The sequence below is a fragment of the Shewanella kaireitica genome (genome assembly GCF_023284045.1).
GTDB classification, from domain to species: domain Bacteria; phylum Pseudomonadota; class Gammaproteobacteria; order Enterobacterales; family Shewanellaceae; genus Shewanella; species Shewanella kaireitica.
In genome coordinates, this window is record NZ_JAKIKQ010000011.1 from 115,344 (window position 1) to 162,221 (window position 46,878).

The 46,878-nt window shown below is 42.1% G+C and carries 35 protein-coding genes; 20 read left to right on the top strand and 15 right to left on the bottom strand.

The window, feature by feature from the left end; translation table 11 throughout:
• Positions 1 to 21: 21 nt before the first annotated feature.
• Entirely contained in the window at positions 22 to 936 is a 915-nt protein-coding gene (locus tag L2730_RS14205; RefSeq protein ID WP_248975196.1) for a LysR substrate-binding domain-containing protein, read from the bottom strand.
• 550 nt (positions 937 to 1,486) lie between these two features.
• Here L2730_RS14205 and yfcC point away from each other — a divergent pair.
• A complete protein-coding gene (yfcC, locus tag L2730_RS14210) occupies positions 1,487 to 2,965 on the top strand; it encodes a putative basic amino acid antiporter YfcC (RefSeq protein WP_248975229.1) in 1,479 nt (492 codons plus the stop codon).
• Between the two features lie 109 nt (positions 2,966 to 3,074).
• Here yfcC and L2730_RS14215 read toward each other — a convergent pair whose 3' ends face one another.
• From L2730_RS14215 to L2730_RS14225, 3 genes are all read right to left on the bottom strand, one after another.
• Positions 3,075 to 5,771, bottom strand: coding sequence for a TonB-dependent receptor plug domain-containing protein (locus tag L2730_RS14215; protein ID WP_248975197.1), 2,697 nt, complete (start codon positions 5,769 to 5,771; stop codon positions 3,075 to 3,077).
• Between the two features lie 554 nt (positions 5,772 to 6,325).
• A complete protein-coding gene (locus tag L2730_RS14220) occupies positions 6,326 to 7,312 on the bottom strand; it encodes a TDT family transporter (protein WP_248975198.1) in 987 nt (328 codons plus the stop codon).
• A 118-nt stretch (positions 7,313 to 7,430) separates the two neighbouring features.
• The gene (locus L2730_RS14225; RefSeq protein WP_248975199.1) at positions 7,431 to 8,504 is read right to left on the bottom strand and encodes a methyltransferase; all 1,074 of its coding nucleotides are present in this window, start codon (positions 8,502 to 8,504) and stop codon (positions 7,431 to 7,433) included.
• 171 nt (positions 8,505 to 8,675) lie between these two features.
• On the opposite strand from L2730_RS14225, the gene L2730_RS14230 reads away from it, so the two are divergent.
• Positions 8,676 to 9,353 carry a TetR/AcrR family transcriptional regulator gene (locus L2730_RS14230; RefSeq protein WP_248975230.1) on the top strand — a complete coding sequence of 226 codons (678 nt, stop codon included), beginning with the start codon at positions 8,676 to 8,678 and terminating at the stop codon, positions 9,351 to 9,353.
• A gap of 31 nt (positions 9,354 to 9,384) precedes the next feature.
• Here the strand turns inward: L2730_RS14230 and cysK are convergent, their stop codons facing one another.
• Positions 9,385 to 10,353, bottom strand: a complete 969-nt coding sequence (gene cysK, locus L2730_RS14235) for a cysteine synthase A (protein ID WP_220736123.1) — start codon at positions 10,351 to 10,353, stop codon at positions 9,385 to 9,387.
• 221 nt (positions 10,354 to 10,574) lie between these two features.
• Here cysK and L2730_RS14240 point away from each other — a divergent pair, with 221 nt between their 5' ends.
• The gene (locus L2730_RS14240; RefSeq protein ID WP_248975200.1) at positions 10,575 to 11,714 is read left to right on the top strand and encodes an RDD family protein; all 1,140 of its coding nucleotides are present in this window, start codon (positions 10,575 to 10,577) and stop codon (positions 11,712 to 11,714) included.
• Between the two features lie 176 nt (positions 11,715 to 11,890).
• The gene (locus tag L2730_RS14245) at positions 11,891 to 13,132 is read left to right on the top strand and encodes a GGDEF domain-containing response regulator (protein WP_248975201.1); all 1,242 of its coding nucleotides are present in this window, start codon (positions 11,891 to 11,893) and stop codon (positions 13,130 to 13,132) included.
• A 48-nt stretch (positions 13,133 to 13,180) separates the two neighbouring features.
• Here L2730_RS14245 and L2730_RS14250 read toward each other — a convergent pair whose 3' ends face one another.
• Both L2730_RS14250 and cysZ read right to left on the bottom strand, forming a co-directional pair.
• Positions 13,181 to 15,520 carry a carbohydrate binding family 9 domain-containing protein gene (locus L2730_RS14250; RefSeq protein ID WP_248975202.1) on the bottom strand — a complete coding sequence of 780 codons (2,340 nt, stop codon included), beginning with the start codon at positions 15,518 to 15,520 and terminating at the stop codon, positions 13,181 to 13,183.
• A gap of 165 nt (positions 15,521 to 15,685) precedes the next feature.
• Positions 15,686 to 16,459 carry a sulfate transporter CysZ gene (cysZ, locus tag L2730_RS14255; protein WP_248975203.1) on the bottom strand — a complete coding sequence of 258 codons (774 nt, stop codon included), beginning with the start codon at positions 16,457 to 16,459 and terminating at the stop codon, positions 15,686 to 15,688.
• Positions 16,460 to 16,663: 204 nt separating this feature from the next.
• On the opposite strand from cysZ, the gene smc reads away from it, so the two are divergent.
• The 11 genes from smc to L2730_RS14310 all read left to right on the top strand — a co-directional run bounded on the left by smc (position 16,664) and on the right by L2730_RS14310 (position 32,901).
• On the top strand, positions 16,664 to 20,089 hold the full coding sequence (gene smc, locus L2730_RS14260; protein ID WP_248975204.1) for a chromosome segregation protein SMC: 3,426 nt from the start codon (positions 16,664 to 16,666) through the stop codon (positions 20,087 to 20,089).
• Positions 20,090 to 20,112: 23 nt separating this feature from the next.
• The gene (gene zipA / locus L2730_RS14265) at positions 20,113 to 21,051 is read left to right on the top strand and encodes a cell division protein ZipA (protein ID WP_248975205.1); all 939 of its coding nucleotides are present in this window, start codon (positions 20,113 to 20,115) and stop codon (positions 21,049 to 21,051) included.
• Between the two features lie 76 nt (positions 21,052 to 21,127).
• Positions 21,128 to 23,134, top strand: coding sequence for an NAD-dependent DNA ligase LigA (gene ligA / locus L2730_RS14270; RefSeq protein WP_248975206.1), 2,007 nt, complete (start codon positions 21,128 to 21,130; stop codon positions 23,132 to 23,134).
• A 192-nt stretch (positions 23,135 to 23,326) separates the two neighbouring features.
• Positions 23,327 to 23,794: a DUF2919 domain-containing protein gene (locus L2730_RS14275; RefSeq protein WP_248975207.1), complete on the top strand. Its 468-nt coding sequence runs from the start codon at positions 23,327 to 23,329 to the stop codon at positions 23,792 to 23,794.
• 1,157 nt (positions 23,795 to 24,951) lie between these two features.
• Positions 24,952 to 26,145 carry an HD-GYP domain-containing protein gene (locus tag L2730_RS14280; RefSeq protein WP_248975208.1) on the top strand — a complete coding sequence of 398 codons (1,194 nt, stop codon included), beginning with the start codon at positions 24,952 to 24,954 and terminating at the stop codon, positions 26,143 to 26,145.
• Positions 26,146 to 26,477: 332 nt separating this feature from the next.
• Positions 26,478 to 27,296, top strand: a complete 819-nt coding sequence (locus tag L2730_RS14285) for an SDR family oxidoreductase (RefSeq protein WP_248975209.1) — start codon at positions 26,478 to 26,480, stop codon at positions 27,294 to 27,296.
• A gap of 15 nt (positions 27,297 to 27,311) precedes the next feature.
• On the top strand, positions 27,312 to 27,938 hold the full coding sequence (locus L2730_RS14290; protein ID WP_428848460.1) for a thiol:disulfide interchange protein DsbA/DsbL: 627 nt from the start codon (positions 27,312 to 27,314) through the stop codon (positions 27,936 to 27,938).
• A 268-nt stretch (positions 27,939 to 28,206) separates the two neighbouring features.
• A complete protein-coding gene (locus tag L2730_RS14295) occupies positions 28,207 to 28,473 on the top strand; it encodes a DUF4212 domain-containing protein (protein ID WP_012277650.1) in 267 nt (88 codons plus the stop codon).
• Positions 28,474 to 28,504: 31 nt separating this feature from the next.
• On the top strand, positions 28,505 to 30,223 hold the full coding sequence (locus tag L2730_RS14300) for a sodium:solute symporter family protein (RefSeq protein WP_248975210.1): 1,719 nt from the start codon (positions 28,505 to 28,507) through the stop codon (positions 30,221 to 30,223).
• Between the two features lie 147 nt (positions 30,224 to 30,370).
• Complete coding sequence (locus L2730_RS14305; RefSeq protein WP_248975211.1) at positions 30,371 to 32,218, top strand: DUF294 nucleotidyltransferase-like domain-containing protein; 1,848 nt, start codon at positions 30,371 to 30,373, stop codon at positions 32,216 to 32,218.
• Positions 32,219 to 32,223: 5 nt separating this feature from the next.
• Positions 32,224 to 32,901, top strand: a complete 678-nt coding sequence (locus L2730_RS14310) for an exonuclease domain-containing protein (RefSeq protein ID WP_248975212.1) — start codon at positions 32,224 to 32,226, stop codon at positions 32,899 to 32,901.
• A gap of 40 nt (positions 32,902 to 32,941) precedes the next feature.
• Here L2730_RS14310 and L2730_RS14315 read toward each other — a convergent pair whose 3' ends face one another.
• Positions 32,942 to 34,690, bottom strand: coding sequence for an ATP-binding protein (locus L2730_RS14315; RefSeq protein ID WP_248975213.1), 1,749 nt, complete (start codon positions 34,688 to 34,690; stop codon positions 32,942 to 32,944).
• A gap of 22 nt (positions 34,691 to 34,712) precedes the next feature.
• The gene (locus L2730_RS14320; protein ID WP_248975214.1) at positions 34,713 to 35,246 is read right to left on the bottom strand and encodes a heme NO-binding domain-containing protein; all 534 of its coding nucleotides are present in this window, start codon (positions 35,244 to 35,246) and stop codon (positions 34,713 to 34,715) included.
• A gap of 277 nt (positions 35,247 to 35,523) precedes the next feature.
• On the opposite strand from L2730_RS14320, the gene L2730_RS14325 reads away from it, so the two are divergent.
• A complete protein-coding gene (locus tag L2730_RS14325) occupies positions 35,524 to 36,102 on the top strand; it encodes a lecithin retinol acyltransferase family protein (RefSeq protein WP_248975215.1) in 579 nt (192 codons plus the stop codon).
• Between the two features lie 57 nt (positions 36,103 to 36,159).
• Here the strand turns inward: L2730_RS14325 and L2730_RS14330 are convergent, their stop codons facing one another.
• From L2730_RS14330 to L2730_RS14350, 5 genes are all read right to left on the bottom strand, one after another.
• Positions 36,160 to 37,224 (bottom strand): ketoacyl-ACP synthase III, encoded by a 1,065-nt coding sequence (locus L2730_RS14330; protein ID WP_248975216.1) that lies wholly within the window; start codon positions 37,222 to 37,224, stop codon positions 36,160 to 36,162.
• 98 nt (positions 37,225 to 37,322) lie between these two features.
• Entirely contained in the window at positions 37,323 to 37,994 is a 672-nt protein-coding gene (locus tag L2730_RS14335; RefSeq protein WP_248975217.1) for a GntR family transcriptional regulator, read from the bottom strand.
• A 107-nt stretch (positions 37,995 to 38,101) separates the two neighbouring features.
• The gene (locus L2730_RS14340) at positions 38,102 to 39,667 is read right to left on the bottom strand and encodes an aldehyde dehydrogenase (NADP(+)) (RefSeq protein ID WP_248975218.1); all 1,566 of its coding nucleotides are present in this window, start codon (positions 39,665 to 39,667) and stop codon (positions 38,102 to 38,104) included.
• 41 nt (positions 39,668 to 39,708) lie between these two features.
• Complete coding sequence (locus L2730_RS14345) at positions 39,709 to 40,710, bottom strand: 4-hydroxyproline epimerase (protein ID WP_248975219.1); 1,002 nt, start codon at positions 40,708 to 40,710, stop codon at positions 39,709 to 39,711.
• 77 nt (positions 40,711 to 40,787) lie between these two features.
• Positions 40,788 to 41,183: a dihydrodipicolinate synthase family protein gene (locus tag L2730_RS14350; protein ID WP_248975220.1), complete on the bottom strand. Its 396-nt coding sequence runs from the start codon at positions 41,181 to 41,183 to the stop codon at positions 40,788 to 40,790.
• Positions 41,184 to 41,350: 167 nt separating this feature from the next.
• On the opposite strand from L2730_RS14350, the gene L2730_RS14355 reads away from it, so the two are divergent.
• The 3 genes from L2730_RS14355 (at position 41,351) to L2730_RS14365 (ending at position 44,061) form a co-directional block, all read left to right on the top strand.
• Positions 41,351 to 42,391 carry a proline racemase family protein gene (locus L2730_RS14355; protein ID WP_248975221.1) on the top strand — a complete coding sequence of 347 codons (1,041 nt, stop codon included), beginning with the start codon at positions 41,351 to 41,353 and terminating at the stop codon, positions 42,389 to 42,391.
• Positions 42,392 to 42,415: 24 nt separating this feature from the next.
• The gene (locus tag L2730_RS14360) at positions 42,416 to 43,690 is read left to right on the top strand and encodes an NAD(P)/FAD-dependent oxidoreductase (RefSeq protein ID WP_248975222.1); all 1,275 of its coding nucleotides are present in this window, start codon (positions 42,416 to 42,418) and stop codon (positions 43,688 to 43,690) included.
• A 188-nt stretch (positions 43,691 to 43,878) separates the two neighbouring features.
• Positions 43,879 to 44,061 (top strand): hypothetical protein, encoded by a 183-nt coding sequence (locus tag L2730_RS14365; protein WP_248975223.1) that lies wholly within the window; start codon positions 43,879 to 43,881, stop codon positions 44,059 to 44,061.
• Between the two features lie 365 nt (positions 44,062 to 44,426).
• On the opposite strand, the gene L2730_RS14370 is transcribed toward L2730_RS14365, so the two are convergent.
• Entirely contained in the window at positions 44,427 to 45,743 is a 1,317-nt protein-coding gene (locus L2730_RS14370) for an aminopeptidase P N-terminal domain-containing protein (RefSeq protein ID WP_248975224.1), read from the bottom strand.
• Positions 45,744 to 45,871: 128 nt separating this feature from the next.
• Here L2730_RS14370 and gmhB point away from each other — a divergent pair, with 128 nt between their 5' ends.
• Complete coding sequence (gene gmhB / locus L2730_RS14375) at positions 45,872 to 46,432, top strand: D-glycero-beta-D-manno-heptose 1,7-bisphosphate 7-phosphatase (protein ID WP_248975225.1); 561 nt, start codon at positions 45,872 to 45,874, stop codon at positions 46,430 to 46,432.
• Positions 46,433 to 46,878: the final 446 nt, after the last annotated feature.

Below are 46,878 nucleotides of genomic sequence, written 5' to 3' on the forward strand. Positions count from 1 at the left end.
CCTCTTTGTGTTATCGCTAGTTTAGCGGTTTTTTTTAACAGCGACTCTATTACGGCTCAAACGTCTGGCCTCGGTAATAACACAATCTCTAAGTGGATTCTCACCTGCATCATTGCGCCAGACAAATGAAAGATGGCGTTGCATGTTTAGCTCTGGGGTCGATAACACTATTAACTCCCCATTGGCTATCTCTTTCTCTACATCTAAATAGGGCAAACTGCTTAAGTAAGGTCCATTCTTGACAAGGGCCTTAAGCAGCGATACATATTCATACTCTTTCCACACGTGCAGTTTTTCAATGATGCCATGAATCGCACCTTCAAAAATGCGTCTTGTGCCTGCTCCTTGCTCTCGAAGCACCCATTTTGCTTGTTCTAGTTGCGCTAAACTTGCTGATTTTGATTTAGCATAAGGGTGGTGAGGTGATGAGACCACTACAAGGTGATCATCGAGCCACTGCTCTTGATGCAGCCGGCTATCGTCGTTGCGTCCTTCGATTATACCAAAATCGTATTCATAATTAAGTAAGCCCTCAATCACGTTTTCAGTATTTTCTACCATCAAGTCAATGCGTAATTCGGGGAAGTCGGTATCAATTTTGCTGATAAGCTCGGGTAGCAGGTGTTCAGCCGCTGTTTGGCTAGAGCAGATCCTAAACCTACCGCTTATAAGATGTTGTTCATGCAGGCCTAATTCAATTTGCTGTGCATCTTGTAACAGACGTCTGGCTTTTGGACGCAGCCAGTTCCCCCAATGGCTCAGGGTTAAACGATTACCCTGACGAATGAAGAGCGGACGCCCAAGTAAATTCTCTAATTGTCCCAACGACATACTTACAGCTGATTGCGTCATCGACAGTTTTCTAGCCGCAGCACTGACACTTTCGAGACTGGCAACAGCGTCGAAAACCATAATTTGTTTAAGAGAATACTTCATTGTACCTACTGTTTTCCTACTCGAAAAATATCTAAAGGGAAACTATCAATTTATTTGATGGTCGTTAAGTATGATTCTAGGTGGTGATCAAGTACCAAACAAGCCAAGTTGACGTTAGCAATGAATAACTTAGATTAGGTTCACTATTCTATATATAGTGTGATGCTGATGCGTTCTTTGTTATATCAATAAGGTAATCTATTTGAGTGAAAATTGTTGCAAATATGCTCTCCTTCCCTGTTAAGCCTGTTTGTACACTTTTTCAACATGACAGCTAGGCCTCCATTTAGCTCATTTTTGTTGAAACGCCTGTTCAGTGGCATCGTTTTAGCCCTTTCCTATAGAGGGATATGGTCATAGCTCCATTTTTTACTGACTGCCGATTAACCACCCATAGATAAAGCACTGACATTGGTTTATATTTGCTGCCAAATAACAACAATACGGCCATCAAATGCACCAAGTTCCCCCTGCTCAGCAACAACCTTCGACCACAGAACCACTAGTCCCTAATAGCAGTAGTTCTCAAACTGTAAATAGGGCATGGCAGATGCCTGATACCTTGGTGATCATTTTCTTTGTGGCACTGCTTGCCGCTGTAATGACCTATTTCATTCCTGTTGGCTCATTTGAAACTCAGCAGGTGAGCTACGTGATTGACGGTGTAGAAAAGAGCCGTAGCGTGGTTGACCCCAACTCCTTTGCTTATCAGTTAAACGATGATGGTCAGCCTATGTTGCAGCCGGTAAGTTTATTTACTGGCGGTGGAGGCATAGGTTTCTTTAACTTTGCTTTTGAAGGGCTCGTATCTGGTTCCAAGTGGGGCAGCGCCATTGGTGTGATCATGTTTATGCTCGTTATTGGCGGCGCCTTTGGCATTGTTATGGCGACAGGAACCATCGATAACGGCATTTTAAAACTTATCGATAAAACTCAAGGCAATGAAACACTTTTTATACCGGTTATCTTTACCTTGTTTTCATTGGGCGGGGCAGTATTTGGGATGGGTGAGGAGGCGATAGCCTTTGCGATTATTATCTGTCCGTTAATGATAAGACTTGGTTACGACGGTATAACCACTGTGATGGTGACCTATGTTGCCACTCAAATAGGTTTTGCGAGTTCATGGATGAATCCATTTAGTGTCGCTATAGCCCAAGGCATTGCCGATGTTCCAGTGTTGTCTGGTTCAAGCGTACGTGTTGCTATGTGGTTAGGTTTCACACTAATGGGGCTTATATTTACTATGCGCTACGCAGCAAAAATAAAAGCTAAGCCAGAGCTCTCATACAGTCATCAAAGCGATCAGTATTTTCGTGATAATGCCAGTGATGCAAAACTCGATAGCCGTTTTAATATTGGCGACATTCTAGTGTTATTAACCATTGTTGCAACTGTTGCCTGGATTATCTGGGGCGTGGTGGTTAATGCTTGGTTTATCCCTGAAATCGCGAGTCAGTTTTTTGCAATGGGCATTGTTGTCGGCATCATCGGTGTTGTTTTTAAGCTCAATAAGCTGACGGTTAATAAAGTCGCCACTAGCTTCAAGCAAGGGGCATCTACAATGCTTGAACCTGCAGTTTTAGTCGGCTGTGCATCGGGAATACTATTATTACTCGGAGGCAGTAATGCCGCTAACCCAAGTGTACTCAATACTATACTGAGTAGCTCTGGTGAATTTATTGGCCAGCTGCCAAGTGTGATGTCAGCTTGGTTTATGTTTGTGTTCCAGGCAGTGTTTAACTTTTTTGTGACCTCAGGTTCGGGTCAAGCCGCGCTGACAATGCCGTTGATGGCACCGCTTGCTGATATTGTTGGAGTCACTAGACAAGTTGCTGTGTTGGCGTTTCAATTAGGGGACGGTTTTACGAATGTATTAGTGCCAACATCAGCTTCATTGATGGCCACACTAGGAGTTTGCCGAGTTGATTGGGGCCAGTGGCTTAAGTTTATTTGGCGCTTTATGTTAGGGCTGTTTTTTGTCTCTAGCGTGATTGTTATTACTGCCCACTATATGGGGTTTAGCTAAGCAAATTGCTCAGTATTTGTGTTAGTTAAGACAATAAAAAATGGCATCCTAGGATGCCATTTTTTTATGTTTGATTAAGCGCTATACAGTGCGCTTAGTTCAACAGAGTTTAGAACTTAACTTCACCTTCAATGAACCACTCTTGTCCACGGGCGTTGTATACGCTACGTGGGTAATGTGGCCATGAAGTGTTTGTTGGGTCAAAGTTAGGACCCGCATCAAACATGTTGATTAGACCTGTTGATACTTTGATGTTGTCAGTAAAGTTGTAACCTGCAGTTAGGTTCCACTTAGTGAGTGATGCTACTTCGTAATCACTTTCTTCGCCTTCACCGCCTTCAGCAAACGACTTGTAAGCAGTACCGTGCATACGCGCAGTGTGGTATGCACCAAGTGTTGCTTCAAAGTCTTCTAGGAAGTAACCCAGTACAAGGTTGGCTCTGTACTGAGGTAGTCCACCGTTGTAGATATCATCATCAATTTCAGCTGTTGGGTCTAATTGACCTTCTGACATTAAGATGTAAGTACCATTAAAGTTTAGTTTAAACTCACCAATGGCATCTAGATCCCAACCATATCCCGCAGTAACGTCTAGACCACGTACTTTTTGGTACGCAAGGTTTTGAGCCACTGAGTTGATGTGAGTGATGGTTCCGTCAGCATCTCGAGTGATCATGTCTTCATATAGGTCATATTCACGAGCGGCTTTTGAAGCGCTGATGTCACTAACCATATCATCAAGCTTCCACTCCCAAAGATCTACAGAAGCATTGAGTGAATCGCCACCCCAAACTGTACCAATGTTTGCTGTGTAACCTGTTTCAGCTTCAAGATCTTTGTTAGCACCCGTTGTAATATCAATGTGCAGCTCGTTACACACTTCATTGATAGTTGGGTTTGAGTTTGGCTCACCTGGAGTTCCGCCCATTGCTGCGCACTGTTTGAAATCGATTACCTGTGTAAAGCCTTGAGTTGGGTCACCATATACTCGGTGCATATCTGGTGCACGGAATACGCTGCTGATAGAACCACGAACGAGTAGTTCATCAAGAGGACGATATTCAACAGTTAGCTGTGGTGAAAGGTTACCGCCAACATCGCTATATTCATCATAACGTAGAGCAACATCGATGGTTAGCTGGTCAAGAACAGGCATGCTTAGCTCTGCATAAGTTGCCCAGAAATCACGCTCACCGTTTCCTGAAGAACCGCCAGTCGTTAAGATATTACCTTTCTTAGATTCAGAATCTGAATCTGTTTGGTAATCTTGTTCAGTGTACTCTGCACCAAATGCAAACATTGCGTCACCAGCTGGTAACTCAAATGCTAAACCTGTGATGTTAGCCTGAATGTTTTTCTGTGTAGATTGCGCTTGCTCAAAAGGTGTGTAAGAAGCGTCTTCTACGTCTGCGCTAGACATATTCTCAAGTAAAGAATTACCATTTTCGCCAGCTGTGATGTAGTCAAACATACCTGCGATAGTCGCATAGCCGCCACGGTAAACATCAACGTTTGTACGACCGTAGTTTACAGAAGCATCCCAGTTATACTCATCAGCGATAGTGCCTTCAAGGCCAGCAGTGAAGAAGTAGTTACGGGTATTGGTCTCGCCAGTACGGTTGCCAAACTCATGTAAACGACGAACGTAGTAGTAATCACCATCTGTCGCATTAGCGAAATCACCGCCGAGTGCAGTAGATTTATCGTTGAAAGTCTTACTTAGTCCACCAGCGCCCGAAACAGTTACGTCATTGCCAGCCACTTTAATGTCGTAGTCATTGATCGCCATTGGCTCAATGTTCGTGGTCGATTTAGCTTGCGCAAAATCTAAACGGCCTAAGAAAGTGATATCGTCAGCCAGTTCATAGTTGAAGTTGGTTGTGCTGATAAAACGGTAGCTTTCAGGCTCAAGATCACGTTGCTTTGAACGATCATAACCACAAATACTGCGTGCTGCATCCCAGAAGAATCCACCAGCTGTACATTCTTCAGCAGTCAGTGCGCGTGCACCACTAGCGCCTTTGCTCGCGCCTGCAATACGTGCACCGTATGAGCTGTACTGTGAGAACTCACTGTGAGGAACTTTATCTGTATCTAAGCCAAAGTTTTCACGATCTGTCGCTCGAAGTACTTCGTTGTTTGTATATTCGATAAATGTCGAAACGTTACCTTTGTCTGAAGATGAACCGATAGAGAAAGCGATTCTATCATTCATGCCACCGCCATTGGTGGTATCACCGTGGCGATACTTAAGTGCAGCACCGTCGAAGTCTTTCTTCAAAATGATGTTAATAACACCACCAATTGCATCAGCGCCGTAAATGGCTGAACCACCTGATTGTAGAACTTCGATTCGAGCAACTGCTTCCATTGGAAGGTTAGCTGTATCAACGAAGTTATCTGTGCCGCCAGCAGGTTTTGGATACTGGTTTAGACGTTTACCATCAATAAGCGTCAATGTACGGTTAGCACCAGCATTACGTAAGCTGATAGATGAAGCAGCAGGAGTAAAACCATGAACTGATTGTGTTGTCATCGCACCAGTTGTAGATGTTAGGCTTTGAAGTGCATCTTGAATATTGGTAAAGCCTTGCTTTGCCATGTCATCGGCACTTAGCACTGTTACAGGCGTTGCCGTTTCCATATCAGTTCGTTTAATACGAGAACCGGTAACTTGAATTCGCTCAACTTTATCTGCACTTTCTGCATCAGCCGCAAGAACTACTGGCGAGCTAAGTGCTGCTGTTGCTGCACCACCCACTAACGCAAAGCGTACTGCTTTGGCCAATCTTGAATTAACTTGCATTGTATTACTCCCTGGAAACTTATATTAATTATATGTTTTATTTTAATTAGAACCACCTTCTTAAGGTAACTTAAATGTAAACAAGAAGATGAATCCCATCCGAATAGAACCATAATTAAATAACTGTGGCAACAATCTAGTTACAGCTGTGATGAGGTTATAAGATTAATTACGGAGTATTTTTTTACTGATTTTTATTAACAATTTACTATCTATGTTGTAACAAGTTGTGGTGTTATTGAATTGTTGTTTATTTTTTGGTTGTTAATTAATCTCGATTCAACCTCGGTGTTGATATTTGGTTGTTTTCTTGTTGTGATTTTGCTTTTAAAAGGTTTTGGTTGTTAACAATGTCGATACAGTTTATGTAGATAAAAAGTATTAATCTCGAATAGATATATTTCAATTTGTGACGCCGGTCACGTTACTGGTGTGGCTAGAAATGGCTTGTTGTTGCGGTCATGTAAGTTTTTGAGGCGAAGATAGAGCAGTTTGGCTTGCTGTATTACACTTTATTCTATCGATTGAGAGTCACTCATTATAATAAGTTAACCTTATTGCGGCATATTAAATGCCGTTTTGTAATGACGCAAATATCTTACTGCTACATAGATCACGATGATGGTTGCAATCACTAGTTCAAATTTTGCGGTTATTAACAAGATCATCGATAAGATGCTTTCTCCATATGTACTTACTATCCAAGTGACAGTTTTAAATAATGCGGTTGCGCCGATAACCATTGGGAAAGTAAATGCTGCATAACCTGGGGTGAACGGTAGTTTTAATAAATTGAAAAAGGCTAAGTAAATAATACTTGTCATTAACAGTGCAACGGTTAATAAAACAGCAACAATAATTAAAGAAGGCTGATTTGATATTGTTAAGTAACCCGCTAATGATAGGCTTGCAGGTGCGGCCAAAATTGCAATTGTTGGTTTTGCAGCTTCAGCAATCGGTTCACAAAATATCAATCTGTAAAGCATAATAGGAAGCATCACTAAATAACTTAACATGCCAAAGTCAACAATGGCGTTGGCAATCCAGTGGTTTTGTACTTGTAATAGTTCTCCATGTGGAAAAGAAACTGCTGCTACTATCATGCCGATAGGTGGAACAAACCAACTCGGAACCATATGGCTTAGCTTGAAATCAATGGCTCTATTATAGATAAACATAAATAGAAAGATGATATGAATGCTAATCGCTGTTAACCATAGTGTTAAAGCGGCACCTTGGCTAAATTGTCCAATCGCTGCGGAAACAACCATTAATCCCATCGCAAAAGTTGGAATAACGCTGCCAATCACTGGGTGAGAGAGCTCTTCGATTAGCACTTTAGGGTGCAAAACGAACTTAGCAACCAACATGGCTAGCAACACTGATGCAATGAGTGCACCGGCTAACTGTGCATTACCACCAAGCTCAGGGAACATGCTCTCCCAAGTCCAACCAAGGCTGGCTATGGCCAGTGCCAAACCAGCCATTGGACTCGGTAAGCGTGATACTCTATGTGTTAGTTTGTTATTTGTAACAGTCATTGTGTTCTCCAAAACCTTATCTCTATGGATGTATTTTAGAATCACCAGTAAATAAAATAAATTGAATTGATGTTAACCTTAGCTTAAGAATTACTTAATTTATTGATGTGCATTTAAATCATGGTTTCAGTTTGCAACGTAGTAGCGTGTGCCCAAGTCCGATATTGTCGATATCTTCATCTACAAAAAGTCCTGCTTGGCTAATAAGGCTGAGTAACGTTTTACTGTGGTACATGCGACTATTGCCATTGGCAATCGCGGTGAAATAGATTGAAGTGGCATTGACACAAAAAGCGCCTGCTTCAAATGGCTGACGATCCCAGAAGGTTTCTAGGATGCATAGTTCGCTGTTTGTTTCCATGACTGAAACGGCACGTTTTAGAATACTGAGAATTTCCGTTTCAGAAAAGCAGTCTAAAAACTGGCTCATCCAGTAGAGGTTGCCTGTTTCACAAAATGGTTTACTTTCATCGAGTAAATCTGTTGCAAAGGCGCTTATCCTATCAGCTACCCCATTATCAGCAGCGTTCTGCATCGCGACTTCTAGCTGCCCGGGAAGATCCATGATGGTAACAGCAACTTCACGATTGAATTTAGTGCAGGCTAATGCCCATTTTCCCGTGTTTCCACCTACATCCACAATATGCTTTGGCTGACCTTTGAAAATGAGTGGTAATAAAGTTTCGAATGCATGATCTGAATAGTAGTGATCAAACTCAAACCAGCTCTTTTTAATATCATCTGGTAATTGACTCAAGCCTGGATAGATTGTTTGCCACTCACCCTGTGAGGCCAGCCCTTTTGGCTTACCTTCGAGTAAAGAAGCTTCCAATTCAAATAACCCTTGATAGCAGACATCATGGGTAAAATTTAAATTGGTTTGTGCCATGTCATCATGCAGTAAAAAATGACCAATCTTATCTAGTACATAGGCTTCTTTATTTAGATATAACAAGCCCATGCTCAGTCCCATATCGACCAGTACACCTAGGGCATAGTCAGAAAGTACTGACTGCTTTGCTAAATCATTTATGCTGCAACCATCTGTGCCACTCTCGGATATTTGATGTAAGACATCAAATTTCAATAAGCAACGAGCAACTTGAAAGCTGATAGGGGCGAAGGCAATTTTCTGAGCTTCAAACTTGGCATCAAATGCGCTGATTGATAGAGGAGAGCGATAGAATGACATAAATTAGACCGATGTAGCTGTTACCGAATTAGGGGAGGCGTATGTTACATGTTACAGTCTGAATATAGTTTGAACTGGATCTTGCTTCGAGTTGTTTTAGATAAGATTAGTTTCCAGTTGCTGTTAATGGGTGGTTCAAGTCAGATTGAATATTCGTGTAAAGGAAGTGCCATGCTCGTACCACTGACCTACGTTGGTCGACAATCAAGCCGAAGTGATGGGCAAGCAAGACGGAAAGCGATTCTAGAGGCGACATTGCGCTTAATCGTTAAAGAGGGGATCCGTGGCGTGCGTCATCGAGCGGTTGCAGCAGAGGCAGGAGTGCCTTTAGCTTCTACTACTTATTACTTTAAAGATATTAAAGATCTCATTAGTGATGCTTTAACGTTTTTCGCTGAAAAAACGCTATGGATGAATAAAGTGTTAGAAGAGCAAAGTTATACCTTGCTCAACAGTATGGCCGAAGTGAGCCAGAACCTAACTAAATCTGAACTGCAAACGTTAGTGGTGGAGCAGTTAACTGAATTTATCTGTGATCATATAGAAGCGCAGTTAACTCAACCTGATGACCGTATTCTAGAGCATGCTTTTCACGAAGAAGCACTACGTAATCCCGAGCTTGCTAAAGCTATTATCTTACTCGAAGAAACATTACTGCAGAGCATAAAATCATTTTTTAGTGCATTTGGTTCAAAAACTGCAACTGAAGATGCCCACCAAATCTTGGCTATTATTCGATTGTTGGAATATCAATTCTTACTGCGTGGTAAGGTGAATAAGGCTGAGCTTAATAACATAGTACACACCACTGTAAGCCATATCATTCAGGCAATAAAAAACCCAAGCTAATGCTTGGGTTTCTGATATATCTGCTTAAGATCTATTGAACGTTTTCAGCGTCGCTAAACTCACCTTGGAACAATACTGAAGATAAGTAACGCTCAGCGGCAGAAGGTAATACAACAACAATATTCTTACCTTCAAACTCAGGTAGCGCTGCAATACGGTTTGCTGCAACTACAGCTGCACCTGAAGAGATCCCGACGAGAATACCTTCTTCTTGCATGAGTCGATGCGCCATTTCGATAGAGTCTTCATTCGATACAGCTTCAACACGGTCGATCAGCTCAAGATCTAGGTTGCCCGGAATAAATCCAGCGCCAATACCTTGAATTTTGTGTGGTCCAGGTTGAACTGTTTGACCTGCAAGTGTTTGTGCAATCACAGGCGAATCAACTGGCTCAACAGCTACAGAAGTAATCGCTTTACCCTGAGTATTCTTTATGTAACGGCTCACACCTGTGATTGTTCCGCCTGTGCCGACACCTGCAACAATGACATCAACTTCGCCGTCAGTATCATTCCATATCTCGGGTCCAGTGGTTTTTTCGTGGATCTCTGGGTTTGCAGGGTTATTAAACTGCTGCAATAACACGTATTTTTCAGGTGCTGACTGACGGATCTCTTCCGCTTTATCAATGGCACCTTTCATGCCTTTTGCGCCTTCAGTTAACACTAAGTTTGCGCCTAATGCTTTAAGCAGTTTTCTACGCTCTAAACTCATAGTATTAGGCATAGTTAACGTTAGCTTATAGCCTCTTGCAGCCGCTACATAAGCAAGTGCTATCCCTGTGTTACCAGAAGTTGGCTCGATAAGCTCTTTATCTTGAGTCAGAACACCTTTTTTCTCAGCGTCCCAGATCATATTCGCGCCAATACGACACTTAATACTGAAACTTGGGTTACGTGCTTCAATCTTGGCAAGAACATTACCTTTGCTAACACGGTTTAAACGGACAAGTGGCGTGTTACCAATTGTTTGTGAATTGTCTTCAAAAATTTTGCTCATGGGCTGCTTGCTCCTTAAAATGCACAGGTAAAGCATAATCCTCTTTCGCTGCTTTAGAAGTGATTGTTTGTTCTTCTTTATTCTTTTTAGTTATTAAAGCATTACCTGTTATACGTAATGAGTGGAATTACCATAAGTTTCAGTTGTTAAGCTTAAGTTAATTGGGTGGTAATATGGTGCATTGACCAATGTAATGCACGCACTATGACTGGATTAAATTAATGAGAAAACAGCAGACTGAATCAACACTTGATCCTAAGTCGTTAGTCACCCCTTATGCATTTGAGATAGCCCCGAATGTTTTATATCAACCATTAGCGAGTCCATTGAAACGCGCCTTAGCAATAACCGTTGATGGTCTTCTAGTAGCGGCTCTTGCTGAAAATGCGGGTTGGATATTTGTATTAATGGTCGCACTTACCGTTTTGGTTCATAAAAGAAGCAAGTCCGTGGGGAGCATTGTTAAGTGGGCGTTATATGCCTTCATGCTCGCAGGTATGGTGTATGCGTTACTTGGTAACGACTGGAACACTAAAGACGATATCTCAGGCACTAGCCAAGTTGAATCTCAATTAAGTGCCGATAAAGCAGATCCTGAAACAATACAAACCATTGCCGAATTAGCAAATTATCTTCCTGAAGTCATTTCAACATCAAGTTGCCAAGATTACTCATGTGCCCAAAAGCGTTTAGCGTCCCTAAAAGATGCGTTAAACCATTCGAGTCTCTCGAGTGCAGAACAAACACGTATGCTAGAAGAGCTTATTGATGAACTTCCACTTACAGTTAAACAGAAAAAGGATTTAAAGATTGAGTATACGGCTGTTGAAACCGCTGTCGCTGATGAGGGCATTAAGCAGATGGTTGAAGCTGAGACTGATGCTGTTAGTCATAATGCTTCAAGCACAAACAAAGTTGACTGGGAGGAGCTACAGGATGACTCTTATTTCGAAGAAGAGGCAAACCCGCAATCGAGCCCGCTAGCGTGGTTGATAGGTTTTTTAAACGATATGGGCTTAGGTTTTGGTTGGGCGGCGTTCTATTTTACGGTGTTTACCGCTTGGTTTGACGGGCAAACATTGGGTAAAAAACTACTTGGAATTAGTGTTATTCAGCTGGATGGTTCTAAGATCACTTTATGGGCCGCTTTTGGACGCTATGGCGGCTACGCTGCAGGTTTTACCACAGGTTTACTCGGTTTCTTACAAATATTCTGGGATGCGAATCGACAAGCGATACAAGATAAAATATCTGCAACTGTTGTTATTGACCTCAGAAAGCCTGAAATCGAAGCACCTATCATACAATTAAATATGAATGCGCTAAATGCATCGGTTGATGCGAAAATTGAAGAGAAGTAGCATAATTGATACCGTTTTTGATGGGTAAGGGTTAAGCTGCGCAGGTATTTTGTAAAATTGCAGCAATAAAGCAGATGAAGTTCTCACTTAGCGTAGGTATTTAATAATTAAAGAGTCTTTCAAAAAGGCCGATTAACGAATGCGCTAAAGGAGTATGGGTTTAAAGGAGAGTTAAGTTGCGGATCTTAGTTGTTGAAGATAGCCAAGTTGTATCACGGGTGATGCGCCATTTATTAACCCAAGAGTTAGATTGTGAAGTCGATGTCGCGCCAGATCTAGCCAGTGCAAAAAAACTGTTAGCTGAAAATGATTATTTTGTGGCCGTTACTGATTTGAATCTTCCGGATGCCCAAGAGGGTGAGATTGTAAAATTAGTACTGGCAAAACAGATCCCTTGTATCGTACTCACCGGAAGTTGGGATCCCCAAGAACGATCACGTTTGCTGCAATTAGGTATTGTTGATTATGTACTTAAAGAAAACCGCTTTAGCTATGAGTATACTGCTAAGTTAGTACGACGTTTGCAACGCAATCAAAGCGTGAAGGTATTGGTTGCCGATGATTCCATGGTGAGCCGAAAGTTTATTCGTAGCCTTTTAGAACAACATTTGTTTCAAGTGATAGAAGCTGATGACGGTATAGCTGCACTTGATACCCTTAAAGAAAATCCAGATATTAAACTGCTTATCACTGATTATAATATGCCGCAACTAGACGGATTTGGCTTAATTATAAAAGTCAGAGAGCAGTTCAGCAGAGAAGAGTTGGCTATTATTGGACTTTCCAGTGATAGTGACGAAAGCCTCTCCGCACGGTTTATTAAAAATGGTGCCAATGACTTTTTACAAAAGCCTTTTGTGCACGAAGAGTTTCATTGTCGAGTACTTAACACCCTAGATGCACTCGATATGATGGCTAAACTATGGGAGCAAGCTAACCTCGATTACTTAACCAATGTATTTAATCGACGTTACTTTTTTAATCTTTATGAAGAGAAACTGCCTACTATTACCCGTAATCAAGGTACGCTTTCACTCGGTTTAATGGACATCGATTTCTTCAAAAAGGTGAATGATGGTTATGGCCATGATGTGGGAGATGAGGTGCTGGTTGAATTTGCCAAACGCCTTAAACACTCATTTTCACAGCATTTTACAGTGGCTCGATTTGGCGGTGAAGAATTCGTTGTCGGCTTTAAAGGCTTAAGTGTTGAAAAGTCATTTGCACTATTAGATAGATTTAGAATGCAGATGGAAAGCACACCGATAATGACAACAAAAGGTGAGTTGACCATAACCGTTAGTATTGGTGTGGCTAATTTCAATCACGATGAAAACGTAGACGAGATGCTGCAACGAGCAGATGTTGCACTGTATGAAGCTAAAGAGGGTGGGCGAAACTTAGTGTGCATAGCTTAAGCAACTAATAATAAAAAGGCTTAACCATTACTGGCTAAGCCTGCTTGTTTATAAAATCCAAGCGTAACTCATTTTCATAAAGTAGGTTTCTTCAGTTTTCATCAACGAATCGATGGAATCATTAGACTTTAATCCATCTGAATAGCCAAGATAGAACACACTTTGAGGATTAAGCTTATATCCGTAAAGGATCTCATTGCCTAAATTCTGCTGCTCTTTATTCGGTGATCCATAAAGGTAAAGGCTTGGGTCTCTTTCAATATGGGTGTAGACGCTGGATACACGGATAAAGTTATGAATGTCGATATACCAGCTTAATCTCACATCGCTTAAATTTGCGGTAAATAAACGGCCGTCATCAACATCCATAGTTCGGTAAACGTGCGATACATTTAGCTTTACTGAATCGGTAACATTCCAGCGAACACCAGGATTGAGTAGAAACTTAGTGCCTAATTGATCGTTGGCAAAGTCGATGCTATCGCCGTAATTGACATCCAGTTCAACAAATAGGGTTCGAGTGGGTTTCATATTGGCGTAGAACCAGCCCATGGTTTCGTCAAACATCTGAGTGTTGTTTTCAACTGCCAGACTAGCACTATCATGACGCCTTCCTACACGTTGACGGTTAACAACGCCAAATGCGGTGTAACTTTGCAATAAACCGTCAAAAGCAAGTTTAGCTTCAGCTTCCTGTTCTAGTTTTTCACCAGCCTGGTTATGACTGATATCCCAATCGCCACTGAGCCTTATCTTACTAAAACCACTATTTTCTGGGTACCAAGTATAACCACCACCAACAACAAATTTACTGAAATCGACTTTCTCAATAAAACCTAGATCGGCTCTAAAGTCTTCTGCTACAGACTGATATTGCGCTACAGCATCCCAGTTTCTTGTTTCGTGTTCATATTTAGCCAAATACATGTCACCACGAATAGAGTCTGTGCTATTAGTGCGCAATACACGTTCATTGACGCCGCAGTCATTTAAATCACAGTCGATGTCCGGTAGGCAATCATCGCTACTGCACAGTGTTTGCGAGAAACCTAAAGGGTATTGAGTGTCCGATACTACGTATTGACCTATAAAGGTATCTTGATCGGTTGGCTGATATTTAACATCAACACTCGTGACATAATTATGGTAATCATCGCTGGTTTTAGCGGTGACGAGCGCGCCCATCGATAATTCTTTACCGATGTCGTAGCGATAGCGACCAGCAAAATTCTGACTTTTTTCATTGATACTGGCGATATCAGAACTTAAATTCCCCGGCACTAGAAAGTTAGTATGAGTATCGTTCGTTGCCAGTGTGGCAAACGTGTGGTCACCCACTTTACTGGTTAGCTTAATGCCATAGTCAGGTGAAACGATATTACGGGTATGCAACAGGTTTAGTTGGGTATCAAAATAATCTTTATTATCGAGGAAAAAGGCTCTTTTTTCTGGGTAAAACAGTGCAAAGGTATTATTAATATCGAGTTGACCTGCATCGGCTTCAACCTGCGAAAAATCTGGGTTGATGGTGGCACTCAACAATGTGTTTGGAGTTATTCCCCAGCGGATATCTAAACTTGGCTCTATATCATTTTCGCTATCCCAATCACCATTAAGATCAAGAGGACGTTGACTGTTACGATTAAAAACCACCGATGGCGTGATCTGTAGATCATTGCCTTGCTCTAAGTTAGACATGCCACTCATCACACCGAATTGACACAGTTGGCAACTATTGTTTCTGTCTATCTGATTACTAGACAATCTGTGCTGTTCATTTCGAGGGTAAAACCTGACAAGCTCAACCCCCCACTTTTGCTCGGCGCTATTATCAAAATTAAGCACTCGGTAGGGTAACTCTATTTCAACCTGATAACCCGTTTCTGTGCGCTGGGCTGCGGTATACCAAATGCCGTCCCAAGCATCGCTTTCGCTGCCAGTTAGCTCATTTTCGATTGAGTCCATCTGCACGCCGTAAGCATTTACAAAGAATTGATAGGCGAGTCGGGCATCATTAAAAGTGTCGAGTTTAATACCGACTAAATCATCACCCCAAACACTATCACGATCGCTCAAATTTGCTCTGATCTGCGATGGCGTTGGATCATAAGCTGTAAATGCTAAGAAGAGACTTGTGTCAGTGGAGTATAGTTTTACTTCAGTTCTTACTGGCGCAGTGATGTTTTCACCGGGACTCGTTTCAATCGTTATCTCGGTGGTTGCGGCATTCTTCCATTGTGGTTCATCAAAGTTGCCATCAACTTTGATGCTGCCTGAAAGTGTAGGGATCTCAATATTGAATTGATCCTCCTGTCCGGCATTAGCATGCAAAGAATGACAAGAGATTAACAAGACAACGGAGCTAGCAAGTAGGGTTGCTTTATTCATTTGTTTTTATTATTTAAAGCTGAATAATTGGGTGTGAGGATTGTAATGGAATTAAGTATAAAAAAGGTAGGCTATTTGTTACAAATATTTTCAGAAGAATAACAATTAAGTCGAAAGTGGGTTGGACTCGCTAGGCCATATGGATAATGGCCCAGCATACTCATATTAATCTGGTGCGATGGTGTTATCTTTGTATGCTTCTCGATATTTATCAACCCACATAGAAGTGGCACCACATATGGCAACTGGCATCACTACAAAATTGAGGATTGGGATCATAGAAAACAGTGTCACTGCAGCGCCAAAGCTAAAACTGCTGCCACGGGTCTGGTTAAGTGCAAATTTCATATCTGCAAAGGGAACTTTATGATTATCAAAAGGGTAATCACAGTATTGAATTGCCATCATCCAAGCACTAAAAAGAAACCATAAGATAGGTGCCGCAGTTTGACCTACAAATGGCAGTAAAAATAGCAATAAGAAAATAATGGCACGAGGTAGATAGTATTTCAGTTTGATCCACTCTCGGCCCAATATGCGCGGCAAATCTTTGATTAAATCGATACCGCCACCCGTATTGAGCGGTTTGCCCGTTAATAGTTGTTCGACTTTTTCAGCAAGTAATCCGTTAAAGGGCGCTGCGAGCCAATTCATCACTGAACTAAAGATGAAAGATAGCACTACCAACAAGGTCAATACCGCAAGTGGCCAAAGCAGAAAGTTCAACCAACTTAGGTATTCAGGAAGCTGACCTGAAAGCCAAGCGAAAACCTGCTCTAGCTGACCAATGGCAAAATAGATCAAGCCACCAAAGAGCAATAAGTTAATCGTTAGTGGAATAAACACAAAACGTCTAAGGCCTGGGCGTTTTATCAAACTAAACCCTTCTAAGAAGTAATTTACGCCACTCTTTTTTGTTACTTGATTGGTTTTATTCATAGAAATCTTTGATCGTTAAAGATACGCAATGTCACGATTGTGAGTCAGTAGGCATTTAACCGCAAGTGAAAAGGCATTAATCACCAATAAAAAGCGTTACAAAATGCTGTTAGCTTTGGTAAAGTTACCATAATTATATGCACATCAAACATAGACGCTAAGTATCGCTAGATAACTTAGTGTAGAAGTGATTAAAACGGCATCATGAGACTTAAACAGATAAAACTTGCCGGATTCAAGTCATTCGTCGATCCAACCAAAATTCCCTTACCTAATCCATTGAGCGCCATTATTGGTCCAAACGGTTGTGGTAAATCAAATGTCATTGACGCTGTGCGTTGGGTGCTGGGCGAAAGCTCGGCTAAACATCTGCGTGGCGATTCGATGGCAGATGTTATTTTTAATGGCTCTACCGCCAGAAGACCCGTATCGGTAGCGGGGGTGGAACTGCTATTTGACAACCAAGACAATCGATTAGCAGGTCAGTACGCCAGTTACCAAGAGATAGCGGTTAAGAGGCAAGTTAGTCGTGATGGCGATTCAAGCTATTTTCTAAATAATCAAAAGTGTCGCCGTAAAGATATTACCGATCTATTTATGGGCACAGGACTTGGACCACGAAGCTACGCAATTATTGAACAGGGCACCATTTCTCGGCTTATTGAGTCAAAGCCACAAGAGCTGAGAGTATTCATCGAAGAAGCTGCTGGGATCTCTCGCTATAAAGAGCGCAGGCGTGAAACTGAGAATCGTATAAGGCACACTCGCGAAAATTTATCTCGTCTTGGCGATATTCGCTCAGAGCTGCATAAGCAACTGGAACGGCTTGCCGAGCAGGCAGAAACGGCTAAACAGTATCGTGAGCTCAAACAGTCAGAACGTCAATGTGAGTCTGAGCTGGTGGTGTCTCGTTATCACGAGCTTAATCAGCAAACTGACACATTGACTGTTCAGATCAGTAAGCTTGAGGTGCAACAAGCCAGTTTACTCGCTGAGAAGCAGACACTTGAGCTTAGTTTGACCGAATTGAATTTGAAGTTGAGTGAGCTTGATAGTCAAGAACATCAGCAAGTCGAAGCTTTTTATCTCACCAAAACCCATATTGCTAAACTTGAACAATCACTGAAGCACCGTGAACAACAAGACGACAGTTTGAATCAACGATTGGGCGAAATTAGTGCTCAGATAGCGTTGCAGCAAGCGTCGTTGAAAACAGCGAATGCAAACCAAGAAAAGCTGCTAAAGCAGCAACAAGAGTTAGCGCCTGAGATAAATGCGTGGCAGCAAAAGTCGAGTAGTCAGTCAGCTGAATTAGCCCTCGTAAGTCAACGTCACATAGCTTCAACCGAACAGTTTCAGTTACATAGCGGCGGCGAAGCAAAAGCGCATTTAGCGGTCGAGATGAATCGTACTCAGCTAAATCATTGCTCAAAAGAGCTAACACATAAACAAAAATCGGTAACAAGACTGACCCAAAGAGCGCAAGAGCATAGTGAACAGTTAGCTGAACTCAAGAGCAGTTCCCTAGTGAACCAATGTGATATGTTGTCTATAGAAACTGAGCAGGCGCAAGAGATATACGACGAGCTGAGCTTCAATATTGAAACGCGTCAACAGTCTTGTGATGAGTTAAAAAAAGAGCTTGAGTCAGTAAAAGTAAAACTGGCTGATGAAAAAGGCCGTTTGTCTGTTGTTACTCAGCTGCTACCTGATGACGGCGATGAAGGTGACACACTGCTATGGCAAGTTATCGAGGTTAGCCCTGGGTGGGAAAGCGCCGTCGACTTGTTACTTGCTAATGTGCTTAATTCTCCGGTACTTGCAGAGTTATCGACCGAAGCAAGCATTGGGTTCTCTGCAAACACACTGGCGAGTGGAGTGGTGAATGATGTTATTCAGAGCCCCGTTAATCTTAATCCGTGGTTAAGTCAGGTTAAGTGGCTTGAGACAAAAGATGAAGCTATTCAACGACGTAAAGAGCTTGGTGCAGAGCAAATGTTCGCGACTGCAGATGGCTTTCTTGTTGGCGCTGATTTTATTATCGAAAAAAGTGCAGACTCAGGCTCCCTTGTACAACTTAAAAATGAACACGTTGCGCTGACAGAAGTGGTTTGCGACACCGAAGAGCGTTTGAGCTTGTTAGAGCAAACCTTGTCGGTGCATATTGAGGAGCTTAAGCCGCAATTGATCTTGCAGCAGCAACAGTACCAGCAGATCCAATCTCAAAAAGTGGCATTAGCAGGCATGGTATCGCAAGTTAAAGCAATGCAAACCACTATAAATGATACGGATACACGTTATAAGCAGCTACTGCAGGAGTTAGCGGAAACTGAAACTGAACTGCAACAGTTAACCGCTCAACAAGCACAGTTTGTGCACAGTGAAGCGAGTCTGCAACAAGCCTTTGAGCTATCTTCAAAAAGCCGGCAAGCGGCAGAGTCAGATAAACTATCGGCATTTAAATCGTTAAGTGAGCTCAAAGACCAGCTCAATGGTTCAGAGCTGCGACTTAAAGCTAGCCTTAAAAGCGAACAAGCCATTCAAACCCAAGTGGCATTAATCGAACAAAAAGTGAGTCATCAAAAGCAACGATTAGAAGAGCTCGAATTGAATAAAGAGCAAGTGCGTATACAGTTAGATAATAAAGAAGATGTCGACACTGCTCAAAACTCACAGTCGCTAAAAACACAATTGGCACAAGCCTTAGATGCTCAGCAAGTTAAACAACAAGCGCTAAACCTGCTCAGGCAGGAGCAAGCAGGGTTACAAGAACTGTGCGATAGTGCAGGAACGAATAAAAAACAACAGCTTGCGAAGATAGAAGACTTGACTCAAACCATGAGCGCGTTAAAGTTACGTCGTGAAGGTTTAAAAGGACAAATCGATAGTCAGTTTAGCTTAATAACTGAGCAGGGTATTGATGTTGAACAAGTATTATCTAAGCTTGATGCCAGTCGCAACACTTTATGGCGTCAAAAAGAGCTAGAACGTTTACGGGCCCGGATCGCTCATCTTGGAGCGATAAACCTAGCCGCGATAGAAGAGTTTGAACAGCAAAACCAACGGAAAAGCTATCTAGATAGCCAAGATGAAGACTTAAATTCAGCCTTGGGAAGTTTGGAAGAAGCAATTCGTAAAATAGATACTGAAACAAAAAGCCGATTTAAAGATACCTTCGATAAGGTTAATAAGGATCTAGGCATTTTGTTTCCGAAAGTGTTTGGCGGTGGTAGTGCTTATTTAGCACTGACAGATGATGATCTTCTGGAAACCGGCGTCACCATTATGGCGCGGCCACCGGGTAAGAAAAATAGCACTATCCACCTTCTTTCTGGTGGAGAAAAAGCACTAACCGCATTATCATTAGTTTTTGCTATTTTTAGATTGAATCCAGCACCTTTTTGTATGTTGGACGAAGTTGATGCACCTTTGGATGATGCCAATGTCGAACGATTCTGTCGTTTGGTAAAAGAGATGTCCCAAAGCGTACAATTTATATATATTAGTCATAACAAGATCACCATGGAATTGGCCGATCAACTTATCGGTGTGACTATGCATGAGCCCGGCGTTTCGCGCATTGTGGCGGTAGATATCGATGAAGCGGTAGCGTTAGCTGACGCAGGATGAACATAAAGATTACAGGGTAACCAATGGAAAATTTGCAACTGGTATTGCTTGTTTTAGGAGCGATAGCGATTATTGCCGTACTTGTGCATGGTTTTTGGTCCATACGAAAGCAACAGCCGACAGGGTTCAAACAGAGCCCAATGACAGATATTAATCGAGACCGCAGAGATGCTGATGGTTTCGACAATGACGGAATAGGCGAAGTCAGGGTTGTAAAGGCGAGCGCAGACGAAAGCGCCACAATTGAAATCGAAGAAGAGCCAAAGCATGCGCCATTAGTTGCAGAAGCTGCTGTTGCTGAAAATGTCGACGCAGGTATCTCGGCTGTTGAAGATGAGTCCTTTACATTAAGTGAAGCGCCGAGCCAAAAAGCGGCTCGAGGTGGTAGAGCGACTCGCGTTGAGCCATCATTAACTGATGAAGATGTAACAATACAAACAGAAGCAGCTCCAATTCAGCCATCTTTGTTTGCTGAAGAACCTGCTCTCAAAACCGAAGCTGCGCAAGAAAGTGTTGTTGAGCAAGAAGTTGAAGAGGAAGAGCCTTTAGGCGAACCACAAGATGTATTGGTATTGCACGTTGTAGCCAAAGAGGGTGAAGAGCTTAATGGCGCGGAGCTGTTACCTTGCTTGTTAACACTCAATTTTAAATTCGGTGACATGAATATTTTCCATCGTCATGAAGATAATGCCGGTACTGGTAAAGTATTATTCTCAATGGCTAATATGGTTAAACCAGGTGTGTTTGACCCCGATAGCATGGAGCAGTTCACGACCCAAGGCGTGGTGCTATTTATGACACTACCCTGTTATGGCGATGCCTTGAGAAACTTCTCTACCATGCTCAACTCTGCCCATCAAATCGCTGACGATCTAAACGGTCTTGTACTAGATGGTGGACGCGATGAGTGGCTTGAAACTACCAAACAGAATTATATACAACGAATTAAAGCACAGGCTTAATTCTGAATAAGTGAATCAACTAAACTTGTTTAAAAAGGTCGCTTAGGCGGCCTTTGTTATTATTTGGACGAACCATATGCACGCGAATGAACTCGAGATCTTAGAACTGACTCAGCAGCTGAATCAACATAATTATAACTACTATGTTGATGATAACCCGACGATTCCAGATGCTGAGTACGATAGGTTACTTAAAAGGCTCAAAGAGCTAGAGACCCAAAGTCCAGAGTTTGCTAAAGCTGACTCGCCTACACAGCGAGTCGGTGGTGAGGCATTAGCTAAGTTTGAACAGATCACCCATCTCAAGCCAATGTTAAGCCTTGATAATGTATTTGATGAAACAGAATTTAATGGCTTTCATTCGAGGATCACCGATAAAGTCGGTACAGCGCTGAGCTATTGCTGTGAACCTAAGCTTGACGGTTTGGCAGTGAGTATTGTGTACCGTGATGGCGTATTTGAGCGAGCTGCGACTCGCGGCGATGGTCAAACGGGTGAGAATATAACTGAAAATGTCCGCACGATTAAGTCGATTCCTTTAAAGCTGCGCGGTGATAACTTTCCGCCATTAGTCGAGGTGCGCGGTGAAGTGATTATGCCGCATAAAGCCTTCGATGCGCTTAATGAACGTGCCCGTGCCAAGGGAGAAAAGCTATTTGTTAATCCTCGCAATGCAGCAGCGGGCAGTTTACGTCAGTTAGACAGTAAAATTACTGCTAGCCGAGCTTTGGGGTTCTACGCTTATGCACTCGGTGTCGTTGAGCCTGAATCTTGGGAACTTGCCGATAGCCATTATGGCCAACTAGAGCAACTGCGCTCGTGGGGCGTACCAGTTAGCCAGGAAGTCAAAGTCTGTGAGTCGGTTGCGGATGTCATGGGCTATTACAATGATATTCAGCAGCGCCGTAGTAGTCTAGATTTCGAAATTGATGGTGTCGTGGTGAAAGTTAACCAGATTGCTCATCAGTTGAGTTTAGGTTTTGTGGCTAAAGCACCGCGCTGGGCGACAGCGTTTAAGTTTCCTGCACAAGAGGAGATGACTTTATTAGAAGGGGTTGATTTTCAAGTTGGTCGTACCGGAGCCGTTACACCCGTAGCGCGTCTTAAGCCTGTATTTGTTGGCGGTGTGACAGTTTCAAATGCCACTTTGCATAATGCTGATGAAATTGCCCGTCTTGGGGTAAAAGTCGGAGATACCATCATCATTCGCCGAGCAGGCGATGTTATTCCACAAATTGTTGCGATAGTCGCTGATAAACGTCCTGATGATGCCCAAGATATTGTGTTTCCTGAGCGTTGCCCAGTGTGTGATAGCGAAGTGGAACGCATTGAAGGCGAAGCTGTAGCGCGTTGTAGTGGCGGCTTATTTTGTGAAGCACAGCGTAAAGAAGCAATTAAGCATTTTGCTTCTAGAAAGGCGCTTGATATCGATGGTATGGGCGATAAAGTTGTTGAGCAACTCATTGATAAAGAGCTAGTAGAAAGCCCCGCGGATCTATTTAAGCTAACCGCATCAGCGATGACAATGCTAGAGCGTATGGGGATGAAATCGGCCACTAAATTAGTCGCCGCTATCGAAGTCGCCAAAGAAACAACCTTTGCTCGGTTCCTTTATGCGTTAGGCATAAGAGAAGTGGGAGAAGCCACTGCCGCTAACCTTGCAGCTTATTTTAAAACGCTGGACGCACTAAAAGCCGCGTCAGCAGAAGAGTTTATCAAGGTCGATGATGTTGGCGCGATTGTAGCGGCTCATTTAGCGCACTTCTTGGCACAGCCTCACAATCTTGAAGTGATAGATAAGCTTATTGAGGTAGGGGTATGCTGGCCAGCAATTGAAGAGGTGGCAGAAGAGGATTTATCACTTAAAGGGCAAACCTGGGTATTAACAGGCACGTTAACACTGCTCAATCGAAATGACGCTAAGGCTAAGCTGCAGGCATTGGGGGCAAAAGTGGCTGGTAGTGTGTCAAAAAATACCGATTGTTTAGTCGCTGGCGCAGCCGCCGGCTCGAAGCTGACCAAAGCTCAAGAGCTTGGTGTGAAGGTTATTGATGAAGAAGCATTGATTGCCATTTTGTCATAGAAGTAGCTGATATAAAGCTCCCTAAGGGGAGCTTTATTATTTCTCTTTTACTATTTTTACTTCCGTACAAGCACCTCAAGAAATAACTTTCTGCATTAATAACGTTGAAATTTCTCCAAAAGGCACCATATCTGATTAAACACTAATGCAGTTGCAGACAGCGCTGTTTAGATTCGGACAAAAGGGACGGCTTTGAATTTCAGTAATATAACTTGGCTAGATGATAAGGGGCATATTAAGCCCCCTCTGATGCTGTATTTAATGCTGGTTTTTTTAGCAAGAGGTTGGTGCATATTTATTGCGTCATTAACTCAAGCAAGTGATAGAGCTGGGCTTGTTGCATTAGTTTATCCGCAAAAGTCAGATTTTTTGATGGCGTTAATGGCTGGTGCTGGTGCCCTTGTTGTATATGGTTTAATCATAGCCGAGCGAAAACGTAGCCCTTCGTGGATCCAACCTATCTTTAAATACATGAAATGGTTATTACTGGCGTTGTTATGTATTGACGGTGGACTGCTCATACAGCGTATTCTACATGCTCACTATGTGTATAGCTGGAGTGTAGGGCTAGATGCATTGTTTCTATTCTGGAGTACTTTATATCTGTTTAATTCGAATAGGCTAAAATATTATTTTTTAGATTGGAAAGCAGAAGAATAGATTATACCAATTGCATTAAGTATTTGACCAGTTCAGAGCCCCTCAGCCTTTTCAATTCAAAGCGCATTGGTAAAGAAATGGTTATTCCCTTTTAAGCCAATGCAAAGCAGAAGTGGAAAGACTGAGGGGCTCACGTAGTGCGGCTGAGGTTAAACAAATTGGCAAAACGCTATATGCTTCGCTATGGGATTTGGATATACGACTAAATGGTCTATTTTGTTCCATACAAAATAAGACATTCCGGCCCTCCTTGGCGGTCAGATTTAGGAGGTACGAGACCAAGGATGGTCGAAGGTAGAATAATGCAGGAGCAATTATCGAGAGCGAAGCAGGATGCCAGAGCCGAGAATAACTATTAGCTCAAATTCCACTACTTGCCTACAGCGTTTTGAATTCCCGCTGAATGGTCAAACTTTTAATGCAATTGGTATTAGTCTTTAGCTCATTGGCTTAGCTTGGTGGAGTAGGTAAAAAAATGGCGCTGTATGAATACAGCGCCAAAAAGAATCTGCAGTACCGACAGCATTCGATACTATGATCCAGGGATATTAACAAAAAACCTTTTTTAGTTAAGCAACAAATAATCATTGCTAGCTCTAATCAAAGGACAATTGACAGTTTGCCATTGAGAGTAATAGTTCGGGGCTACCAACTCTAAAGGACGAAGCTAGAATATAGCAATTGAATATTGCATACAATATCCTCCTGTTGATAATTTTATACAAATTGCGACAATAATGGAATAAGTTATAACTAATTCTGAGGCTTATTCCAGGCTATTAGGGGTTCTATTTATGCCTCTCAATAATGAATCTCGGTATTAGCACACGATGAATAATTTGACGCCGTTCTAGTTTAACTTTGAAGCTTCAGTTGATCTGTCTGTTTAGTGTGTGTGAATGTTGTTGTTCTGCTTAAAGTGTCTTAAATTTATGACGTGATTGACTGTTTTCTTGTTGAGTTAACCTTGTGAAAACTGTCATAAAATTGACATTCTTGCTGTTATTCGTGAGAGAAAACTATTATTATCGACTGATAGCTAATGGCGACGTAGCCAAAATTAGTGCCGGTGATATCCTGTAAATGTTTGGCACAATATCTTCTTTCAAGAGCGAGACACTTTTTCTGAACAGTGACTGCCTCTGGAGCCTTTACTAATGTCAAAAGACGTCAGAATTCCCTTGTCTAAGTTATGCATTGGTTTAACCATTAAATTACCACTGTCATGGACCCAACATCCTTTTCTATTTAATCAGTTTGACATTGAAAACCAATCGCAAATCGAACTGATTAAGAGTTTGAATATTGCCTATGTATATTTGATCGCAGGCAAAGCGTTACTTGCATCAACACAAGATCAACAGGTTAAAGTTATCGTGGAGAAATCTGCTGAGGAATTTGCTCAGGAAAGATTAGCTTCATTACGTAAATCTATTCGTATGAGTCAACAACGATTTCAAAAAAACGGTTTAGAATGCCGCAGTGCATTTTCGAAAATAGCAGCTGAACCTGAGGGCGCTTATCGGTCCGCAGCAACGTTAGTCGAATCGATGATGGATCATATTAAAGAAACGGCAACACCGCATCTTTCTTTAGTGAATAGTAACGAGGACGACAGCGGAACAGAGCACGGGATTTCGATAGCAGTATTGTCGATGATGCTCGGATGTTCATTGGGCTGTACGGATTCAGAGCTACGGGATATTGCAATGGGAGCTGTATTTCATGATATTGGTAAGCGAAAAGTACCTGACGTTATCAGACGTAAGAAAAGCAATTTATCTGATCATGAAGTTAACTTTCTTAAGATGCACCCCAAATTTGGTTTTGACATGATGACCAAACAAGATCTGTTTCCAGAAGCGGTACTTGATATTGTCCTACATCACCATGAGTGGGCAGATGGTAGTGGTTATCCTGACGGATTAAAAGGCTCGCAGATCCCATTAACCACACAAATAGTTGCCCTGGCAAATGACTTTGAACAGTTACTTAAATTTGGTCAGGGGCGCTCACCGCAAGTTGCGTTAGGTTATCTTTTTAAAAATAGAGCGGGTAAGCATGCACCTTCGTTAATTTCAGCCTTGGTTAAAGTGCTTGGGATTTATCCCCCCGGCACATTAGTGCAATTATCAAATGGGCAAATCGCTAAGGTTCTGATTACCACTGAAACGGTCAAACAACCGCATGTACTTGCCTGTGACGAAAACGGTAATAACGCGGTGTTACGCTATTTAGTGGAAGAGGGGATATTGATAAGTAAAGTGCTTAAAGTCGATGAGTTAGGCTCTGGCGCATTAAAAACACTGGATCCAAGTGCTGATATAAGCTTCTATTTTAGCTCTATGTAATACCAACTCCATTAAAGAGTTGCTCATTCAGCGGGAGTTAAAATCACCTTAGGCAAGTCAGTGGCTTATCGCTAATAGTTATTCTATATCGAATGCCACATGCGCTGTATTAAGTGATTTCCCCATGCCTTAAAAATCAGCCGCACGTTGTGAGCGTCTCAGGACTATCACTGCTACGTTGCATTGTCTGAAAAGGGAATAACCATTTCTTTCACAACGCGCCTTTAATTGAAAGCTCTGAGCAAGCTTTGAACTGAGTAAATTCTTAATAGAATTGGTATAATATGAATGCCGTCTGGCCTCGTTATTTAAGAATAATCAAAAGGGTGAAAATGATAAATTCAGTTTGTATTGTCGGCTGTGGTTGGTTTGGCTTGCCACTTGCACAAGAACTAGTAGCACGTGGTGTTACGGTAAACGGTAGTAAACGTAACTCTGAGGGTGCAAGTGCATTATCTAAAGATGGCATTAACGGCTTTGCATTAGATCTGGCAGAAGTCGAGCAACAGTCACTCCCAGCGCTAAAAGCCGCGCTTAACACCGATTGTTTAGTTGTCAATATTCCACCAGGATTAAGAAAAGATCCCCATGCTTATCATGCCAAACTAACAAAGTTGATTGCATTAATTAGCGGTATTCGTTACCAGAAAATAGTCTTTGTGAGTACCACTGGGGTGTATCCATCGCTGGATAAAATAATGACTGAGCAAGATGCCGCCGGCCACTCAGAAGTCAGCGAAAAGCTGCTACAAGCTGAAGCGATGTTTTTAGCGCTAGATAACAGCTGCATTGCTCGATTCTCTGGCTTAGTGGGTCCTAAGCGTCATCCTGGACGCTTTTTAGCTGGCAAAACCGAACTAGCAGAGCCACTGGCTCCGGTCAATATCGTTCATCAGCATGACTGTATCGGCGCCGTTGCAAAACTGATTTTTGATGCCAATTCTGCCGGCGTCTACAATGTTTGCGCACCTAAACATCCTACACGGCAGGACTTTTACCGTCAGGCTAGCTTAAAATTGGGGCTCGTTGAACCGCAATTTGTACAAGACAGTACGGCCGGTGGCAAACTCATTAGTAGCAATCGACTCATTAAAGAGCTAAATTTTGAGTATCAGTTCAGTGACCCAATGGATATGCTGGACGCCTGTTAAATATTAAGGATGTATATGAAATCGTTACAAGTATTGTTTACCAGTGGGTTATTGGCGATTGCCTGTTTGATGTTGCCGATACACGCAGCCTATGCTGCGCCGTATGTAGAAGGCATTGATTATGTAAAAATAGCAGGGATCCCAGAAGCTCAAAAGCCAGTGATCAGAGAATTTTTCTCTTATAACTGTGGCCATTGTTACCGTCAAGATCCACTGTTTGAAAAAACTGCCCATCTATTAGATAGTGATGTACAGTTTGAAAGAACACCTGTTGGAGCTGGCCGCACGAGTTGGATTTTAAGTCAAGAAGCCTATTACTTAGCGCAAAAGTTCAGTGTGACTAAGCAAGTTCATGGCAATATTTTTACTCGGATCCATGAGCAAAATGGTGCATTCAACCGACCAGCAGACCTTCAAGCTTACTTTGTAAGTCAAGGAGTCGATGATAAAGCGGTGGCAGACGCGATGAATTCAGCTGATGCTAAACTCGCATTGATGAATTATGACACCCAAGCTCAATTGGCTGGGATTAAAGGTGTGCCATCTCTATTGGTCAACGGAAAGTACTTAATTAAGAAGCAACCTCAGTCCCCTGAAGCGCTTGCTGAGATGATCCGCTACTTGAGCCAACTTGAAGATTAACCGCTAATACAGCAAAAAAAGCCCACTTCAAGTGGGCTTTTTTGTGGCTGAAAAATAAAAACAGATAATACCTTGGTCTAACTCAGCGTTTACTAAATGAACTTACCTTACGTGAGCGTAAACCTGTATCTATCTGAATGTTAGTGATTTTTATGATTTCCGCTTGAAGCCTTCCGTTGACGTTAGACTAAGGTCGCGATTGTTGTTCAGCGTACGCTTGCTAGATTAACTGCTGACTTAATATAAAAATCAGCACAGGGGAGTCGCTATGAGTTTTGAAAGCAACGAGAAGGCAGAAGGTTATTGGCGTGAAAATCTACGTCTAGTATTGGGCTTATTGGCCATATGGGCAGCAGTTTCATTTGGCTGCGGTATTTTATTAGTAGATGTGCTCAATGAGATCCATTTCATGGGGTTCAAGTTGGGGTTCTGGTTTGCACAACAGGGTGCCATGTATGTGTTTGTCGCTCTTATTTTTGTCTATGTCGCTAAAGCGAATGCGTTAGACAAAAAATATGATGTGCACGAAGACTAATAACTAAGAACTTATTTAAAGGAGTCATGAAATGGACGTACAAACATTAACCTATCTGATTGTAGGGATTACATTTGCCCTATATATCGGTATTGCGATCTGGTCTCGTGCTGGTTCGACTAAAGAATTCTATGTTGCTGGTGGCGGCGTACACCCTGTAATGAATGGTATGGCTACAGCAGCCGATTGGATGTCTGCGGCATCATTTATCTCACTGGCGGGTATTGTATCTTTTACTGGTTACGACGGTTCAGTATATTTAATGGGGTGGACCGGCGGTTATGTTCTGCTAGCGCTTTGCATGGCTCCGTATCTTCGTAAATTTGGTAAGTTCACAGTACCCGATTTTATCGGTGACCGTTATTACTCTCAAGCAGCTCGTACCGTTGCGGTAGTCTGTGCCATCTTTATCTGTTTCACCTATATTGCTGGTCAAATGCGTGGTGTAGGCGTTGTATTCTCTAGATTCCTTGAAGTTGAAGTTGAAACTGGGGTTTATATTGGTATGGCAGTGGTATTCTTCTATGCGGTTCTTGGTGGCATGAAGGGAATTACCTACACACAGGTCGCACAGTACTGCGTACTTATTTTCGCTTTCATGGTGCCAGCAATCTTCATCTCAGTGATGATGACAGGCCATGTTCTTCCTCAAATTGGTTTTGGTGCAGAGTTAATTGATGCTGCCGGCAATGGTACGGGAGTTTACTTGTTAGATAAGCTCGATGGATTATCTGCCGAGTTAGGTTTCTCCCAATACACCGAAGGTTCTAAGAGCATGATTGATGTGTTCTTTATTACTGGCGCACTGATGTTCGGTACTGCTGGACTTCCCCATGTTATCGTTCGTTTCTTCACTGTTCCTAAAGTGAAGGATGCACGTATATCAGCAGGTTGGGCACTTGTGTTTATTGCAATTATGTACACAACGATTCCTGCTCTTGCTGCTTTCTCTCGTGTAAATATGATTGAGACCATTAATGGACCAGAGTCGACAGGCGTTGCTTATGAAACTGCACCTGAGTGGATTAAGAATTGGGAGAAAACCGGGTTAATTACCTGGGATGATAAGAACGACGATGGCAAGATTTACTATGCCAAAGGCGCTGAAAGCGAGATGAAGATTGACCGCGATATTATGGTATTAGCTACACCAGAGATTGCCAATCTACCTGCGTGGGTCATTGCGCTTGTGGCAGCTGGTGGCTTAGCAGCTGCGCTATCTACATCAGCGGGTCTACTACTGGTAATTTCGACCTCTGTTTCTCATGACTTATTGAAGAAAAATTTCATGCCTGATATCTCTGACAAAAAAGAGTTGATGTACGCCCGAATTGCAGCTGCTTTGGGCATCGTGATGGCAGGTTACTTCGGTATTAATCCGCCAGGGTTTGTGGCCGCGGTTGTTGCGATTGCATTTGGACTTGCCGCATCATCACTATTTCCTGCAATTATCATGGGGATCTTCTCTAAGACTGTGAATAAAGAGGGCGCTATCGCCGGTATGATCACGGGTCTGTTATTCACTGCTTCTTATATTGTGTACTTTAAGTTTGTAAACCCAAGTGCAAATATGAGCGAGAACTGGTTGTTTGGTGTGTCGCCTGAAGGTATTGGTATGCTCGGCATGGTGATTAACTTTGCAGTGGCCTTCGGTGTGAGTAAGGTTACAACGGCAGTTCCACAAGATGTTGTTGATATGGTTGAATCAATTCGCTTCCCGAAAGGTTCAGGTGAAGCACAAGATCACTAGTATCTAAAGTTAGATAGATTAAAAAGAGCGCTTTAGCGCTCTTTTTCTATTTCTATAGCCATAGACTGGCCTTTAGTCGAATAGTGTTAATGTTGCTCTAGACGATATAGTTGTTGCAGATAAGGTCAGTGGATAGGGAGTTGAGAAATGGATGCTAGCGAATTACAACCCATTGTGCAGTTCTTACAGCAGCGAGTACCGTTTTTGTCGCTGGATGAGGAAGCGTTGTTAAGTGGCTGCCGCTCGCTCACTATCGGCTACTACAGTAAAGCGTCTGCTTTTGTTCCGTTAGATCCTCTGCATCCTCAGCTGTATATTGTGAGAAGTGGAGCATTTGAAGTGCGCGACATTAATGGCGAGCTACTTGATCGATTAGGTGAAGGCGATTACTTTGGATTTCCCTCTTTATTATCAGGAGAGGAGGCGAGTAATCGCGTCGCTATCTTAGAAGATGGTTTGGTGTATCACCTGCCGCCTGAAATGTTCAACTTGCTGCGCACAAAGAGTCGTGAATTTGACCGTTTTTTCAATAAAGCTTTTGCAAAGCGCTTACGGCATCAGGGTAGGTTTAAGGCTAAAGAGCTCACAACCACTAGTCGGATCACAACATTGATGTCTAAATCGCCGTTGACAATAGATATGAAAGCAACGATATCAGATGCAGCACGATTAATGCGAAAGTCACGCGTTTCATCGGTATTAGTCATCGATAATGAAAAGTTAGTGGGGATTTTAACTGACAAAGATCTTCGAAATCGCGTCTTAGCCGAAGGGTTAGATGGTAGCCTTGCTATCCATCAAGCAATGACGACTACACCGATATCGATTGAGTCAAACTCACTCGTGTTTGAAGCTATGCTTTTGATGAGTGAACACAATATTCATCATCTACCAGTGGTAGACAGTGGACAAGCAAAAGGAATTATTACCAGCACCGATATACTGCGTGGACAAAGCTCGCAGCCGCTATTGTTAATAGGTGAGATTGACCGACAAAAAGACCTACCTAGCTTGATCCAGGTGAGTAAACAGATCCCACTTTTATTGCAAAACCTAATCAGTGCTGATGCTCGGGCTGAAGAGATCGGCCGTGTATTAACTTCGGTAACCGACGCACTCACTCGGCGTTTAATTGTGTTGAATCAACAGATCTTGGGCGAGGCTCCGATGGCTTTTTGTTGGTTAGCATTTGGCTCTCAAGGGCGGCAAGATCAAGTCGCCTGTTCAGATCAGGATAATGGGTTACTGCTGGCTCATGAACCGGATGAAGCTGCCGAAGGTTACTTTGAAGCACTGTCAAAAGCAGTGTGTGCAGGACTTGATGAATGTGGTTATATTTACTGCCCTGGCGATATTATGGCGCAAAATCCTAAATGGCGAATGTCTCTCAAAAAGTGGCGTGGAGTTTTCCATCAATGGGTGAATACGCCAGATCCTAAAGCGTTGATGCATTGCAGTATCTTTTTCGATATGCGTTCTGTTTATGGTCCACAATCTTTGTTTAATGGTTTGCAAGATGAGGTGCTTAACAATACCAAAGATAACGATATTTTCCTCGCAGGCTTAACAGGTAACTCATTGACAAGTACACCGCCTTTAGGTTTTTTCAGAAAATTTGTATTGGAGCGTGATGGTTCTGAGGTTAAAGGGATAGATCTCAAACATAAAGGCAGCGCATTAATTAATGATATTGCGCGTGTTTATGCTTTGTCTGCTGGCATTAAAGAGGTCAATACTGCCAAAAGAATTAGGGTGTTAATGGACCAAAATATTATTAACCGTAAAGATGCGCTTAACCTTGCCGATGCTCATGAGTTTATTGCGCATATGCGCCTTTCAAATCAAGGCTATCAATATACTAACGGTAAACCTGTAACCAATTACTTGATGCCAAAAGATGTGTCTTCATTGGTTCGTCATCAGTTAAGAGATGCATTCAAAGTTGTTCATGACGGGCAAGTAGGCCTTAAGCTAAAAATGATGCGGAGCTATTAACTCTTTTGAAGCGTTTTTATTTAAAAAACCAGCTCAGATTAAAGTCGTTTAGAGCTGCTGATGACGTTATTACTGACTACTACCGAGCGCTAGCTTGTGCTATTTCTAAACCTCTTGTGGATATTCCATTAATGGCATTCGATTTGGAAATGACTGGGCTAAATGCTCAGTTTGATCAAATCCTGAGTATCGGTATGGTGCCTATTCAAAATGGTATGCTTCAGTTGAAGGATGCTGATTATAGATTGGTTAGCATAGAAGGAAGTGTAGGTGATAGTGCAGCAATACACGGAATTGTAGATGGTCAGTTGGAAAGCGCCATATCGGCTAAAGAGGCAATGCATTGGTTCTTAGAAAAGACCCAAGGTCATGTATTAATTGCACATCATGCGCCACTTGATCTGTGCTTTTTAAAAGCAGAAATATTTCGTTGTTTTGGTGAAAAAATGACATTCGTATCAATTGATACTATGTCTTTAGAACGAGCTAGGATATTACGGCAGCATGAAGTGATTAAAGAAGGAGCCTTGAGACTCGATGCTTGTCGTAGCCGATATGGTTTACCTATTTATGCCGCTCATAATGCAGCCGTTGACGCGTTATCTTGTGGGGAATTGTTATTGGCCCAGATGGCGAGTATTGCGGGGACTGAAGAGCTTACTTTGTCAGATTTATTACGTTAGCTAGCAATAACAATGGAGATGTTGGTAAAGAAAGTAATGGCTAACGGGTGCTATCAAGTTGTTGTCCCCATTTTATCAATGCAGTCCTAATATCATCTTGCTGGTATGGCTTGTTAATTATTTCATCCATACCGCATTGGTAACATTGTTCAGTTTCGACAGAAGTGGTACTAGCTGTTAATGCAATAATGGGTTTTGTATAGCCCTTTTCACGCAGTAAACTCGTCGCCTTAAAACCATCGACGACAGGCATTCTGCAATCCATAAATACAATATCAACATTATTGACGGCTAAATAGTCGATAGCTTCCTGGCCGTCGTTAGCTATTGTGGGCGTTATTCCAAATTTGGCTAAAATCATCTCAATCAGCATTTGGTTAACTTTGCTATCCTCCACGACAAGGATTTTTAGGTTTTCAATGGGGTAATCTGCTTGAGGCCGTTCAATATCTAAAGCTATTTTCTGCGAGCTATTTAATGGCAGGACAACTTTAAAGCAGCTTCCTTTGTTAAGCACTGAGGTTAAGGAGATTGCGCCATTCATCTCATCAATCAACTGTTTACAAATCGCAAGGCCGAGTCCAGTACCTTCGAAGGAGCGGTTGCTAGAATTATTGACTTGAGTAAAAGGGTCAAATAAAGTGGCGACTTTATCTTCTGGGATCCCACATCCTGTATCTTGCACCGTAAAATGAAGCTTTTCTTGCTCCCAGCTGATATTGACTGTGATTTCACCTTCTTGGGTAAACTTAAGAGCGTTGCCGATAAGGTTAACCAGGATTTGTTTGATCCTATCTGGATCGCCTAGCAAAATTTGAGGAATATTTTGCTGAACATTAAAAGTAAATTTAAGGCCAGACTCTTCTGTACGTTGTTTAAAAATATCAAAAATCATCTGGCACAGTTTAACTGGCGAAAAATCAACCTCTACGATTTGTAGCATACCTGCACTCATCTTACTAAGATCTAATAGGTCATTGATGATGACTCTTAAAAGTTCTCCTGATTGATGCATGGTGTTGAGAAGCTGCTGTTGATAACTAGATAGCTTAGTATCAAGCATAAGCTCTGCTGAGCCCAGTAAGCCGTTAAGTGGGGTTCTTAATTCGTGGTTAATCATAGCGACAAAATCACGGGTCGATTGCTCTGAGGATTCAGCCCTTAACTTTTCCTTGATGGTGTTTTCGAGTAATTCTTGCCGTCGCTGAGCTGCGCTAATCATGTCGCAAAATAGTAGTAGCTGTTTTTCAATGGTATTTTGCCATGAAATAGGAGAATCAAGGACCAGAGTTAAACTACCTAAAACACTGGTTGAAGCTTTTATTAATAGTTTGATTTGTTGATTGTCTTCCGACCAGCACAACAATTCATTGGCCGTTGAAATTGGCTGAATTAGCGACTTGTCACCGGCGGTAAAGGTGTCGAATTGCTCTTCCTTTTTAGGGGATTTAAATCTAATACGACTGGCTTTAATATTTTCAATACCAATGAGATCATCGAGTAACCGTTGCAGTAATATATTTGAAATAGGCTTCTGCAACAGCAACTGATTGTAATCAAGCAAAGTGGATTCTAAGTAGGTTTTAAAGTGAAGTAGGGCTATACCTTGCTTTGACTCCTCTTTAATATTTACTAAGGAATCTTCAACCAGTTGCTTAGCTGTGTATAGTTCTCGACTTTTTTCTTCCAATAAGGCTTCTGCCGCTTTTTTGGCAGCTTTTTCGCGGGCTATTTTTCGGTTTAATAGCTCTATTTTTTCGGTTAGTGATTGGATCTCTTCACTCGGCATAGAATATTTGTTGACCTACTGGCTATACATGCGTGATGGTAAAGCGCACTTCAGAACTGTCTTTAACAAGCGGCTCCATGATAATCTCTACTTTTTCATTGAAATGCTCTGCGCAGCCTTGAATTAAACCTAAACAGACGTGAGACATACAGCGTGCTGAAACGTAATCCATGACTAACTGGCTCTCGGTCGCAGAAATAAAATTAAATGTCGGTGGATTAGCGTTTTGGTAGAGTTTTTTTACTTCAATATGGATGTACTCTTCAACACTTTTAATAAAACTGAAGGTTGAATCAGACTTGCCCTCAAGACCAGGCATACTATTGAATAGTGTGATAAAAACCGATTTACCGTAGATCTCTTGCAGATCTTCTATCGATACACCTGTGAGCTTACTCAAACTCACAATGAGCTTAATCAAATCGTTGTGATCATAAGTGCCAACACTGGTATAAACCCCGTCATTTTGATTGTCATCGAGCATCTTTTGACAAATCTCTAAACCAAAAGAGTCTTCCACCAATTCCAAAAACTCTGCAAAAATGATTCCCTTCATAGATATCTCCTCACTGGACTGCTTCTTATTAAAGTAGTGTATTAATTGATTATATTCAATGCTTCTGTATGTCTAAGCATCTATTAAATTTACATCTTAGTTTAAATATTCTTCTGTTTTAGTTTTGGATAAAGTAATTGCAATTCTAATAGTCGAAACTAAATTGGTTACAGCAATCAGTAATAAGCAAGTTTTGGTTACACTTTTTGACTTCTGCTGACTAGAATTGTTGTATAGCTTACAGAGTATTAGATTTATTTTAGCTAGAGGAAACGGTATGGCATTACCCTTGATATGGTTAGGTGCAGCTGCAATAGGTGCCGCTTTGGTTGCTGAGGAGCGGAAAAATCAAAAGGATATTGCCAGTAAGCGTATTCAGGGCAAGGCTAAGTCTGCTTATACTCATGGTGACAGTGCAGAACTTGCTCCTAGCCTTTGGCATACAGGCGATAAAAAAGTCGCGTTAGAGCCTGGTGCTATTATTTGTTGTTTTGTATTTGGGGTGATTGAGCATACCGGTATTTGGCTTGGTGACGATACTTTAGTCGAACTTCACGGAAGTGGATTAGTCCGCGCGATTTCAATTGAACGGTTTCTTGCAGGAAGAAGCGGCAGTAGAGTTTATCAAGCATGTAACCACCTCCACCAACCATTGGTTGGCACTAATGTATTAGAGAGGGCTAAGGACGCGATATTTAGCTATCGAGAATACGATTTACTCGATAATAATTGCCATCGGTTTGTTTGCTATTGCCTTACGGGCGAAGAAAAATCTTTATCTCGTTTTAGCAAACTCAATAACGAAATTGGTATCTATTTTAAAGAAGCTATCTATTGGGATGAAGCAATTATTTGATACAAAAACACCGACTCAAAAGGTCGGTGTTTTTTGATCTTTGACTAGCAGCTAAAGCTACTTACAAAAATGCTTCACAGCTTTGCTGACTAGTTCAATACCTGTTTTATCACAAGGTGGTAGCTCCGCATCACTGACTTTGATCGGCGTGACTCTGTCGCCCCACTTAATCAAAGCGGCTGCAGAGGTTAAACCAGCACCAAACGCACACGATAAAATCGTTTGATTAGGTTGGATTTTACCTTGTTCCAAAGCATCACAAATAGCGATAGGAATCGTTGCTGCAGAGGTATTGCCATAATTGGCTATATTAACCACGGCCTTTTCTTTTGGAATTTTCATGCGACTAATTAACGTATCAATGATGCGCTCGTTAGCTTGATGCGGAATAACCCAATCGATATCGTCTTTGTCAATGCCACACTTTTCAATGACTTTAGTGCTCAGTTTCCCCATACCCGCAATGGCTCGCTTAAAGATCTCTTGGCCATTAAACTCGATGTAAAAGTCGAGCGAGGATGCTTCGAATCTGTCCATTGCAGTACCAAAGCCAGCTTTGAGAATATCACGACCAGCTGGGTCATTATTAAGCTCATAACCTAGAACACCGATGGCTTCGTCAGTAGCTTCAAGAACAACTGCGCCAGCTCCATCGCCGAATAAAACTGCAGTTTCTCGGCGAGACCAATCTAAGAAAAATGATAATCTTTCTGCGCCAATGACTAAGACTTTTTTGCACTGGCCACTCTTGATTTGTGAGCTACCTAGTCCAATGCCATAAAGAAAGCCACTGCATGCAGCATTGATATCAAATGCGGCGCAACTAGCACCTATGTTTGCTTGTACCGTCGATGCAATATTCGGGATTAAAGTATCTGGCGTAGCAGTTGCTAGAATAATCATATCTAGATCGCTACCTTCAATACCGGCAGCTGCAAGTGCTCGTTGAGCGGCAACTGATGCTAGCTCTGATGTATTGACATGACTAATATGACGCTGGCTTATACCTGTACGAGGTTTAATCCACTCATCGGAAGTCTCGATAAAGGTAGCGAGATCATGGTTGGTCAAAGTTGCAGGAGGTACACATTTGCCCCATCCTGTAATTGTTGCGTACTGCATTTCGGTATTCTCTCAAAAATAAAAAGGCAGAACCTGAGGTCTGCCTTGTCAATCAGTATTAGTAAAGCTTAACAAGTCTTGTCACACTCAACAGTGAGCTACCCCTCTTGTTGAGCAACTAAATCTCTAATTGCGTCAGCGGCCTGAAGGATGTGGGCACGTAAAAGTTTAACTGCGTTATCAACATCACCTTGCTTACAGAGTTCTAGCAATTCTCTGTGGTCTTTTTGGGCTTTAGGGATCCCGCTAGCCAAATAAAGCTCTAGTCGAACATATCTGTCACAGTTGGTATTAAGACCATTGACGACATCAATCGTATGAGGTTTGTCAGCTGCTCGGTATAAACAAATATGGAATTGTGAGTTCAACCCACTCCAGCTTTCAATCTGGTCTTTATCTTTAAAAGCGACATCGAGAGAATCTAAAATGGCTTCAGCTTCAGTGAAGTCATCTTCAGTCATATGAGGAATTGATTTAGCTAATAGATCGGTTTCAATCAGTGCTCGTAAATCAAATAGCTCAGTAACTTGAACTGCTGATAAAGTGGTTGCTGTCGCCCCTTTATGGGCTTCAAACTTAACTAACCCTTCAGCTTCTAATTGCAGTAGTGCCTCTCGTACGGGGATCCTGCTCACATTCATTTCGTCGGCAAGGGCGCTTTGGCGTAATGGCATGCCTGCTGCAATTTCTCCGGATAGGATTTTTTCCCTCAATACTTCGACAACAACTTGAGTGCGTGTTTTATGAACGATAGGAGTTATTCTGCTCATATATCCTGTTTTTTTGTTAGTTGTTCAAGACGATTTTCTTAGATTACCGCTTAAATAAGTATAATGAAAGGGAAACAACTTGTTTCCCTGTACATAATTTGAAATGTTTAGCAGATGGTTATGTTTGATTGCCCCTCTTTTAACTTTTCAGGCAACAATGCTACAGGCATGTTTTGGATGCATAAAGGACGCACAAAACGGAGCATTGCCTGGGTGCCTACTGATGTCGTGCGACTATCAGTGCTGGCAGGGTAGGGACCGCCATGGTTCATTGAGTGACAAACTTCAACCCCTGTTGGCATTTGATTGAAAATCAAGCGACCAACATTGAATGACACCGACTCAATCAATTGCGTGTTTTCAGTGAGTTCAGATTCTAGGCCATGAATCGAAGCGGTTAATTGACCTTCCATCTGCTCAGCAATCAGCTCCATCTGAGCTAAATCATTACAAGCCACAATCACAGCGAATGGACCAAATACTTCCTGTTGCAGCGTTTGAGAAGCTAGATAATCTTCAGCTTCGATTGTTACTGCTGCTGGTCGTGTAAAGTGGTTAGATTGTGAAGCTTTTCCTTGAGAAAGCAGTGAAACAGATGGGTTGCTAAACAGTGCGTTTACCTGTGATTGGTAAGTTGCTGCAATGCCTGCGGTTAGCATGCTCGCAGCGGATTCTAACGCAATTTTTTCAGCCATGGTGGCAAGGTAGCGATTCAGTGCTTCCCCTTTTACCGCTACAACAACACCAGGGCTGGTACAGAACTGACCGTGTCCCATCATCATCGACTGCACTTGAGTTATGGCCAAACTTTCTGCCTGTTCTGTTAACAGCTCACCGAGTAAAAATTGAGGGTTAATAGATCCTAGCTCGCCATAAAAAGGAATAGGTTCAGCTCTAGCTGCGCAAATGTCAGCTAAAATACGACCGACTTTCAAAGAGCCTGTAAAGCCAACCGCTTTTATTGCGTTATGGTTTACAAGTTGAGTTGAAGCTTGAGGTTCTGTCGCCTGAATAAGGTTAAAAACGCCTGTAGGCATATTGCAACGACTAACTGCGCGAGCAATTGCGCGGGTCACTAGTTCACTGGTCGCTGCGTGTGCTGGGTGGCCCTTTACGACTACACTGCAACCTGCTGCTAGTGCAGAAGCTGTATCGCCACCGGCAGTTGAAAATGCTAGCGGGAAATTGGATGCTCCAAAAACGGCTACTGGCCCTACGGGTAAAGTGCCTAAGCGAGTATCTGGCTTTGGCAAAGGTTGTCTTTCAGGGTTAGCAAGATCAATCAGTACATTGTTGATTGGTGAGCGTAGCGTGCTGGCAAATAATTTAAGTTGCCCACATGTTCGACCAGTTTCACCTTGTAAACGTGGCATAGGTAAGCCAGTTTCAATATGAGCCGTTTCTGTTATGGCCGCTATATCAGCTTGGATCTCTTCGGCTATTGCATCTAGGAAGTCAGCGCGTTGCTCATCAGTGGTGCGTCTATAAGATAAAAATGCTTGCTTTGCAGCACTCACTGCAGCTTCAATATTGTTTGTATTAGCGGAAGCGAATTGCCACTGTGTGGATTCATTTAGCACAGGGTTCATACTATTAAATTGCAATGCTTCGTTAGTCCACTTGCCATTGATAAAATGTTGGCCATTAATAGTAACGCTTGTTAAATCTGTCATATCTACTCCTGAGCATGCATGCTCAATAATTTAGTGGTTAGTTACACGACCTGAAAGCCGAAAGCGTATGGGTCATCATCATCAATGGTGATGGCATTGTTGCCTGTTATCCTAGCCCAGCCTTTAATGCTTGGCATAATCCCTGAGAACTCACCGACTTGTGCGGCTTCTTCTATCCGTCCTACAAATTGACTACCGATAATGCTTTCATGGGTATACTCATCGCCCGCTTGCAAAAGCCCTTTCGCATAAAGTTGTGCAAGCCTCGCGCTGGTTCCTGTTCCGCATGGAGAGCGATCTATTGCTTTATCACCGTAAAATACTGCGTTAGCACCATCGGAACCGGAAGTGATAGTTTCGCCCGTCCAAAGTACGTGGGTAACGCCACTTACTGTAGGGTCATTTGGGTGAATACAGGTGAGCTGTTCATGAGCGACCTGTCTAACTATTGGACTCCAGCGTAAAATATCTGCAGCCGTCCAATGACGTAATCCTGGAAAATTATCTTGTGGATCAACAATCACATAGTAATTACCACCGTATGAGACATCCACCTTTAGTGTGCCTAAGCCGGGAATATCTAGTATTACGTCTTGATGGGCGAGATAGGCTGGGACATTATAAATTTTCACCCAATCTATTTTGTTGGCCGTTTCTTGATAATCAATTTTGATTTGACCTGCGGGTACATCAATGATGAGCTTCCCTGGTGTTTTCGCTGTTAATAATCCAGATTCTATGGCTGCAGTGATAGTCCCTATGGTGCCATGACCGCACATTGGCAAGCAGCCGCTTGTTTCAATAAATAGAATCGATGCGTCAGCATTATCTGAACATGGTGGGTAGAGGAAGGCACCTGACATCATGTCGTGGCCTCTAGGCTCAAACATCAGCCCCTTGCGGATCCAATCATATTCGCGAAGAAAATGTTGTCTTTTCTCGCTCATAGTGTCACCGATTAGGTTGGGGTGACCACTGGTCACCAGCCTTACTGGGTTGCCGCAAGTATGTGCATCAATGCAAAAGTAAGTGCCTTTCAGCATGTATATCGCTCCATTTTTATAGTTAGTGTGCTGAGCTTGTTGAATAAGGGGTCAGCGCTTGGAGATATGACTTTGATTTAGTCGATGTTGTATTTATCTGGATCAATGCGGGTCTCTAGTGCTTGAGCGATCACTTGCTCAACGTAAGTCCATTCTTCACCGATTAAAGGTAAGCGAGGCATATGGACATTTTCGCTACCACGACCAAGTATTTGTTCCGTAGTATTTTCGGTACAACCACTCAGTACTAATATACGACCTTTAAACGTTTCAACGGTATGTTTAATAAAATTATGTTTTTCTTCAGGGCCTAGAGAAGCATTTTCTCCAATGGTACCTAGCGCAACAATTCCGTCAATTCCATCTCTTATTAGCTCTTCCAACATGCGAGCATTTGACTCGTAATTGATAGTAGCACCTTCATTAAATTGAGTTGAGATGGCTGGGAAAACACCTTGCCAATTCACTTTCATATTTAGGCCTTGATTACGACATTTTTACGTTTGAAATCCCGCTTGATTGTGGGATATTGTATACGCGAGAGTGAAAAATAAAAGACCCTAAATCGTGAATTAGAGTCACTAACTCACCTCGAATAAGTTGTATACAATATGCAAAAAGAATGAAGGGAAAACTAAAAATGACCGAAATTGATATCAGTCCAGCGCTGGCAGGCACTTATAGAGCGTTCAAAACGATAGATGCACATACAGAAGGTGAGCCGCTGCGAATTATTACCTCTGGCTACCCTGAAATAAAAGGTGAAACTATTTTAGAAAAACGCAAATTTGTTGCTGAAAACTGGGATGTTTATCGTAAATTGCTCATGCATGAGCCACGGGGGCATGCAGATATGTATGGTGCATTGGTGACTGAACCTGTGACAGATGGAGCCGATTTTGGTGTTTTATTTTTACACAATGAAGGCTATAGCTCTATGTGTGGCCATGGCATTTTAGCGCTTGTAAAAGTGATGTGTGAAACAGGTAGCATAATGCTCGAGGATCTTCCTCGAGTGATAAAAATTGACTCGCCAGCGGGGTTAATCACAGCAACAGCTTATCGCAATTTTGAAGGTAAAATTCTCGCTAGCTTTAAAAATGTTGATTCATGGGCTGAAGCAAAAGACTGTGAGGTAATGGTCGATGGCTTTGGGTTAGTACGCTATGACATAGGTTTTGGTGGTGCATATTACGCCTATGTTGATGCTGACGATCATGGCATCAGTTGTTCACATGATAATGTGGCGCAATTAATAGATATTGGAAGGCGTATAAAGCACGCTGTTATAGATGCTCATCCACTTAATCACCCGGTTGAGGAGGATCTCAGTTTTCTGTATGGAACAATTTTCACATCTAAGAAAGTAACCAATAAGGAAGCGCACTCGCGTCATGTGTGTATTTTTGCTGATGGAGAGGTAGATCGTTCGCCCACTGGAACCGGTGTAGCAGGAAGGATTGCATTACTGCATGCAAAAGGAGAGGTTGAGCTGAACGACGAATTGATGATTGAAAGTATTGTCGACGGAAGAATGGTTGTCAGCGCTACCGCTAAGTCTCTTTATTTTGGCAAGCATGCTGTGGTTCCTGAAATATCAGGAAGATCATTTATTACAGGGAAGCATCAGTTCTTTATTGACCCAGATGATGTGTTTCAAAATGGATTTATGTTGCGCTAAACGGCGACTGTTAAGGAATTAACAATGAAAGAATATGACGATGAGCATCGTGCAACGATTACTATAGTTGGTGCGGGGATTGTAGGGCTCGCTGCAGCAATTGAGCTTCAACGAAAAGGATTTGATGTCACTATTATAGATAAAGAAGGAGCAGGGTTAGGGGCATCGAAGGGGAATGCGGGGCACTTTGCTACTGAGCAAGTCTTTCCATTAGCAGATCCCACTATTCTTCCTAAAATACCGGGAATGTTGATGGACCCTTTAGGGCCTTTTAGGATCCAGCCTAGATACTTTGTTAAAGCGTTGCCATGGTTCATGCGGTTTTTGACCAATATGTTACCAAGGCGCCGCGCTAAAAATACACAGGCTATCACAGCACTTAATCAAAGTTCTATTGCCGCGATGAAGGAGTTAGTTAGCTTTTGTGATTGCGAACAGTTATTGACCCTTAACGGCAGTTTGCTTGTTTTTGAAGAGACTCCCATAGATGAAGTGCGAAAAGAACTATCGGTATATGCCAATGCCGGTGTTGCAGTGCAGTTACTCGATGGAAATCAAGTTAGAAAACTTGAGCCTTCTTTAAGCTTGTCGATTACTCATGCTTTGTATTTCACTCAGGTTGGACACACCAGTGATCCTTATCGTTTGTGTAAGGCCCTTGAGTCAAAATTTAACGAGTTAGGCGGGAGGCTTGTTACTGAAGAACTGGTCAAAGTTGCTGTTGCAAAAAACAGTTCGACAATACAGTTGGATATGGCGACAGGAACAAGTCACCAAATCGAAAGGCTAGTTATTGCTGCTGGTGCTTGGTCAAAACCTTTTGCTAAACAGTTAGGTTACTCAGTTCCATTAGAATCAGAGCGAGGTTATCATTTAATGATGCCGCAAATAAGCACGCTCTCGCGTCCTGTAGCTTCCTATAACCGTAAGTTTATTATTACACCTATGACTGATGGAACTCGTCTGGCGGGAATGGTTGAGTTTGGCGGGTTAAAGGCACCTCTAGTTCCTGCAAGAGCTGATTGTTTGTTCGCTCATGGGAAAGCACTACTGCCAACCTTGTTTGAAAGTGCAACGGTTACCGACGGTGAACGCTGGATGGGATTTAGGCCCTCTCTACCTGATAGTTTGCCTATCGTGGGGCGCAGTGTTAATCAGTCGAATGTATTCTTTTCATTTGGTCATCAGCATTTAGGGTTAACATGGTCAGCTTTGACCGCGAAGTTGTTGGCTCAAGAGGTGGTTGGTGAACAAGCAAATATTGACTTGCAACCTTATAGAATAGATAGATTTTATTGATGGAGATTAATATAGAGGCAGCTTCTATATTCCTTGAAGTTTTTTATTTATAAGTGTTGATACATTAATAGGCAATTGGTTACTAAGCGGTGCGTAAAGTATTCAGTTAGTGAGCCAATTGCTATCTATCTCTAAATAGGCATATTAAAATTTGGGTACGCAATACGTAAGTTGTAGATAGAGAAACAGTGATAAATAAACTATTTGATTACTTTAAAAGTGTGCTTGAAAACCCCTGGATTTTACTCGATGACCTGATGACAATCGTAAACTTCATTTTGGGTCTTGGAATTATCTGGATCTTTTTTTCACTTTTTTATGCGCTCGGTGGTGGCACTGCGGCAGATCTGATTAACCCAAATAGTTGGTAGTCATAAAAACGGCAAAGCAAGTGTTTGAAATTTAATTGATGATAGAAAAACAAGCCAACATTCGTTTGGCTTGTAATGCTATACCAGTCAGCATTAAGATTCGAATACTTTGCTATAGTTTACCAGTTCTTGCGTAAGTACTTGAAGTGTATGGTTGCTCTCGTTCTAGTATTGTTGATGCGGCATCAGAACCGCTAAAATTCGTTTGTTAGAAATGTTTTTAGCTTGGTACTTTATCGTTGAACAAACTCGTAACGGGATAACCATTATGTCATTACTCACTATGGATGAGTCTGCTTTGAATTATTTCGCTAAAAACACTCAAAGTGGAGCAACTTCTTATACTGGTTGATATTAATAACGACTTATACTTCCGGCTTGGCCATAAAAGCTTCAATTTCATCAACTGTTCTTGGTATATCTTTAGACAAATTCTCAAAACTGCTATCGGTTACTAATATGTCATCTTCAATGCGAATACCCATACCACGATAACCCTCTGGGATATCTATTGCATCTAGAGGGATATAAATTCCTGGCTCGATAGTAAACACCATACCATTTACAAGTTGGTGCCAATTGCCTGCAGTATCATGATAGGGACCGACATCGTGTACATCCATCCCCAACCAGTGCCCCGTCTTATGAACCGTAAAGCGTTTATAGCTTTCTGTTGTCATAATGTGCTCGATTGATCCCGTTAGAAGTCCAAGCTCTTTGAGCCCGATAGCCATAACCTTCATGCAAGTCTCATGAATAGAGTTCCACGAAAGCCCCGGCCTAATTATCTCGATAGCGCAGTCTAGTGCGTTTAACACTATCTGATAAATTGCTTTTTGTTCCTTGCTGAATTTGCCGTTAACAGGATAACTGCGGGTAATGTCAGAGGCGTAGTATTGATATTCAGCGCCTGCATCAATCAAGAGCATCTGTCCATCTTCTAACTCACAACAATTTTCTTCGTAGTGTAAACAGCAAGCATTATTACCTGACGCAACTATATTAGGATAGGCCACATCGCTGCAGCCTTTTTTGGCAATACTGAAGTTAAACAATGCCGAGAGTTCGCGTTCATTGATCCCAGGACTGCAAGCTTGCATTACTTTTTTGTGCGCGTAGGTTGACCCTGCAACTGCAAGACGAATGTTATTTATCTCCTCTTCCGATTTAATTAATCTATGCGGGTGTAGTACTTCAACGAGTTGTTTTATTGCAACAAACTGTTTAGGAGTATCAAAAGAACCATTATGCCTATGATGATTAGCCCAGCTAAGGATCTCAGAAGAGAATCGGTTATTTTCGTCACAAATATAAAGATTACTGATGCCATCCATTAGGCATAACAGTTCAGTGGTAAACTCACTAACAGGATAAGCATGGTCAGCATTGTAGTGTTCAATTGCACCGCTAATACCAGCGCGAGTGCCAAAATTGACCTCTTGATCTCTATCTTTGGGTCTCAGAAAAAGATGAAAAGAGGTTGTTTTATTTTTAATTAGCAGCGCAATGGCGTCGGGTTCATCAAAACCGGTTAAATACAAGAAATTATTGTCTTGCCTGAAGTGATACTTAATATTTTTACTGCGCACTTTTTGCTGGTAGCCCGCAAGCAACACTAAACTGTTTTCGGGTAATTGATTAAGTAGTGCTACTCGCCTTTGTTGATAGATATCTATAACCACTTTCTTCACCTCTTACTATTGTATATTTTATTTATTACACTGCATTACTGTTTTTATAGCAAGTTCACGGTGCAATTGTTTCTAATGAATGGAATAATAGCGGCATCAATGAGTAGAGAGATAGAATTGTGAAACGAGCAGTTTTTTTAGACAGAGATGGCGTTATTAATATAGATCATGGCTATGTACATCAGGTCGATGATTTTGAATATGTCGATGGCGTTTTCGAGGCTTGTCTCTCATTAAAGAAAGCAGGCTACCTTCTTGCTGTTGTGACCAATCAATCAGGTATAGCCCGGGGTATGTACACTGAGGAGCATTTTCATACATTAACAGAATGGATGGATTGGAATTTTGCTGATAAAGGTGTAGAGCTAGACGGTATTTATTACTGTCCTCACCATGCAGAAAAGGGAGTGGGGGAGTACAAGATTGATTGTGATTGCCGTAAACCTAAACCTGGAATGATGCTAACTGCTGCTGAGTTCCTGAAAATTGATTTAGGCCAGTCTGTTATGGTTGGTGATAAACGTGATGACATGTTGGCCGCCAAAGCGGCTGGTATTCCGACTCGCGTGTTGGTACGCACTGGTAAATCTGTTACAGATGAAGCTATTGCTGCAGCAACAGTGGTACTCGACTCGGTGGCAGACCTCCCCGCCTATTTAGCGACTGAGGCAAGTAAATAGCATGTAGCCTGATTTGTTATTTAGCTAAGTATATAAAGGTATAACACCAAACTGTCCATTTTGGCGATGTTTTGTTGTAGTGACTAGATTTTTGAGATAGAGAATTCGCGAAAATGGCAGTTTAAAGGGGCTTTTAGCCCCTTTTTTGTGCGTATCGTTTGAGAATTGTCCGCTTAACCATTTTATTTCATTTTTTCTCATTTAGCCCCTTGTGCTCTGTCAGGATTTGCCTATAATGCGCATCCACTGACACGGCACAGCAGGCCAACTAACTTACCGCAAGGTTAGATAGCACGGGACTTGCAGCGGTGTTAGAGAGTTAAAAACCTTCGGGGATTTGATTCAGGTGACAAACGCTTTAAGGGCTTCGGGTAATGCTTCTTTTCACGAGAGTGGTTAAGAAATCATCGCTTGAAAAACTTCTTAAAATAAGCGCTTGACGCCGC

Excerpts from the sequence above, each read along its gene's own strand:
- L2730_RS14205 (WP_248975196.1), bottom strand. The coding sequence starts at position 936 with ATGAAGTATTCTCTTAAACAAATTATGGTTTTCGACGCTGTTGCCAGT.
- yfcC (WP_248975229.1), top strand. The coding sequence starts at position 1,487 with ATGCCTGATACCTTGGTGATCATTTTCTTTGTGGCACTGCTTGCCGCT.
- L2730_RS14215 (WP_248975197.1), bottom strand. The coding sequence starts at position 5,771 with ATGCAAGTTAATTCAAGATTGGCCAAAGCAGTACGCTTTGCGTTAGTG.
- L2730_RS14220 (WP_248975198.1), bottom strand. The coding sequence starts at position 7,312 with ATGACTGTTACAAATAACAAACTAACACATAGAGTATCACGCTTACCG.
- L2730_RS14225 (WP_248975199.1), bottom strand. The coding sequence starts at position 8,504 with ATGTCATTCTATCGCTCTCCTCTATCAATCAGCGCATTTGATGCCAAG.
- L2730_RS14230 (WP_248975230.1), top strand. The coding sequence starts at position 8,676 with ATGCTCGTACCACTGACCTACGTTGGTCGACAATCAAGCCGAAGTGAT.
- cysK (WP_220736123.1), bottom strand. The coding sequence starts at position 10,353 with ATGAGCAAAATTTTTGAAGACAATTCACAAACAATTGGTAACACGCCA.
- L2730_RS14240 (WP_248975200.1), top strand. The coding sequence starts at position 10,575 with ATGAGAAAACAGCAGACTGAATCAACACTTGATCCTAAGTCGTTAGTC.
- L2730_RS14250 (WP_248975202.1), bottom strand. The coding sequence starts at position 15,520 with ATGAATAAAGCAACCCTACTTGCTAGCTCCGTTGTCTTGTTAATCTCT.
- cysZ (WP_248975203.1), bottom strand. The coding sequence starts at position 16,459 with ATGAATAAAACCAATCAAGTAACAAAAAAGAGTGGCGTAAATTACTTC.
- smc (WP_248975204.1), top strand. The coding sequence starts at position 16,664 with ATGAGACTTAAACAGATAAAACTTGCCGGATTCAAGTCATTCGTCGAT.
- zipA (WP_248975205.1), top strand. The coding sequence starts at position 20,113 with ATGGAAAATTTGCAACTGGTATTGCTTGTTTTAGGAGCGATAGCGATT.
- ligA (WP_248975206.1), top strand. The coding sequence starts at position 21,128 with ATGCACGCGAATGAACTCGAGATCTTAGAACTGACTCAGCAGCTGAAT.
- L2730_RS14280 (WP_248975208.1), top strand. The coding sequence starts at position 24,952 with ATGTCAAAAGACGTCAGAATTCCCTTGTCTAAGTTATGCATTGGTTTA.
- L2730_RS14285 (WP_248975209.1), top strand. The coding sequence starts at position 26,478 with ATGATAAATTCAGTTTGTATTGTCGGCTGTGGTTGGTTTGGCTTGCCA.
- L2730_RS14290 (WP_428848460.1), top strand. The coding sequence starts at position 27,312 with ATGAAATCGTTACAAGTATTGTTTACCAGTGGGTTATTGGCGATTGCC.
- L2730_RS14295 (WP_012277650.1), top strand. The coding sequence starts at position 28,207 with ATGAGTTTTGAAAGCAACGAGAAGGCAGAAGGTTATTGGCGTGAAAAT.
- L2730_RS14300 (WP_248975210.1), top strand. The coding sequence starts at position 28,505 with ATGGACGTACAAACATTAACCTATCTGATTGTAGGGATTACATTTGCC.
- L2730_RS14305 (WP_248975211.1), top strand. The coding sequence starts at position 30,371 with ATGGATGCTAGCGAATTACAACCCATTGTGCAGTTCTTACAGCAGCGA.
- L2730_RS14315 (WP_248975213.1), bottom strand. The coding sequence starts at position 34,690 with ATGCCGAGTGAAGAGATCCAATCACTAACCGAAAAAATAGAGCTATTA.
- L2730_RS14320 (WP_248975214.1), bottom strand. The coding sequence starts at position 35,246 with ATGAAGGGAATCATTTTTGCAGAGTTTTTGGAATTGGTGGAAGACTCT.
- L2730_RS14325 (WP_248975215.1), top strand. The coding sequence starts at position 35,524 with ATGGCATTACCCTTGATATGGTTAGGTGCAGCTGCAATAGGTGCCGCT.
- L2730_RS14330 (WP_248975216.1), bottom strand. The coding sequence starts at position 37,224 with ATGCAGTACGCAACAATTACAGGATGGGGCAAATGTGTACCTCCTGCA.
- L2730_RS14335 (WP_248975217.1), bottom strand. The coding sequence starts at position 37,994 with ATGAGCAGAATAACTCCTATCGTTCATAAAACACGCACTCAAGTTGTT.
- L2730_RS14340 (WP_248975218.1), bottom strand. The coding sequence starts at position 39,667 with ATGACAGATTTAACAAGCGTTACTATTAATGGCCAACATTTTATCAAT.
- L2730_RS14345 (WP_248975219.1), bottom strand. The coding sequence starts at position 40,710 with ATGCTGAAAGGCACTTACTTTTGCATTGATGCACATACTTGCGGCAAC.
- L2730_RS14350 (WP_248975220.1), bottom strand. The coding sequence starts at position 41,183 with ATGAAAGTGAATTGGCAAGGTGTTTTCCCAGCCATCTCAACTCAATTT.
- L2730_RS14355 (WP_248975221.1), top strand. The coding sequence starts at position 41,351 with ATGACCGAAATTGATATCAGTCCAGCGCTGGCAGGCACTTATAGAGCG.
- L2730_RS14360 (WP_248975222.1), top strand. The coding sequence starts at position 42,416 with ATGAAAGAATATGACGATGAGCATCGTGCAACGATTACTATAGTTGGT.